Annotated in this window: 52 protein-coding genes and 2 pseudogenes (1 of these 54 only partly in view); 26 read left to right on the top strand and 28 right to left on the bottom strand. The window is 65.7% G+C overall.

Annotated elements, in window-relative coordinates; translation table 11 throughout:
- On the bottom strand, positions 1-329 hold the 5' portion of the coding sequence (locus AC5Y4F_RS16425; protein ID WP_067933740.1) for a sugar phosphate isomerase/epimerase family protein. 535 nt of this gene lie to the left of the window's left edge; 329 of the gene's 864 nt are visible here — the first part of the coding sequence; it begins with the start codon at positions 327-329; the stop codon falls past the left edge of the window.
- A complete protein-coding gene (locus AC5Y4F_RS16420) occupies positions 326-934 on the bottom strand; it encodes a preprotein translocase subunit SecD (RefSeq protein ID WP_499997618.1) in 609 nt (202 codons plus the stop codon). Before AC5Y4F_RS16420 ends, AC5Y4F_RS16425 begins: the two co-directional genes overlap by 4 nt.
- A gap of 222 nt (positions 935-1,156) precedes the next feature.
- On the opposite strand from AC5Y4F_RS16420, the gene AC5Y4F_RS16415 reads away from it, so the two are divergent.
- The 7 genes from AC5Y4F_RS16415 (at position 1,157) to AC5Y4F_RS16385 (ending at position 9,527) form a co-directional block, all read left to right on the top strand.
- Positions 1,157-1,828: a TetR/AcrR family transcriptional regulator gene (locus AC5Y4F_RS16415; protein WP_499997617.1), complete on the top strand. Its 672-nt coding sequence runs from the start codon at positions 1,157-1,159 to the stop codon at positions 1,826-1,828.
- A gap of 242 nt (positions 1,829-2,070) precedes the next feature.
- Entirely contained in the window at positions 2,071-3,273 is a 1,203-nt protein-coding gene (locus AC5Y4F_RS16410; protein ID WP_499997616.1) for a cytochrome P450, read from the top strand.
- Positions 3,273-4,109 (top strand): mycofactocin-coupled SDR family oxidoreductase, encoded by an 837-nt coding sequence (locus tag AC5Y4F_RS16405; RefSeq protein WP_499997615.1) that lies wholly within the window; start codon positions 3,273-3,275, stop codon positions 4,107-4,109. The genes AC5Y4F_RS16410 and AC5Y4F_RS16405 overlap by 1 nt, the downstream gene beginning before the upstream one ends.
- 29 nt (positions 4,110-4,138) lie before the next feature.
- Positions 4,139-5,107 (top strand): enoyl-CoA hydratase/isomerase family protein, encoded by a 969-nt coding sequence (locus AC5Y4F_RS16400; RefSeq protein ID WP_067933731.1) that lies wholly within the window; start codon positions 4,139-4,141, stop codon positions 5,105-5,107.
- 19 nt (positions 5,108-5,126) lie between these two features.
- Positions 5,127-7,478, top strand: a complete 2,352-nt coding sequence (locus AC5Y4F_RS16395; RefSeq protein ID WP_499997614.1) for a CaiB/BaiF CoA transferase family protein — start codon at positions 5,127-5,129, stop codon at positions 7,476-7,478.
- Positions 7,475-8,236: an SDR family NAD(P)-dependent oxidoreductase gene (locus tag AC5Y4F_RS16390; RefSeq protein WP_067933727.1), complete on the top strand. Its 762-nt coding sequence runs from the start codon at positions 7,475-7,477 to the stop codon at positions 8,234-8,236. The genes AC5Y4F_RS16395 and AC5Y4F_RS16390 overlap by 4 nt, the downstream gene beginning before the upstream one ends.
- 13 nt (positions 8,237-8,249) lie before the next feature.
- Entirely contained in the window at positions 8,250-9,527 is a 1,278-nt protein-coding gene (locus AC5Y4F_RS16385; protein WP_499997613.1) for a hypothetical protein, read from the top strand.
- On the opposite strand, the gene AC5Y4F_RS16380 is transcribed toward AC5Y4F_RS16385, so the two are convergent.
- The 5 genes and pseudogenes from AC5Y4F_RS16380 to AC5Y4F_RS16360 form a co-directional block, all read right to left on the bottom strand.
- Positions 9,524-10,885, bottom strand: coding sequence for an HNH endonuclease signature motif containing protein (locus tag AC5Y4F_RS16380; RefSeq protein WP_067933723.1), 1,362 nt, complete (start codon positions 10,883-10,885; stop codon positions 9,524-9,526). The two genes, AC5Y4F_RS16385 and AC5Y4F_RS16380, sit on opposite strands and share 4 nt — an antisense overlap.
- Positions 10,886-10,960: 75 nt before the next feature.
- Positions 10,961-12,082: a M24 family metallopeptidase gene (locus AC5Y4F_RS16375; protein ID WP_067933842.1), complete on the bottom strand. Its 1,122-nt coding sequence runs from the start codon at positions 12,080-12,082 to the stop codon at positions 10,961-10,963.
- Entirely contained in the window at positions 12,072-13,307 is a 1,236-nt protein-coding gene (locus AC5Y4F_RS16370) for a M24 family metallopeptidase (RefSeq protein WP_067933721.1), read from the bottom strand. The genes AC5Y4F_RS16375 and AC5Y4F_RS16370 overlap by 11 nt, the downstream gene beginning before the upstream one ends.
- A pseudogene (locus tag AC5Y4F_RS16365) lies at positions 13,304-13,480 on the bottom strand (amidohydrolase family protein); the annotation flags it as partial. The pseudogene AC5Y4F_RS16365 and the gene AC5Y4F_RS16370, both read right to left, overlap by 4 nt.
- A 73-nt stretch (positions 13,481-13,553) precedes the next feature.
- Complete coding sequence (locus AC5Y4F_RS16360; RefSeq protein WP_499997612.1) at positions 13,554-14,267, bottom strand: TetR/AcrR family transcriptional regulator; 714 nt, start codon at positions 14,265-14,267, stop codon at positions 13,554-13,556.
- A 49-nt stretch (positions 14,268-14,316) separates the two neighbouring features.
- Between AC5Y4F_RS16360 and AC5Y4F_RS16355 the strand changes: the two are divergent.
- Positions 14,317-14,619, top strand: a pseudogene (locus AC5Y4F_RS16355) (nitroreductase family deazaflavin-dependent oxidoreductase); the annotation flags it as partial.
- Between the two features lie 66 nt (positions 14,620-14,685).
- Here AC5Y4F_RS16355 and AC5Y4F_RS16350 read toward each other — a convergent pair.
- The 3 genes from AC5Y4F_RS16350 to AC5Y4F_RS16340 all read right to left on the bottom strand — a co-directional run bounded on the left by AC5Y4F_RS16350 (position 14,686) and on the right by AC5Y4F_RS16340 (position 16,743).
- Positions 14,686-15,177, bottom strand: a complete 492-nt coding sequence (locus AC5Y4F_RS16350; RefSeq protein ID WP_067933715.1) for a DUF2231 domain-containing protein — start codon at positions 15,175-15,177, stop codon at positions 14,686-14,688.
- A gap of 27 nt (positions 15,178-15,204) precedes the next feature.
- Complete coding sequence (locus AC5Y4F_RS16345) at positions 15,205-15,816, bottom strand: hypothetical protein (protein WP_499997611.1); 612 nt, start codon at positions 15,814-15,816, stop codon at positions 15,205-15,207.
- 117 nt (positions 15,817-15,933) lie between these two features.
- Positions 15,934-16,743 carry a SigB/SigF/SigG family RNA polymerase sigma factor gene (locus tag AC5Y4F_RS16340; RefSeq protein WP_067933711.1) on the bottom strand — a complete coding sequence of 270 codons (810 nt, stop codon included), beginning with the start codon at positions 16,741-16,743 and terminating at the stop codon, positions 15,934-15,936.
- 1,078 nt (positions 16,744-17,821) lie between these two features.
- Between AC5Y4F_RS16340 and AC5Y4F_RS16335 the strand changes: the two genes are divergently transcribed.
- Together AC5Y4F_RS16335 and AC5Y4F_RS16330 are read left to right on the top strand one after the other, a co-directional pair.
- Entirely contained in the window at positions 17,822-18,607 is a 786-nt protein-coding gene (locus AC5Y4F_RS16335) for a heavy metal-binding domain-containing protein (RefSeq protein ID WP_499997610.1), read from the top strand.
- Positions 18,607-18,990 (top strand): DUF5073 family protein, encoded by a 384-nt coding sequence (locus AC5Y4F_RS16330; protein ID WP_499997609.1) that lies wholly within the window; start codon positions 18,607-18,609, stop codon positions 18,988-18,990. Before AC5Y4F_RS16335 ends, AC5Y4F_RS16330 begins: the two co-directional genes overlap by 1 nt.
- A 47-nt stretch (positions 18,991-19,037) precedes the next feature.
- On the opposite strand, the gene AC5Y4F_RS16325 is transcribed toward AC5Y4F_RS16330, so the two are convergent.
- On the bottom strand, positions 19,038-19,643 hold the full coding sequence (locus tag AC5Y4F_RS16325) for a TetR/AcrR family transcriptional regulator (protein ID WP_067933705.1): 606 nt from the start codon (positions 19,641-19,643) through the stop codon (positions 19,038-19,040).
- A 127-nt stretch (positions 19,644-19,770) separates the two neighbouring features.
- Between AC5Y4F_RS16325 and AC5Y4F_RS16320 the strand changes: the two genes are divergently transcribed.
- Positions 19,771-20,316 carry a class I SAM-dependent methyltransferase gene (locus tag AC5Y4F_RS16320; RefSeq protein WP_067933703.1) on the top strand — a complete coding sequence of 182 codons (546 nt, stop codon included), beginning with the start codon at positions 19,771-19,773 and terminating at the stop codon, positions 20,314-20,316.
- Positions 20,317-20,329: 13 nt separating this feature from the next.
- Here the strand turns inward: AC5Y4F_RS16320 and AC5Y4F_RS16315 are convergent, their stop codons facing one another.
- The 4 genes from AC5Y4F_RS16315 to AC5Y4F_RS16300 form a co-directional block, all read right to left on the bottom strand.
- Complete coding sequence (locus AC5Y4F_RS16315; protein ID WP_067933841.1) at positions 20,330-21,703, bottom strand: DEAD/DEAH box helicase; 1,374 nt, start codon at positions 21,701-21,703, stop codon at positions 20,330-20,332.
- Positions 21,704-22,015: 312 nt separating this feature from the next.
- A complete protein-coding gene (locus AC5Y4F_RS16310; RefSeq protein WP_499997608.1) occupies positions 22,016-22,387 on the bottom strand; it encodes a thiocyanate hydrolase in 372 nt (123 codons plus the stop codon).
- Positions 22,388-22,400: 13 nt separating this feature from the next.
- Complete coding sequence (gene scnC / locus AC5Y4F_RS16305) at positions 22,401-23,111, bottom strand: thiocyanate hydrolase subunit gamma (protein ID WP_499997607.1); 711 nt, start codon at positions 23,109-23,111, stop codon at positions 22,401-22,403.
- Between the two features lie 19 nt (positions 23,112-23,130).
- Entirely contained in the window at positions 23,131-23,970 is an 840-nt protein-coding gene (locus AC5Y4F_RS16300) for an SH3-like domain-containing protein (RefSeq protein WP_499997606.1), read from the bottom strand.
- Between the two features lie 113 nt (positions 23,971-24,083).
- On the opposite strand from AC5Y4F_RS16300, the gene AC5Y4F_RS16295 reads away from it, so the two are divergent.
- Positions 24,084-24,932 carry an enoyl-CoA hydratase-related protein gene (locus tag AC5Y4F_RS16295; protein ID WP_499997605.1) on the top strand — a complete coding sequence of 283 codons (849 nt, stop codon included), beginning with the start codon at positions 24,084-24,086 and terminating at the stop codon, positions 24,930-24,932.
- A gap of 28 nt (positions 24,933-24,960) precedes the next feature.
- Here the strand turns inward: AC5Y4F_RS16295 and AC5Y4F_RS16290 are convergent, their stop codons facing one another.
- From AC5Y4F_RS16290 to AC5Y4F_RS16265, 6 genes are all read right to left on the bottom strand, one after another.
- Positions 24,961-26,661, bottom strand: a complete 1,701-nt coding sequence (locus tag AC5Y4F_RS16290; RefSeq protein ID WP_499997604.1) for an FAD-binding protein — start codon at positions 26,659-26,661, stop codon at positions 24,961-24,963.
- Entirely contained in the window at positions 26,658-28,007 is a 1,350-nt protein-coding gene (locus AC5Y4F_RS16285; RefSeq protein WP_499997699.1) for an aromatic ring-hydroxylating oxygenase subunit alpha, read from the bottom strand. The genes AC5Y4F_RS16290 and AC5Y4F_RS16285 overlap by 4 nt, the downstream gene beginning before the upstream one ends.
- 78 nt (positions 28,008-28,085) lie before the next feature.
- Positions 28,086-29,615 (bottom strand): acyl-CoA synthetase, encoded by a 1,530-nt coding sequence (locus tag AC5Y4F_RS16280; RefSeq protein WP_499997603.1) that lies wholly within the window; start codon positions 29,613-29,615, stop codon positions 28,086-28,088.
- 8 nt (positions 29,616-29,623) lie between these two features.
- Positions 29,624-30,496, bottom strand: coding sequence for an enoyl-CoA hydratase-related protein (locus AC5Y4F_RS16275; protein WP_067933686.1), 873 nt, complete (start codon positions 30,494-30,496; stop codon positions 29,624-29,626).
- Positions 30,497-30,514: 18 nt separating this feature from the next.
- Complete coding sequence (locus AC5Y4F_RS16270; protein ID WP_369829695.1) at positions 30,515-30,973, bottom strand: thiamine pyrophosphate-dependent enzyme; 459 nt, start codon at positions 30,971-30,973, stop codon at positions 30,515-30,517.
- Between the two features lie 94 nt (positions 30,974-31,067).
- On the bottom strand, positions 31,068-31,931 hold the full coding sequence (locus AC5Y4F_RS16265; protein ID WP_067933684.1) for a mycofactocin-coupled SDR family oxidoreductase: 864 nt from the start codon (positions 31,929-31,931) through the stop codon (positions 31,068-31,070).
- Positions 31,932-32,204: 273 nt separating this feature from the next.
- Between AC5Y4F_RS16265 and AC5Y4F_RS16260 the strand changes: the two genes are divergently transcribed.
- From AC5Y4F_RS16260 to AC5Y4F_RS16250, 3 genes are all read left to right on the top strand, one after another.
- Positions 32,205-33,443, top strand: a complete 1,239-nt coding sequence (locus tag AC5Y4F_RS16260; protein WP_499997698.1) for a CaiB/BaiF CoA transferase family protein — start codon at positions 32,205-32,207, stop codon at positions 33,441-33,443.
- A gap of 130 nt (positions 33,444-33,573) precedes the next feature.
- Positions 33,574-34,938, top strand: a complete 1,365-nt coding sequence (locus AC5Y4F_RS16255; RefSeq protein WP_499997602.1) for a wax ester/triacylglycerol synthase domain-containing protein — start codon at positions 33,574-33,576, stop codon at positions 34,936-34,938.
- A 239-nt stretch (positions 34,939-35,177) separates the two neighbouring features.
- Positions 35,178-35,465 (top strand): ANTAR domain-containing protein, encoded by a 288-nt coding sequence (locus AC5Y4F_RS16250; RefSeq protein WP_499997601.1) that lies wholly within the window; start codon positions 35,178-35,180, stop codon positions 35,463-35,465.
- A gap of 100 nt (positions 35,466-35,565) precedes the next feature.
- On the opposite strand, the gene AC5Y4F_RS16245 is transcribed toward AC5Y4F_RS16250, so the two are convergent.
- Positions 35,566-37,392, bottom strand: a complete 1,827-nt coding sequence (locus AC5Y4F_RS16245) for a DUF4407 domain-containing protein (RefSeq protein WP_499997600.1) — start codon at positions 37,390-37,392, stop codon at positions 35,566-35,568.
- Positions 37,393-37,618: 226 nt separating this feature from the next.
- On the opposite strand from AC5Y4F_RS16245, the gene AC5Y4F_RS16240 reads away from it, so the two are divergent.
- A complete protein-coding gene (locus AC5Y4F_RS16240; RefSeq protein WP_067933675.1) occupies positions 37,619-38,176 on the top strand; it encodes a hypothetical protein in 558 nt (185 codons plus the stop codon).
- A 107-nt stretch (positions 38,177-38,283) separates the two neighbouring features.
- Positions 38,284-38,712: a type II toxin-antitoxin system Rv0910 family toxin gene (locus AC5Y4F_RS16235; RefSeq protein WP_082947580.1), complete on the top strand. Its 429-nt coding sequence runs from the start codon at positions 38,284-38,286 to the stop codon at positions 38,710-38,712.
- A gap of 11 nt (positions 38,713-38,723) precedes the next feature.
- Here the strand turns inward: AC5Y4F_RS16235 and AC5Y4F_RS16230 are convergent, their stop codons facing one another.
- From AC5Y4F_RS16230 to malQ, 5 genes are all read right to left on the bottom strand, one after another.
- The gene (locus AC5Y4F_RS16230; RefSeq protein ID WP_499997599.1) at positions 38,724-38,996 is read right to left on the bottom strand and encodes a LapA family protein; all 273 of its coding nucleotides are present in this window, start codon (positions 38,994-38,996) and stop codon (positions 38,724-38,726) included.
- Between the two features lie 101 nt (positions 38,997-39,097).
- Positions 39,098-40,927, bottom strand: coding sequence for a molybdopterin-dependent oxidoreductase (locus tag AC5Y4F_RS16225; protein ID WP_369829693.1), 1,830 nt, complete (start codon positions 40,925-40,927; stop codon positions 39,098-39,100).
- A 208-nt stretch (positions 40,928-41,135) separates the two neighbouring features.
- On the bottom strand, positions 41,136-41,606 hold the full coding sequence (locus AC5Y4F_RS16220; RefSeq protein ID WP_067933670.1) for a nuclear transport factor 2 family protein: 471 nt from the start codon (positions 41,604-41,606) through the stop codon (positions 41,136-41,138).
- The gene (locus AC5Y4F_RS16215; RefSeq protein ID WP_499997598.1) at positions 41,603-42,478 is read right to left on the bottom strand and encodes an LLM class F420-dependent oxidoreductase; all 876 of its coding nucleotides are present in this window, start codon (positions 42,476-42,478) and stop codon (positions 41,603-41,605) included. Before AC5Y4F_RS16215 ends, AC5Y4F_RS16220 begins: the two co-directional genes overlap by 4 nt.
- 35 nt (positions 42,479-42,513) lie before the next feature.
- Positions 42,514-44,670: a 4-alpha-glucanotransferase gene (gene malQ / locus AC5Y4F_RS16210; RefSeq protein ID WP_067933666.1), complete on the bottom strand. Its 2,157-nt coding sequence runs from the start codon at positions 44,668-44,670 to the stop codon at positions 42,514-42,516.
- 423 nt (positions 44,671-45,093) lie between these two features.
- Between malQ and eccB the strand changes: the two genes are divergently transcribed.
- The gene (gene eccB, locus AC5Y4F_RS16205; RefSeq protein WP_067933664.1) at positions 45,094-46,611 is read left to right on the top strand and encodes a type VII secretion protein EccB; all 1,518 of its coding nucleotides are present in this window, start codon (positions 45,094-45,096) and stop codon (positions 46,609-46,611) included.
- Positions 46,608-50,774, top strand: a complete 4,167-nt coding sequence (gene eccCa / locus AC5Y4F_RS16200) for a type VII secretion protein EccCa (protein WP_067933662.1) — start codon at positions 46,608-46,610, stop codon at positions 50,772-50,774. Before eccB ends, eccCa begins: the two co-directional genes overlap by 4 nt.
- Before the next feature lie 29 nt (positions 50,775-50,803).
- On the opposite strand, the gene AC5Y4F_RS16195 is transcribed toward eccCa, so the two are convergent.
- On the bottom strand, positions 50,804-51,979 hold the full coding sequence (locus AC5Y4F_RS16195) for a cytochrome P450 (RefSeq protein ID WP_499997597.1): 1,176 nt from the start codon (positions 51,977-51,979) through the stop codon (positions 50,804-50,806).
- Between the two features lie 252 nt (positions 51,980-52,231).
- Here AC5Y4F_RS16195 and fdxE point away from each other — a divergent pair, with 252 nt between their 5' ends.
- From fdxE to AC5Y4F_RS16160, 7 genes are all read left to right on the top strand, one after another.
- Positions 52,232-52,426 carry a ferredoxin FdxE gene (gene fdxE, locus AC5Y4F_RS16190; RefSeq protein WP_499997596.1) on the top strand — a complete coding sequence of 65 codons (195 nt, stop codon included), beginning with the start codon at positions 52,232-52,234 and terminating at the stop codon, positions 52,424-52,426.
- A 270-nt stretch (positions 52,427-52,696) separates the two neighbouring features.
- Positions 52,697-52,894 carry a hypothetical protein gene (locus AC5Y4F_RS16185; protein ID WP_156750026.1) on the top strand — a complete coding sequence of 66 codons (198 nt, stop codon included), beginning with the start codon at positions 52,697-52,699 and terminating at the stop codon, positions 52,892-52,894.
- Positions 52,895-52,904: 10 nt separating this feature from the next.
- Positions 52,905-54,179, top strand: a complete 1,275-nt coding sequence (locus AC5Y4F_RS16180) for a PPE family protein (RefSeq protein WP_499997595.1) — start codon at positions 52,905-52,907, stop codon at positions 54,177-54,179.
- A gap of 79 nt (positions 54,180-54,258) precedes the next feature.
- Entirely contained in the window at positions 54,259-54,504 is a 246-nt protein-coding gene (locus AC5Y4F_RS16175) for a PE family protein (RefSeq protein ID WP_082947572.1), read from the top strand.
- A 10-nt stretch (positions 54,505-54,514) separates the two neighbouring features.
- Entirely contained in the window at positions 54,515-55,723 is a 1,209-nt protein-coding gene (locus tag AC5Y4F_RS16170; protein WP_499997594.1) for a PPE family protein, read from the top strand.
- A gap of 364 nt (positions 55,724-56,087) precedes the next feature.
- Complete coding sequence (locus AC5Y4F_RS16165) at positions 56,088-56,387, top strand: PE family protein (RefSeq protein WP_067929733.1); 300 nt, start codon at positions 56,088-56,090, stop codon at positions 56,385-56,387.
- A 312-nt stretch (positions 56,388-56,699) separates the two neighbouring features.
- On the top strand, positions 56,700-56,853 hold a 154-nt coding region (locus tag AC5Y4F_RS16160), incomplete at its 3' end, for a WXG100 family type VII secretion target (RefSeq protein WP_033724370.1).

Here is a 56,853-nt window from a genome sequence, read left to right as displayed (position 1 = left end):
TTGATCCGGGGGACACCGAGCTCGGCCAGCACGTCGAGGTCGCCGCGCAGTGCGCTGACGTCGGCGCCGGGCAGCACGAGAAACCCGTCACCCAGCGAGATGGTCACGCCCCGGTGGTCCATCGCGGCGAGCAGGTCTTTGCGCAGACCGGCGTCGTCCCTCAGGGAGAAGGGCGGATAGCCTAACGGAACCAGCGGCATCCCCTGCACGGCCACCGACACGTAGCGGCATCCCAGGTCCGCGGCGAGATTGACCAATTCGATTGGGGGCATCCCGAATACGCTGAGCATGCCGATACCGAGGCGATCCGTACGCCCCGAGGCGGTCATGCGGGGCGACCGACCAATTGGGCCAAATGCGTTGCACCCTCAGCTGTTTGGGTTGTCAGCACGATCCGACCGGTCGTGGCCGGTTGTTCGATGATCGGCGCCTCCAGGACCATGTTGTCGCGGATGAAGGCCACGTGGTCTTGCAGATGCGCGCCCGTGAATTCGGTCCAGGCGGCGGCCGACGGCGGATCCAGCACGACGGTCAGTTCGTAATAGTCCGCGGTCAGCGACTTCGGGGGTTCCACCTGAATGAGCCCGAGCTGCATGGTCTCGGGACCCAACGTATAGACGGTGGTTCGCCCGATGTCACAGGTGGTGAGGACGTCGGCCGGTTTCACCGGAGCGTTCGGATCCGTGGCCGGGCACTTCACGGCGGGCGTTGTCGGTTGTGACTTCGTCACCGGCCGAACCGGCAGCGGTGCGATCTTCACAACCGGCCGGGGTGGCGGGGGCGGCGGGGCGGTCGTGCTGGGCGGCGCGGTGGACGACGAGTTGGGCGGCGCCGTCTTATGCGCCTGCTGGCAGCCGCACATCACCGCGGCGAGCAGACCGACGGACCCAAGCCAGGCGGCGGCGATGCGCGCGCTAAAACGACGGTGAATCATCGCCAATGCACTCTACTCGCAGGATCATTGATTTCGCCTCCGACGGGAACTCCTGCACCGCAATTTCTTTGGTGCTTTTCAGCGCCGTCCGTAGAGTTTGCTGACATCGGCGAGGGCCGCCGGAAGGGTCGGGCCTGCGCGCACACGGTACGCCGACGCGCACGGCGCTGCGCTCTTTACCGACACTACGAATATAGAGTAGGGTCGCGTTGCAGGAGAGGCATGGATAAACGACGCAAGCCCAACCCCGCCGAACGCCGCCGCGATTTATGCGATGCGGCGATCAGGTTGCTGGCCGATGACGGGGCCAAGGGGTTGAGCCACCTGAAGGTCGATCGCAAGGCCGGGGTGCCGGACGGTACGACCTCGTTCTACTTCCGCACGCGATCGGCGTTGCTGCGGGCTGCGGCCGAACGCTCGGCCGAGCTCGACCTCGCTGAGCTACAGGCCGTCGCGGACAGTTCCGATGGCGGCGCACCCTCACGGCTGTCGCAGGTGGTCATCCAGTCCGGCAGCGATCCGCAGTTGTACCGGACGAGGGCCCGATACGAGCTGACGATGCAGGCCACCCGCGATCCCGCGCTGGCCGCGATTCTGCAGCAGGCCACCGACGAGTTCACCAAACTGCATCGGGAGATTCTCGTACAGCTCATGCCGCACGGCGCCGAGCTGGATCCGGCCGTCGTCGAGGACCTCAGCAACGTCACGCTGACGTTCATCAACGGCTTGCTGCAGCGGTTCGCACACGGCGACCGCATCGTCGACAGTCCCGAACAGCTCGACGGAATCCTGTCGGCGATCGCGGCCGGGATCTTGAAGCGTTCGGCCAAGGGCCGGCTCACACAGAGCGGCGGACTGCGAGTGTTGCGCAGCCGGGCGGCCGGGTCCGGGTGAGAGTTCCGCCGGGACACGCGGGCTATGGCTCTTGTCAGGGCACCCGCTGTATGGTTCTCTACGAGAATAGAGTAAGTCCACGTTCATGCGCCGTTTTCAGCGGAGCTTGCGCAGATATCAAAGCCACGCAATTAAGCGGAGTGTATAAATTGCCCAACCGAATCCAGCGCTGCGACGCTGGCGGCGCTAGCCCTGGTGCAGGTCATGTGGGCAGCTAAAACTGCAGGGGTAGGAGGGATTTCGTGACGGCGAGCACCGATAGCCATGTTCGTTTCGACCCATACGATGTCGGGCTGATTGCCGACCCGTACCCCATGTTCGCGCGATTGCGCGACGAGGCACCGCTTTACTACAACGCCGAATACGACTTTTTTGCGCTCAGCCGCTACGCCGATGTCAGCAAGGCGCTCGTCGACCACGAGACATACAGCTCGGCGCGGGGGGCGATCCTGGAGCTGATCAAGGCCAACCTCGAGATCCCGCCGGGCATGTTGATCTTCGAAGACCCGCCGATCCACGATGTGCATCGCAAACTGTTATCGCGGATGTTCACCCCACGCCGGATCGCCGCGCTCGAACCGATGATCCGCGAATTCTGCGCTCAGCTGCTGGATCCACTGGTGGGCAATGGACACTTCGACTTCGTCACCGACCTCGGTGCGCAGATGCCGATGAAGGTCATCAGCATGCTGCTCGGCATCCCCGAAGACGACCAGGAATACATCCGCGACCGGGGCAACGCGCAGCTGCGCACCGAGGCCGGCAAGCCCATGGATGCCGCCGAGCATGGCCTATCGGTGGGTGAACAGTTCGAGGCGTACATCGACTGGCGCGCCGAACATCCGTCCGACGACATCATGACCGAGCTGCTCAACGTCGAATTCGTGGACGAAACCGGCACCACCCGGCGGCTGTCTCGCGAAGAGATCCTGGTGTACCTCAACGTCGTGGCCGGGGCCGGCAACGAAACGACCACCCGGCTGATCGGTTGGTCCGGAAAGGTTCTCGCCGAGCACCCCGATCAGCGCCGCGACCTCGTCGAGAACCCGACGCTCATCGAAGCGGCCATCGAGGAATTACTGCGGTACGAGCCGCCGGCGCCGCACGTTTCGCGTTACGTGACCCGCGACGTCACCGTGCACGACCAAACCGTGCCCGAAGGCAGCGTGATGATGATGCTTATCGGATCGGCGTGCCGCGACGAAGCCCAGTTCGGCTCCGATGCGGGCGATTTCAACATTCACCGCAGCGTCCGACCGCATCTCACCTTCAGCATGGGAACCCACTTCTGCCTGGGGTCGGCGCTGGCCCGCCTCGAAGGCCGCGTCGCCCTGGAGGAGATTCTGAAGCGATTCCCCGAGTGGGAGGTCGACCTGACCAACGCAGTCCTCAGCCCTACCTCCACGGTCCGGGGCTGGGAGTGCATGCCGGCACTGGTGTCGTGATGACCGGCCGAGTCGAGGGCAAGGTCGCTTTCATCAGCGGAGCCGCGCGCGGTCAGGGCCGCAGTCACGCCGTCCGTCTGGCGCAAGAGGGCGCCGACATCATCGCGATCGACGTCTGCGGGCCGATCGAAAACCTGGCGTACCCACACTCGACGCCCGAAGACCTCACCGAGACTGCGGATCTGGTCAACAACCTCGACCGGCGCATCGTGACCGCTCAGGTGGACGTCCGCGACTACGACGCGCTGAAGGCCGCCGTCGACAACGGCGTCGAACAGCTCGGGCGTCTCGACATCATCGTCGCCAACGCGGGAATCGGCACCTTCGGCAACAAGCTGCACAAGATCGGCGAGCAGATCTGGCAGGACATGATCGATGTAAACCTTTCCGGCGTCTGGCACACCGTGAAAGCCGGTGTTCCCCACATCCTCGCCGGTGGACGGGGTGGATCCATCGTGCTGACAGGTTCGGTCGGATCGCACAAGGCCATGGCTTACACCGGCCACTACATCGCCGCCAAACACGGTGTCCTGGGCCTGATGCGGGCATTCGCGGTGGAGCTGGGCCAGCACAGCATCCGGGTGAACTCGGTGCACCCGAGTCAGGTCAACACGCCGATGACCATGAATGACATCACCTTCCGGCTGTTTCGACCGGATCTTCAGAATCCGGGGCCAGAGGATTTCGCGCCGTTCTCGCAAATGACCCACATGATGCCGGTGCCGTGGGTGGAAGCCGTCGACATCAGCAACGCCGTCCTGTTCCTCGCCTCTGACGAATCTCGTTACATCACGGGCGTTTCGCTGCCAGTCGATGCGGGCGCATTGCTCAAATAGGCACTAACTCCAAGTGAAAGAAGAGGCCCATGCCCGAATATGACTACGTAAAGTTGAAGAAGGAAGCCGAGCAGTACATCAAGTTCGAAAAAGACAAGAAGAACCGGATCGCGTACATCACCTTCAACCGGCCGGAGGAGCTCAACTCGACCACGCTGGGCATGCGGCACAACTATGCGGACCTGATCCACAAGTGCAACGTGGACGACGAGGTCAAGGTGGTCGTGATCCGGGGTGAGGGAGAAGATTTCGGCAGCGGCGGCGATCTGCCCGAGCAGCGTCCGATGCTGGAGAACCCCGGCTTGCCGCTCCATCACGAACTCGCGATCAACGACGACGACGTCAAGTACCCACCGGGCGGTTCGTACCGCTACCTGTCCACAGTGACCGACTTCTACGCCAAGGCACGGGCCGGAAACCGTCCGCTGCAGGAGCTTCGGAAGATCAGCATCATCGAGGCCAAGGGCTACTGCTACGGGTGGCACTTCTATCAGGCCGGCGACGCCGACCTGGTGATCTCGTCCGATGACGCCCTGTTCGGGCACCCGGCCTTCCGTTACGTGGGCTGGGGACCGCGGCTGTGGTGGTGGGCCGAAACGATGGGCCTGCGCAAGTTCTCCGAGATGCTCTTCACCGGAAGGCCGTTCAGCGCGAAGGAGATGTACGACTGCGGCTTCGTCAACAGTGTGGTACCACGCGACAAGCTGGAGGCGGAGACCGAGAAGTACGCGCTGGCCTGCTCCAAGTCGCGCCCGACCGACACGGTCGCGGTCCAGAAGACCTTCCTCGAGCTGTACAAGCAGCATAAGGGCGAGTACTTCGGCAGCCTGCTCACCGGCATGGTCGAGGGCATGCTGCCGATGATCCAAAACGACGCGGAAGAGGTCGACCTCACCGAAGGTACTTTCAACAAGGGCCTCAACAACGTGGTCAAGGACAACGACTTGAACTTCCCGCCGGAGTGGCGCCTGAGCCGCTCCGGCCGCGCGAAGCCCTGACAATTTTGGCGAGGCGTGCGTGTCCGCGCTGACGGGTATCAGGGTTGTTGAGTTAGCCGAATCCGTCGCGGGGGAGTACTGCGGGAAGCTGCTTGCCGACTTCGGCGCCGAGGTCATCAAGATCGAGCCGCCGAAGGGCGGCAGCGCGACGCGCGCCATGGCGCCCATCCTCGCCGACGGCTGCGAAGGCAGCGCACTGTTCGCCTACCTGAACACCAACAAACGCTCCGTCGTTCTGGACCTGCGCTCGGCCGCCGACGCCGAGCGGCTACACCGGCTGATCGACACCGCCGACGCGGTCATCGAATGCCGGTCCACGGGCTGGGCCGGGCGCCATCCGTCCGTGGTGTTCTGCTCCATCACCCCATACGGCCTTGGGGTGCCGGCGGAATTCGACAATGCGCGGAGCATCAACGTGTTCCACGCCAGTGGGTGGGGATACCACACTCCGAGCCACCCTGACCCCGCAAAGCCCCCGCTGCAGGGACCGGGCCGCTTTCTGGGCGACTACGAGGCCGGGCTGGAGGCGGCACTTTGTGTCGCGGCGTCGCTGTGTGGGCGCCTGCACACCCGCCAGGGCGAGTTCATCGACGTCTCTGGGCAGGCCGTGTTGGTCTCACGCGCCGATTGCATCCTGGGCCGCATCGTCACCGGCGAGGTGCCCGCCGCCGGTGCGCGCGACGATTACGATCAGGCCGGGCCGGCGTCGTTCTTCGCCTGCGCGGATGGCTTTGTCTACCTGTACGTGACCAGCGGGGCCCATTGGGCCGGGGTCAAAACCCTGATGGGCCATCCGGAATGGCTCGATGCGTTCGAGGACGACTGGCTGGAGTTCTCCGTCACCGCCGAGAAGGTCACCGCGTTTCAGCGAGGTTTTGCCGCCTGGGTAGCCGGCCTGCCCAAAGAGCAGGCATCGGAAAGGGCCCAGCGGTTCGGCGTGCCGCTGGTGCCCGTGAATAACGCTGTGGATCTGCATCACTCACCACAGTATCGCCATCGCGGCTTCTTCCAACGGGTTCGCCATCCAGTACTCGGTGAAGCGGCGTACCCGACCGTGCCATACGCGTTCAGCGCCTCGCCCGCGCGAATCACCTGTACAGCACCGATTCTCGGCGAGCACACACTGCCGATCATGGGGAGTATCGACACCCCCCGACCACGGCCGGCGGTCAAGTCGGCGCAACACAAGCCACCCAAGACCCCGCGGGGCGGGCCGCTGGAAGGCGTGCGCATCGTCGAGCTCACCAAGGTATGGGCCGGCCCGTATGCCGGAAAGCTACTGGCGATGCTGGGTGCCGAGGTCATCAAGGTCGAGACGGCCGACAGCCCCGAGGAGATGCGCGCCTACGGCGGCGCCGACATCAACCACGCGCCCTACTTCTTGAGCATCAATCCCGAAATCCTCAGCGTGGACCTCGATATCAAGTCCACAGAGGGCATGGCACGGCTGCGCGAGCTAATCGCCCGCAGCGACATCGTCATCAACAACCTGCGGCCGGGCGCCATGGAACGCCAAGGCCTTGGGTATCAACAGCTCACCGAGATCAAACCCGACATCATCTCCGTGTCGATCAAGATGTGGGGCAACGACGGGCCACTGGGTCACCAAACCGGCTATGCGCCATGCTTTGCCGCGTTGGCCGGGGCGGCGTCGCTGGTCGGCTATCCCGGTGGAGCCCCGCTGGGGACCAGCATGCGTTATGGCGACTCGACGGTGGGTGCGGTCGCCGCATACGCCGCCGTGGTGGCACTGCTGCATCGGGAGCTCACTGGCACGGGACAATTCGTCGATGTGTCGGCCGTGGAGACGCTCTCCTCGATGATAGGTGACTGCCTGCTGGAGCAGTCGCTGACGGGGCGACCTCTGGGTCCGGGCGGCAATGCCCACCCGGACATGTGCCCGCACGGCTGCTACCCCTGTGCCGACGGCGCGTGGATCACGCTAGCGGTCGCGAACGATGCCGAATGGCAACGATTGTGCGAGGTACTCGGCGCCGCGGCACTGGCCGACGAACCCCGCTACGCCAACGCCGACGCGCGGCACCGCCACGCCGAAGCCCTCGACGCGGACCTCGCCCGACTCACCCGAGACCAGGACGCCGAGCGGCTGGCGGAACGGCTGCGCGCAGCCGGCGTGCCGGCCGGCAAGAGCGCCTCATCGCTGGATGTGGTTGCCGATCAACGGCTGTGGGATCGTGGGCTGTACCGATTCGTCACCGATCACCGGGAAGGCCAGCGACCGGTGCTGGGGCCGTCCTGGCGGATGGCCCGCTGCCCGGCCCGGATCGAGCGCGGCGCGCCAAACCTGGGCGAAGACACCGACTACGTTCTATACGCGATACTTGGCAAGCAACCGATGGGCGGAACATGACGGTACTGGCGCGCACTGCGGCCCTGGTCACCGGCGCCAGCAGCGGCATCGGTGCGGCAACGGCTCAAGCGTTGGCGGCCCAGGGATCGGCGGTGGCTCTGCTCGCGCGCCGGGCGGACCGGTTGGACGCGCTGAAATCTCGGATCGAATCCGCCGGTGGCACAGCGCTGGCGGTGGCCGCCGACGTGACCGATGCCGAGCAGGTGGCGGCCGCAGTGCGGCGCACCGTTGCCGAGCTCGGGCGCCTGGACATCCTGGTGAACAACGCGGGCCTGATGCAATCGGCACCCGCGAGCAAGGCGTCGCTGCAGGACTGGGACCAGATGGTGTCCGTGAACGTGCAGGGCGTCCTTTACGCCACCCGCGCGGCGCTTCCCCACCTGATCGACGCGGCCGCCGACTCGCCGCGCGGGGTGGCCGACCTTGTCACGATCAGTTCCACCGCCGGCTGGGTGGCCCGGCCGAACACCGCGGTGTACTCACTGACCAAGTTCGGCGTGAACGCCTTCAGCGAGGGCCTTCGCCAAGAGGTGCTCGGCAAGCGGGTCCGGGTCGGGGTGGTGGGCCCCGGAACCGTCGACACCGAAATCTTCAGCCACCTCGCCGAAACGTCACGCGAGGCGTTCGAACGACAGACCGCCGGCATGGTCATGCTGCGGCCCGACGACATCGCGGATGCCGTGTTGTTCATGGTGACGCGTGACCGCCGGGTCGCGGTCAATCACATGTTGGTGCGCTCTGCCGAGCAGACCTGGTAGCGGCGTAGTCTGGGTGATCGGCGACCATTACGGGTTGCCGTTCCCGGCAGACCCCGCGGCGCTCTTCAGCGGGGGAGCGCCGTTTCTGACCGATGCGTTTCGGGCCTCGGGTGTGCTGCGGAAGGACAGCATCGCTCGGATCAGCGACTTCCGAGAGATCAGCGGTGGCAGCACGGGACGCAAGGTTGTGCTGTCGATCGAATACGAGCGGCCCGCAGCGGATCTGCACACCGACCTGTTCGTCAAGTTCTCCCGTGATCTCGACGATCCGGTACGCGATCGCGCCAAGACCAAGATGGAGTCCGAGGTCCGGTTCGCCTCGTTGGCACGTGCGCCGCAATTCCCCATCGCAGTGCCCAGCCCGCAATTCGCGGACTATCACAGGGATAGCGGCACCGGGATTTTGATCACCGAGCGAATCACCTTCGGTGTCAACGGGGTCGAACGCCAATACCACAAGTGCCTCGATTACGAGATGCCGGCGCCGCTGGAGCATTACCGCGCGCTGCTGACCGCGCTGGCACGGCTTGCCGGCGCGCACCGGTCCGGTCGGCTACCCGCGGAACGCACGGCGCACTTTCCGCTGGATGTGCAGGCCGCGACGGTCGGCGACCGACCGTCGCGGTCCATGGACAAATTGGAACGACGGGTGAATCAGCTGATCGAATTCATCGGCACCCATCCTGGCCTGGTGCCCGCCGGCGTGGGCTCGTCCGAGTTTCTGATGCATTTTGCCAATGAGGCGCCACGATTGGCCCGCTCCGAGGATGCGGTTGCGGACCTTTTGGCCGCGGACGCCGACTACGTAGCGCTGTGCCACTGGAATGCCAATGTCGACAATGCGTGGTTCTGGCGTGATGGCGATGGCACTTTGCGCTGCGGCCTGATGGACTGGGGATGCGTCAGCCAGATGAACCTGGGTATGGCGTTGTGGGGGGCCATGTCTGGCGCCGAAACCGAATTGTGGGACGCCCACCTCGACGACTTGCTGGACCTGTTCGTCGCGGAATTTCACAGCTATGGTGGTCCGTGCCTGGAGCCGGACAGACTGCGCCGACACATGTTGTTGTATGCCGCGGTGATGGGTGTGGCCTGGTTGCTAGACGTACCGGCGTTGATACGCAACCGATTCGATGTCGCACCGACCAGCCGGACGGACCGGCGGATCAGGGACGACGAGCGCGTGCGCGCGCCGCTGCAGATGTTGTCGAACCTGCTGCTGCTGTGGCAGCGAAACCCGGTGGGCGACCTACTTGACGAGGCACTGGAGGAGGAAGGGCGTGTCGCCTAAGGCCCCTCGTCGTCTCGGTCGTGCAGCAGCTTTTCTGGATGATGAAACAGGTTGACGCGTGGCCTTCCTCGGTCCAGGTGCGGGGGCGGCAGCCATTCGGTGTCACCCCTGGCGTTCTTGCGGGTGGTCCAGCCGCCGGGTCGCAGGAGGCGGTGCTGGGGGCCGCAGGCAAAAGTGAGGTCGTTGACGTCGGTGGTGTGGCACCTGGACCAGTCGGTGACGTGGTGAACCTCGCAGTAGTAGCCGGATGTGGTGCAGCCCGGGGCCGAACAACCACGATCCTTCGCGTACAGGACGATTCGCTGGCTCGGTGACGCCAGGCGTTTGGTGTGATACAGCGCCAGTGCCTTGCCCTTCTCGAAGATCGCCAAATAGTGATGTGCGTGCCGGGCCAGGCGGATCACGTCGCTCATCGGCAAGAGGGTGCCCCCACCCGTCAATCCATGCCCCGCGGTGGATTCCAACTCGGCCAGTGTCGTGGTGACGATGATCGAGGTCGGTAAGCCGTTGTGCTGCCCGAGCTCGCCCGACGCGAGTAGACCTCTGAGCGCAGCGTTGAGCGCGTCGTGGTTGCGTTGGGCACCGCTGCGGGAATCCTTTTCGATGGTCTCCTCACTCGGAGATCCCTGCGCGCAGGGGCTTTCGTCATTGGGATTGCACATGCCGGGGGCGGCGAGTTTGGCCAAGACGGCTTCGACGGTGGCGCGCGCTTCGGGGGTTAGCCAGCCGCGCAGCTGCGACATGCCGTCGGCTTGCTGGTTGCCCAGGGTCAGGCCGCGCTGGCGGGCGCGGTCCTCGTCACTGTAGTTGCCGTCGGGGTTGAGGCAGTCCGCCAAGATGGTGGCCAGCTCGTGAAGCTGTTCGGGCCGATACCGGGTGCCTTCGGTGGCGAGTTTGGCCTCCGCGTGCTCGCGGGTGGCAGCATCTATCCAGCCGGGCAACTGGTGGTAGAACTTGCGGATCACCGAGACCTGTCCGGTGCCGAGTGTGCCGCGGCGTTGGGCGGCCGCGGTGGCGGTCAGGGCCGGTGCCACGGGTTCGCCGGTAAGGCCATGGCGCGGGCCCAGATCCCGCGCCTCCTTGATGCGGCGGGTCGCTTCGGCGCGGCTGATCAGCGTCGCCTCTGCTATCGCATGCGGCAGCGTACCGCCGAGATCTTGCGGCGTCGCCTGGCGGGCAAGGTTATTGATGAGCGGATACTCGATGGCCGGCAATCGGCGGCGCACCTTCTCGCAGCGCTCCAGCATCGCCAACTGTTCGCGGGTGGCCAGCGCGTCACAGTCATAAGCGATCAGATCGTCAACGGCAGCATCGATGGTCTCAAAAGCCGCCGCCAAGGCCTCCCGATCTACGCTCACACCTCGAAGCTAGCGGAGCCTACCGACAAAAAGCGCCACCCTGATGCCAGTGAAGCCACAGTGGCACAAGTGATTTCAGTGGGCCCAGGACGGGCTGGTGGTCAGTACCTCGACGCCATTGTCGGTGATATGCACCGTGTCTCGACGGAACACCGCGCCGACGCCCTGCTGCCACACATACGCGGTGAGCGCCAACACCATCCCGGCGTCGAGTCGGTTGTGTTCGCCTGCGGCCAAGAGCGCTTCGGACACTACCGGCGGATCGAACCCCAGGCCCAGGCCGTGCGCGACCGGCATGGCCGGGATCGGTTCACCCGCCGCGTCATACGCGGCAAGCAGATCGCGGGTGTCCGCGCCTGCCCGGCAGGCGGCAAGCATCCTGGCGTACAACCGATCCGAGCGCTCGAAGAGCTCGCGGGCCTCGGCGGTGACGCTAGCACCGGCCGGCCAGGTTCGGCCGACCTCGGCGACGTAGCCATTGGCCAGGGCGCCGGCGGCAAAGGCCACGAGGTCGCCCGACCCGACCTCGTGCGCGGCAGCGCACCGCCCCGGCTGTTCTCGCGACGTCACCCACGCGGCGTCCTGGGTGGCGGGCGTGCTCACCCCACCCGCGGCCATGGCCTCCATCATCACCCCGGCCAGCGTCCGCTCCGAAACACCCGGCGCCAATTCGCCCAGCGCGGTGGCCAGTCCGTGTTCGGCGACACGCAATGCCTGATCCATCGCCGCGATTTCATCGGCCGTCTTGATGCGCCGCGCCGCACGCATCGCAGGCTCGGCGTCGACCAGCTCGGCATTGGGAAACGCGTCGGGTAACAGTGCGGCGAAAGTCGGTGTGATCGCGTCGGTTCCGACCCGCCGGGCCGACTCGGCTCCGTCGATCTTCTTCAGGACGTCGATGAGCGTTATCGGGTTCCAGGCCAGCCCATACAGGTGATCGCGACCGATCTCCTCCGGAACACCCTCATCGTCGGTGCTGTTGAGGTAGATGTCTCCGGTGGCGCGCACCAGCACACACATCGGACCGAAGGGCCGGGTGCCGGCGATCCACAGCTGCGGGGCGCCGGTGACGTAACGGATGTTGGCCTGCCGGCCCAGCACCAGGATGTCGAGGCCGTGCCGCTCCATCTGGACCAGCGCCCGTTCGCGACGGCCCGAACGCAAAGCGCGCGCGTCGGGCAGGACCTCAGTCACCATAGGGGGTATAGGGGTAGTCGGTAATCGGTGTGTAGCCCTCTTCGGTGATCACCACGATCTCCTCGCTGCGATAGCCTCCGGTGCCGTCCTCCCACACCACGGGTTCCAGCACCAGAACCATGCCGGGCGGAAAGACGAAGTTGTCGTCGAACTCCTCGCCGAGATCCGTTCCGATCATCGGAGCTTCGGCGGGGTAGGTACCGATCCCGTGGCCCAGGTACAAGTGCGGCAGCCATGGTTTGCGGCCGCCGTTTGCCGCGATCGCCGCGCGCGCCAAGTCACCCGAGGTCACGCCGGCTTTGGTGACCGCGAGCGTGGCGTCCAAAATCGCGCGCCACCGCCGGAATTGGTCTTGCTGTCTCGGGGTGGGTGACTCGCCGACAATCCAGGTGCGCCCGAAGTCTGAGCAGTAGCCGTGGTAGGTGATGCTGATATCGGTCCACAACACATCGCCGGTGGCCAGTTCCCGAGCGGTCGGGAGCAGCGGCAGCGCGAGATCACCGTGCGTCGTCCACACCCCCTCCTCCCGCGAAATCGGCATCACCTGCCAGATCGCCTCCAGCATGTTGGTGGTGGCGCCGAGTTCGAACGCGCGCCGGACGAAGGTGGCCGAAAGATCGATCTGTCGCACGCCGGGCCTCAGTGCCTGCTGCACATCGACGATCGCTTGTTCGGTGATGCGAGCCGCCGTGCGCAGACACGACAACTCGTCGCGGGTCTTCACCAATTGCGCGGCGCCGAGCACGATCGCCGCATCCGTCGGGGGCCCCGCGGGGAATAGCGTGGCCGCCGCCCGCCGCATGGCACCCGTGAGTTCGTCGACGGCGATGTGTGCTCCCGGCCGGACGATACCGGACAGCGTCCGCGCGAAATCACGGACACCATAGTCGGATTCGAGGTAAGCGGGGCCATGCAGATGGTCGTCCGGCACGGGATACTCCGCCGACGCCCCGCTGCGGAACGGCATGAACAGGTGCGGATGTACGTCCTCGGCGAGCACGACGGCGACTGGGCGCTCCACGTGTGACAGGCCCGCGTCCAGCAGCGGCCAGCTGGCGCCCGTCGCGTATCCGACGTAGCCGTTCATCAGCAAGATCAGCGCGTCGACACCGTGTTCGGCCATCGCGGACCGCAGCCGCGCTGCGGTCTCGGTGCGCATGCGGGCCCAGTCCGGCTCATCGGGGATGTCGAGCGCGCAGGGGTGGGCGGTCAGTGAGTTCGTCATGCGGAGATTCCCAGGAACTTCCTGATATTGTCGCCGACAACCCGAACGGCATCGTCGGGGCCGACGGCGTCGACCACCGCGGCGAGCGACCTCTCCGAATAGCCGAAAGTGCTTTCGTTGTGCGGGTAATCGGAGGACCACATCAGCTTGTCGATTCCGATCTCGTCGATCTGGCACATACGAACGGGCAGCCGGGCGCCCGCGTCATCGGAAACCCCGGGATATCGGTGGCTGTGGATCCTTCGGTCATCGTGCTCCTCGGTGGTCAACCTGCGCGGTCGCTTGTACTGGTTCGCCGCCGGCCGCCCCCACGTGGACCGGCGCGCGCCACAGACCGACGATCGCGTCGATCAGCCCTTCGGCGGCGACGGGCCACGCCGAACGCGACCGCGGTCCGTGCTCCGCCAGTGCGCCTTCGTGTTCCGCACACGTGTGCATGAGCAGGTTGCGGACCATCACCATTCGTTCGGCGCGCACTCGCTTGGGCAGCTCCGGCAGGCAGCGGTTGATGCCGTCAAGCGTCCGCACCAGCAACGGCGACGCCAGCGCGTCTTTGGTGACCACATGGCGGTACGTCGGATCGGCCATGGCCTGCGCGGCGAACCGCGCGTACCAGGTCGGGGTGCCCAGCGCGGACAGGTGATCGGTCAACGGGCGCACCAACGCGCCGACCCAGTCTCGTAGCTCGGCCGAATCGCCGATGGCGGCTAACATCTGGGCACGCAGCTCCTCGATAGGCTCGCGATGCTTGCTATCGATAGCGCGGAGCAGGTCGACTCTGGTGCCGAAGTGGTAGCACGCCGCGGCATTGTTGCCCTGTCCGGCCGCTTCGCTTATCTGCCGGTTCGACACCGCGTACATCCCGCGTTCGGCGAAAAGCACCTCGGCAGCAGACAAGATGGTCTCTCTGGTGCCCGTCGAGCGGGCGGCGCGCTCGGCAGTCATCGCCTCAGTGAACACCTAGCGTCACATTAAATCAAGCAATTTATTTTTCCCGCTAAGGCGGGACTCGAGTGGGCAGCAATGCGTCCCGTTCCACGAGGGCCTGCTGTCGGTCGGATCCAACAGGGGGCACGCGCGCCACCCGTCCTGGTCGGCGAATCTTAAAGCGGTGCAACGGGTCACCGTGCGCCGTCATGGCCACCCGTTCGCGGCGACGGTGCAACTGCCGGGTGGCGCGGAGCGTGACCAAGCGTGGGAGGATGCGCTGGCGTCCTGGCCGAATTATCGGCTCGCCCAGGAATTCGCCGGCGGGCGCCGGTTTCGGCTCTTTCTTCTCACGCCGACCGCCCTATTCGCAGAATGTGGTTAGCGCGCAACAGGTACTCCGGCCAAGCGTGCGGCCACGCATCGAAGGGTTTTGCCGCGGGAGGCGTAGTCAACCCGCATGGTTGTTCGTCAGGTGCGCAATCGCGGTGCCCCAGACCGATTTCGCACCGGCGTCGCCCACGCGGTAGATCTGGACCATCGACGAGACTCCCACCGCCAGCACCAATATCGCGACGAGTAACCGGGTAGCGGCGCGGGTCTTGCCGGATCGGCGTTCGATCAGCCCCACCACGACCAGCACGACGGCGGCGGCCAGCAGTGCGGCGGAGAAATAGGACATCAGGCTGCCCCGCTCGGCGTGCTCGCGCAGGATCGGGCTGGGATTCGTTCGCAAGCCGTAGAGCCAGCCGCCGGCGTTGATGGTGATGGGTGTCAATACCATCGTGGCCGCGGCCAGGAGCAGCGTGAGCCACATCAGCTGCCCGCGCCGGGCCGCCGGCCAGAGCCCGCAAACGATTTCCAGCAGGGCGGTTAGCGGCACCAGCACCAACACGAAATGCAGCAGTAGTGCATGGGCCGGCATGCCGTTGATGACGTTCATGGCATCCCCGAAGCGGTGGCGCAGCGCCTAGCCGCCGAGTCCCTTCTTGATGGCCGCATCTTGCTTTTGGCCGACATCGTTGACGAAGTCCGGCGGGGCCAGCGTGTCGCTCGGCCCGTCGAATTGCAGCGTGGCAAACGCCTTGCCCTCGGTGAAGAGCAGGATCACCACCCCCTTGCTGCGGTCCGGGGCATTGCCCATCAACGTCGTTCCGCCACTGCCAATGGTCGACGGTTGCGTCGTGGGATCTTTGATTACACCGCCCTGTTGACCCTTCGCTGTGTTCAACGCGTTCGTCGCATCCTCGGGATCGTCATAAACGGCGATGGTCACCTTGATCGCGTGGCTACCATCGTCGTCCTTGAAGGTGGTGGCCACGCCCGGCTGGCCGTTGGGATTGTCGGTCGGGGGCCCGGCGGTGAAGGGGACCGGGGCATTGATGTCACTGGGCCGGATGAGCAGCTTGGCGTATCCGTTGGGCTGCGCGGGCGCCGATGACGCCGGCGCGGAGCTGGTGGTCGAGATTGCCGAGGTGGCCGAACCCGACTTCGACGACTTGTTGCTGCCGCAGCCGGTCACCGACACCGCCAGTGCCGCCGTCACTGCGACGCCTGCGGCCACCGTTCGCGACATCCTCATCGCATCCAGCTCCCTTCCAGGTCTTCCTGGCGACAACTTCGGGTTGCCCCGTTTCAGTCGCACAGTACAGGGCTGCGCGGCAGGATATGCCACGCAGCGCCTAGTGGGAACCAGTGCCTACTCGAGTCGATCGCGCAGCGAGCTCAGCGTGTTCGCCAGGATGCGGGACACCTGCATCTGCGACACGCCGATCCGCTCCGCGATCTGGCTCTGGGTCATGGATTCGAAGAACCGCATGCGCAAGACCTCGCGTTCACGCTGCGGGAGGGTGGCAACCAAGACCCGCAGCGCTTCCCGGTTGGTGATGTGTTCGATCTGTGGATCGATGTCGCCGACCGAGTCGGCCACCGAGCGGGGCGTTCCGGAGCTGTCCGCGCCGAGCGGCGCATCGAGGGAGTCGAGCCGGTAGGCGTCACCCGCGACGAGGCACTCGACGATCTCCTCGCGCGGAACCTCGAGCACCTGGGACAGCTCGCCCGCGGTGGGTGCGCGCCCGAGCTGCTGGGACAGTTCAGCGGTCGTCCTGCTGATCTGCACGTGCAGCTCGCGCAGCCGCCGCGGCACGCGCATGCCCCAGCTGTAGTCGCGGAAGTAACGCCGGACCTCGCCCATCATGGTGGGCACGGCGAAACCGATGAAGCTCGGCCCTTTCGCGGGGTCGAATCGGTTGACGGCGTTCATCAGCCCCAGCCGCGCGACCTGAATCAGGTCCTCGAGGCCTTCGCCCCGACGGGCGAAGTGACTGGCCACGTGATCTGCCAGCGGCAGGCATCGTGACACGATGCGTTCGCGCTGGTGGGCGTACTCGTTCGATTCGGCGGGCAACTGCTGCAGCACCAAGAACATTTCGACGACATCGTCGTAGGAATCGTCCGTCCTGGCGGTGGGTGGTGGGGCTGGCCGCGTTGCAGAAATTACAGTGGTCATCGGCTGGCGCACCCTACGTTCGCTCGATGAATCCGGTAAACGGTTGCGGCAGAACAAGTTTGCATGCTGACTCTCTCCTAGAGTCGTATGCAGTGGGCGGTTGCAGTCACACGCAATTCTCGCCCCTACTGCATATCGATCCGCCGGACGGTCGATTGGCCGACGCACGAAGGAGCAGGAACTGACTGGGGCTGATTCGCCGGAGCCATATCAAACTCAGTAGCCGTGCGGCTGACTGGACCGCTTTGAGCTAAACGGCGACGCATCCATAACGGACTTCATTGCAGACTATACCCCCCTGCCCCCTGCCCGGCGACCGCGTAGGTTAATAGCTTCATATGAACTCTGAACAATTTCCGCGGTGTACAAGTGGGGGGTAGCTAAGCCCGCGGGCCCGGGAGTTAGGGCAGTCGTGGACGCGCCATATCATAGTCGAGCTGGGGCGTTGCGGTCCACGCCGCGGCCAAGGACGTCACGCCGGGCACTGTGGCAAACACATTTCGCTGGTTTGCGATGGATCTCGACGATGCAGACGCAACCACCGATTTCCAGCGGGCGCAACCGTCGAGGCGCTTACCCGCCCGGGCCGCGGCGGTGACGGCGGGCCGGGCGCGCCGATCGGTGCAAAGGGGCATTCCGCCCAATCACCCGGTGTCCGTTTGCTCGATACGGTGAGATCCGCTACGCGGCATCTATCTCGCCGGCGATTTGTCGCGTGCTGTAAGAAGGTCGAATCCTCGGTTGCGGCAGACGGTTTCGTCGGTCGCCTCGACCGCCAAACACCGCACTAATGCGCTACCGCGATCACCACGCAGCCGGACCGTGGTCGGTGCCCGACATTCACCACCTGATCTGTAGCACAGTATCTGTAGCACAGTGAAGCACCGCCCTGGGGCGCCGGCAAACTATTGACCGGCCGCGTCCTAGGCCGGGCGGCCCGGTGATCGCAAGGTCATGACGAGGTGCGCCGCGGACGGTCGGTGCCGACCGAGCTTCCCGGTAAAATCGCACGTTATGCGTATGCGTGGCGCTCGCGGGACCTACGCTATCCAGGCCAACCGCAGGAGGGTCTTCCACGATGCAACCGAACCCGCTTGATCCGATCGCCAGCGAACGACTCTCCCACGCGGGTGAGGTATTCACGTCCGACCTGTCGATCAATGAGTTCGCTCTGCTGCACGGGGCCGGATTCGAACCCATCGAGCTGGTGATGGGGGTTTCGGTCTACCACGTGGGCTATCAGTTCACCGGGATCAGGCAACAATCCGAACTTCCCGTGCTCACCGACGCGACCTACCGCGCCCGCTGGAACGCGATGTCACGAATGCAGGCGGAGGCCGACGCGCTGGGTGCTGACGGGGTAGTGGGCGTCCGCCTCGAATGGCGCCACCAGGGTGAGGGCGAGCACCTCGAGTTCATCGCCGTGGGCACTGCGGTGCGGTACGTGGAGAAGCCCGGCTCGTATCGGCGTCCCAACGGACAGGCCTTCACCAGCCACCTGTCCGGTCAGGATCTGACGACCCTCTTGCGGACCGGGTTCGCCCCGGTCGCTTTCGTGATGGGCAACTGTGTGTTTCACATTGCCGTGCAAGGCTTCTTGCGCACCCTCGGTCAAGTGGGACGCAACGCGGAGATGCCGCAGTGGACCCAAGGCAGCTACCAAGCTCGGGAACTCGCGATGGCGCGCATGCAAACTGAAGCGGAACGCGACGGCGGCAACGGCGTCGTCGGGGTGCACTTTGCCATCTCGAATTATGCGTGGGGACATCACACGGTCGAGTTCTATGTCGCCGGGACGGCGGTGCGCCGTGGGGGTGAACCGCAAAGGCTGACACCGTCGTTCGTGCTGCCCATGAGCGATTGATGGCGAGCTTCGATCCCGAGCGAGTCAGTCGGGCGGTTGGGGGCGCATTGGCCGGTCCCGGGGGAGTTGCACTGGTACTGAAGGTTTTCGGTGGCGTTCCGGGAGTGGCGACGATTCCCGCGCGGCGGGGCTTTTTCCGGTCGCAGCCCGAACAGATCCTCATCGGCGACTGGCGATACGAGATCACCCCCGCCGGCCACGTAAGCGCCGCCCACGTCGTGAAAGGCATTGTCCTGGCCGAGGAAGTGCTCGCGGCGGGTGCCGTCGCACCGCACCTCGCCCGCGCGCTGGGGCAGGTGGTGAATCATTACGGGCCGACGATCCTCGCCGACGTCGAGGCCGCTGTGGAAGCGCTCGAAGCCGGATCCGGCCCGGTCGCCTGACGCGATCGAGCCTTGCGCATCCGAGGCTCGGCGCAGTACGGCAACCTTCACGCCACCGATGCGCCCAGGATGAGGTTGACCGCCTCGTCGAGCTGTCCGGAGATCTCGGCGAAGCTGACGAACCGGGCGGTCATCAGCGCGCCGGAGAAGGTCATCTGCAGCGTGGATTTCACGGCTCGCGGCCAACCCGGACCCAGCGCGGCGCCGATCCTCTTGGCCACCTCTTCGCCGATCTGCTCCCGCAGCGGTGCGACCGCCGGATCGTCGGCCATCAAGGCGGCGCCGCAGGCGGCGGTCAGCTCCGGCTCATCGGCGACGACGACCGCCATGTCGCGCAGCGTGGCGCTGACCCGGGTCTTGGTCGTGTCGTTGACATCGATATGTAGCGGCAAGTCGCGCAGAAAGCGCAGATACACCGCCGCGACGAGCGCGCTCTTGGACGGAAAGTAGGTGTAGGCACTAGCCGGCGATACCCCGGCGCGAGTCGCGACCGCGCGCATCGTGAGGTTCGCGTACGAAGATTCGCGCAGTTCCGCCAGCCCGGCATCGAGCACCTTGCGAATGGTCTGCCCGGGCCGACGATCCGATCGGCGAGCCGTGCCCGCGCCGCTCGCTTCACCGCCAACGGCCGGGAACGACGCGTCTCTAGACACTCGTCCAGTGTAGAAACGTGTCTCGCCGCCACGCTCCGAGCGGCCGCGTAACGAGGTCGCCGCTTACAGACAGATGTCTAGAAAAAGGCCGACCGCGGGCGCTCGGAGGGGTTCTAGAGTGGCGCCCATGAGCGAAACGGACCGGCATCGCTGGGACGAACGGTACGCGGCGAAGGGGCCGCCACCATTGAGTTCGGTTGGGCCGCCCTCCGTTTTCGCGCGCCATGCGGACCTGTTTCCCACGGCCGGCAGGGCTCTCGATCTCGCCTGCGGACAAGGGACCGGCTCGGTATGGCTGGCCGCACGCGGTCTGCAGGTGGTCGGATTGGACGTCTCCCCGGTGGCCATCGGCCAGGCGCGGGAATTGGCCCAGCGCGCGGCGGTGGCCGACCGCTGCCGTTTCGCGGTCGTCGATTTCGATGGCGGTCTACCGGCAGGGACGCCGGTCGATGTGGTCGTCTGCTGTAAGTTCCGGGACCCGCGCCTCGACCGGACGATTATCGAGCGGCTGGCGCCGGGTGGGCTGCTCGCGATCGCCGCACTAAGTGAGGTCGGGCCCGGTCCCGGCGCTTTCCGCGCCGCGGCCGGCGAATTGCCCGCCGCCTTCGCCGGCCTGGACTTGATCGACGCAGACGAAGGCGACGGTCAGGCGTGGCTGCTGGCCCGGCGCTGAAGCGGCCGGTGGGTTAGCCGGCACCGCCTTGCGCACGGCTCGCGCGGCGGCGTTCCGGCCGGCGCCCAGGCGCACCGCTACGGTGCGATATCGCCGATTCGGTCGGTGTGGGATTGGTCCTCGGCGACCGGCCGGTCCGGCGACGCCGCTGGCCGCCGGTGTTGGTGCGATGCTGCGCGGGCGTGCGCGCCGGCGCAGCGGCGGGTGCAGGAGCCCGGTAGGGCGCTACCTCGCCTACGAGCGCTTGCACCGCCTCGGAGGTGGCGGTCACCTGCTGAGGGGCGACCGTGATGCCGGCCTTGCGCATCAGCAGCTGGGTGTCGCGGCGCTGCTCGGGCAGCACCACGGTGACGACGTCACCTGCACTTCCCGCCCGCGCCGTGCGCCCCGAGCGGTGCAGGTAGGACTTGTGCTCACTGGGTGGGTCGATGTGCACGACGAGCTTGACCTGGTCGACATGGACGCCGCGCGCAGCGATATCGGTCGCCACTAGGACCCGGGCGCCACCCGAAGCGAACATCGCAAGGTTGCGCTCGCGTGCGGGCTGAGACAGGTTGCCGTGCAAGTCAACTGACGGAACACCAGCTTCGGTGAGCTGCCTGGCAAGCTTGCGCGCTTGGTGCTTGGTGCGCATGAACAGAATCCGCCGACCGGTGCCGGAGGCGAGCCGGTGCACCACCTCTTTCTTGGCGTCGGCATTGGCCACGTGGAAGACGTGATGGGTCATCTCCGATACCGGCGAGTTGGCCTCGTCGACCGAGTGCAGCACCTCGTTTCGGAGGAATCGCCGCACGAGCTTGTCGACGCCGTTGTCCAGGGTGGCCGAAAACAGCAGCCGCTGGCCGCCGTTCGGGGTAGCGGCCAGGATTCGGGTGACGCCGGGTAGGAAGCCGAGATCGGCCATGTGATCGGCCTCGTCGATGACGGTGATCTCGACGGCATCCAGGCTGATCAACCGCTGCTTCATCAAATCCTCGAGCCGGCCCGGACAGGCCACCACGATGTCGACGCCGGACTTCAGCGCAGCGACCTGACGGCTTTGTGAGACGCCGCCGAAGATTGTGGTGATCCGCAGGCCGCAGGCCGTCGCCAGCGGCTCGAGTGTCGCTGTGATCTGCGTCGCCAGCTCCCGGGTGGGCGCCAGCACCAGGCCCGAGGGCCGCGATCGGTGCCGGCTTCCCTCTGACAGCCGGCTGACGAGCGGGATCGAGAAGGCCAGGGTCTTGCCGCTGCCGGTCTTTCCGCGACCGAGCACGTCCCGACCGGCCAGGGTGTCGGGCAGGGTCTTGACCTGAATCGGAAATGGTTGGGCAATGCCGCGTTCAGCGAGCGCGTCGACCAGGTGAGCGCGCACGCCGAGTTCGGCGAAGGTGTTGCTGGTAGTCACTTTTCGGTGCCTTTCAGGCATCGGTGGCGCCATGCCGCAAACGAAAACGTCGCGCGGCATCGGCACGAAGGTGGCGAGATTGCCGGATGGCAAAATCGATCGCCGCGAGACAAGCTAGTGCGGGATGCACGGGTCATCTTGGTGACGAGTTCGACGTTCTTCGTCGGCACCAGTGGGATGAGGAAGCGTTCCACGACGGGGTTGGCATGCAGTGTTGTGAAGCCAACGTTGCTGCCAGCGTAGCGTATCGGAAGCCGATCCGGGAAAACGGCGTCGGCAACCCTATTTATCGCTGCGAGTCGGCCGCTGCGCTCAGGCTTGCAGCCGGGCCCGCACCGCAGCCAGGCGCTCCTCGAGTTCCGCTTCGTCGATGACGCCGCGCACCACGAGCGAGTGGGCCAATGCCATCAACCGATTCTCCGGATACGGCATGTCGGCGTAGATGGTCGCCGAAAGGGCGTCCTCTTCGCCACGGCGGGCGGCGAAACCGAGCACCTCAGCGCCGCGCTCGCTGCCGTCGAGCGCGTCACAGAGCCCGTCCAGGCTCGTCTTCCACGGTGGTACCGGGTTACCGACACCGTACTTAGCCGCCATGCGGCTCCAGACCTGGTTGCGTGCAATGATTTTCGCCAGCGGCTCGACGACTGCGTCGCGCGTGGGGTGCGGTGGGTTCGCGGCGCTCATCTTTGACCTCGCATCAGTCGGCTATGGGGTGGACGGCGCGACGCGTCTGGGTGACCGCGTTGGTGGTCACCCCCGGCTTGGGTAATGCGACGCCGATCAGACAATCGCGCGTGATGATTTCGACGAGTTGGTCTTCGGTCCAGTCCTCCGTTCCGTCCGGACGGACGGGCATCACCATGAACCGATGCTTCTGGTTGGAATCTTCCACCCGGATCTCGACGTCTTCCGGGAGGATAAGGCCGAATTCCGCGAGCACTTGGCGCGGCCAGCGCACGATGCGGCGCCGATAGTTGGGCGTGCGATACCACTCCGGCGAATTGCCCAGAATCGGGCGCGGGTAGCACGAGCACAGCGTGCAGACGATCACGTGATGCAGCGTCGGGGTGTCTTCCAGCACGTGCAGGGCGGTGAAGTCACTCGGGGTTCCAAAACCGGTCGGTTCCAGCCAGTCGACGCCGACCTCCTTGCTGGCGGCGAGCGCATCGGCGCGCACCAGCTCCTTGAAAGCCGGATCGAGCCAAGCCTTAGCCACCAGGCGCGCCGCGGGAGTTGGGCCGATCTGCTCCGCGAACTCGGTGAAGCGGCGATGATCTTCTGCGGTGAAAATGCCCTTCTCGATGCACAATTCGCGAAGCGCGATCTCGAGAACCTCGAAGTCGGTGATCTCGTCCACCACGGGCGCGGCGGTGCGCTCGTGATCGTGTTCGTGCTCGTGGGCGGTCATGCGGAGGTCCTTTCGGGCGCTATTCGGCTGATTCGAGCCATCGTTCGGGGATCTCGGTCTGCAATGTGTCGTTGTCCGGTCCGGCGTAGCCATGCCATAACTCGGAGAGGTTGAAGCGAACGATGTAGAACCATTCAGGTGGCTGATCCGCCCCGTCCCAGGTCTCATCCTCGGCGGCGGGGCTTTCGTATGAAACGACCGCGATCTCGCCGGTCGCCCCGCGCACGTACTCCTGCGTGCGGGTGTAGAGCAACACCGGCAGCTCGCGCACCACGACCTTGTCGCCGACGTTGAACTTCGGCGGGCCGGCCTGTCCGGCGTACACCTGTGGGTCGCCCTTGCCGACGGCGTGTCGGTGGTGCCGGTTGCGAGTGACGGCGGCGGGGTCGCCTTCGGACTTGGGCCTGGCTTCCAAGGGTTTTCCGTGCAGGCCTCCCGCGTAGCGGGCCTTGACCTCGGACATGCGTTCGGCCAATTCGCTCAGGCCGATGTGATGTTTTTCGGCGAGGACGCGCGCGACCGCCAGCAACCACCGTCCGTAGTAGGGAAGGCCGAGATAGATGGTGCGGCCCAGGTCCACATTGCCCATCCGCCGTCGTTCCTCGGACAACCAGATCCCACGCCAGCCGAGCACCTCACACATGACGTAGGTGTTGTGCTCCCAAATCTCATACTGCTTGTTCTCGAATTCGATGGGAGCGTCCGGCTCGCCGCCGACGTCGTGGGGAGTCTTGACGTAGGCGATGAAGCGTTCGTGGTCAATGAGATCCGGCGTGGGAGCGTCCGGGAGTTCGGGATAGGAGGATTGCAGCCTGGCCACCAGGTCCAGCCGTGCCGCTCGGTCCGACGGAGTAGTCATCGCAGCCCTATTCGTAATGGTCCGGCGCCTCCATACACTTCACTCCTCCTGCCACCATTGCGCAACCGCAAAAGCGAATTCGGGGAATGGCGGTGTCCGGTAGTGTCACCAGGATGGAGCGGCGTGTCCTGAACGCGGTCATCTATGAGCGCGAACCGCCGATTGCGCGGATCATTCTGAACCGGGTGGACAAGGCCAACACCAAGGATGCCGTCTTGGTCAGCGAGGTCGACGAGTGCCTGCACGAGGCCGACCGCGACAAGGACATCAAGGTCGTCATTCTCAAGGCGAACGGTAAGGGATTCTGCGGCGGCCATGTCGCGCGCTGGGGCCCGGACGAAAACCCGTATCCGGACTTCGGGGACACGTTCGAGGACCTTTACAAAGGCACCGCTGATTTGTTTTTGTGGCCGACGCTGTATCTGTGGGAATTCCCCAAGCCGACCATCTCGCAAATCCATGGATATTGCATGGGTGGCGGGATCTATCTCGGCTTGCTGACCGACTTCTGTGTCGCCTCCGAGGACGCGTATTTCCAGATGCCACTTGCCCAAAGCCTCGGCGAACCCGGCGGGCACACGATGATCGAGCCGTGGCTGCTCATGAACTGGCATCGCACCATGGACTGGCTGCTGCTGGCCCCGACCCTGTCCGCGCAGCAGGCCCTCGAGTGGGGGCTGCTCAACCGGGTGGTTCCACGCGACGCCCTCGAGGACACCGTGGAGCAGATGGCGCGCACGATCGCCCAAATTCCGCTGACCACATTGATGGCGGTCAAGAACAACGTGAAGCGCGCGTGGGAATTGATGGGCATGCGGGTGCACCTTCAAGTCAGCCACATCCTGACCAACATGGTTGGTGCCGCGTCCGATGTGCAGGCGAGGCGGGCCGAGCTGATGCAGTCGGGCATGAAGCCGCGTGAATTCGTCGACCGCGACGAGAAGGATTGCCCGCCAACGTGAAACACCCTTCACGCTCGACAGTGCCCGCCTAGCGGGCCATCTCGCCTGCGATCTTGCGTCCCGCCGCATGGCGCGCTGCGACGTAACCGAACACCATGGAGCTGGCGATGCTCGCCCCGGCGCCCGGATACGTTCGCCCCATCACCGTCGCCGTGGTGTTGCCGGTCGCATACAAGCCCTCGATCACCCGATCCTGTTCGTCGAGAACCTGGGCGTGCTCATCGGTGACAACGCCACCACATGTTCCGACATCGGCGGGGAGCACCCTGGTGGCGTAGTACGGTGCGGCGTCGAGCGGGCCGATGGCGGCGTTGGGTCGGTACCCGGGGTCGCCCAGGCAGTCGTTGTAGGCCGACTGACCGCGGCCGAAGTCGGGATCGAGGCCCTTGGCCGCGAATTGGTTGAATCGATGCACCGCGCTCGCCAGTTCGTCGGCGGGAAGGTCGATCTCGCGGGCCAGGTCGGGGATCGTCGCCGCCCGCTTGACGGCACCGGACTCGATCAGCTCGGGGGGTAGCGGCTGGTTGCGCTTCAACGGATTGGCGCTGGTGACGTACCTGCGCACATATCCTTCGTCGAAGATCATCCAGCACGGTACGGCCTTGTTCGCATACATGGCCTTGCCGACTTCGACGTAGGAGTTGGACTCGTTGCAGAACCTTCGACCGGTCGAGTCGACATAGATGGCGCCCGGTCGCTGGCGCCCGGAGCCGAGGGAGGCGCCGACGGCGCCGCCGTTGGCGATGAAAACCGAAGGCAGCCACCAAGCCTCGTCCAGCAGGTCGGTCTTGGCGCCCAGCCGCATCGCCGCCTCGAGCACCTCACCGGTGTCGCCGGCGTTGGCGATCGACCACTTCCCCTCGTTGGGCTGGTCACCGCTGTACCGGCGGCGCATTTCCTTGTTGTGGCCAAAGCCGCCCGCGGCCAGCAGCACTCCCTTGCGGGCCTGGACATTCAACGGTCTCCCGTCGCGAACGATGCGAACGCCGACCACTCGGCCGCCGTCGACGACCAGATCGGCCATCGCGGCATCGGTCCACAGCGGGGGATTTCCGTCGCTGAGCTCGATCAGCGCCTTGAGCATCTGCCCGATAAGCGATGCGCCGTTGGTAAGGATCTGACGTCGCCGGGCCCGCGCCGACGCGGTGCGCAGGAATACCCGCGAGGCGACGGCGAAGGCCCGCGGCGCGCGGTTGAAATACTGGACCGACCGTAACTCGTTGGTGAGCACCACATATCCGTAGTTCTTGGCCAGTGGCGGCTGCACCTTGTCGCTCCAGGTCCCGAGCTTCGCCGCGTCAAACGGGATTCCCTCGACGGCGCGGCCGGACGCGTTGCCGCCCTTGTGGTTCGGGTAGTAGTCGCTCCATCCCGCGCACCGGATCAGTTCGACCCCCTTGCGGGTGAGGAAGTTGATCATCTCGAAGCCAGCGGTCAGGAACATCTCGCGTCGTTCGGGGGAAGACGGCGCACCGATATCGCCGACCACATCGGCGAGATAGGCCAGGCCGTCCTCGTGCGAGTCCACGATGCCGGCGGCCCGCATCAACGGGTTGTTCGGCAGCCAGATGATACCGCCCGAAAGCCCCGTCGAGCCGCCGACCAGCGACTGTTTCTCGATGATCAGCGGCTCGAGCCCGCAGTCCAGTGCGGCCAGGCCGGCGACCATGCCGCCCCCGCCGCTGCCCGCGATGACCAGGTCCGCCGAGTGGTCCCACCGCACAGTCATGGCTCCTCCGAGCCGAAGCCGAGATCGGCGATCGGTACATCGATGGTGGTGTTGGTCTTCTGGATGGCGGGCAGCAGGGTGGCGTACGGTAAGCCGGCCAAGAAACCGTCGATGACCCGTTCGAAGTTCGAGATCAGGCCTTCGATCTGGTCCGACAACCGCATGAATTCAAAGCCCTTGGAGTGCAGGCCTTTCTGCTGTCTCGGCAGGTTGGAGAAATCCTGGGCGGGGATTGGCGGCCAGCGCGGATCATCGGGCGCCATGGGCTGCGGAGGGATGGGTTTGCCCGCCGACGCATCCGCCGGATACCGGGTGAGAGACCAGATCTCGAACAGCGTCTCCTCGGGCCCTAGCGGTCGGATGCGATACGAGGATGCACTGCTATACGTCGGCAGGATGAAGTGATGCGGGAAGGCGAATCCGATCGCATCGGTTATCCCGCGGCGGACCAGGTCATTGAGATCTGGCATGCCACTGCCGCGGGCACGGTGCCAGTTGACGACGGCATCGTTGAGGGCGCTGCGCCACTGCGCCATCGCCGCGGCCGGATCGGCCGGCAACTCGATGTTCTGCAGGCCCTCGGCGATGCGGATGTCGTTCTCGTGCGTCATGCCGCCCATGCCGTCGCCGAGCGTGCGCATGAAGTACAGGCTGCTCGCGACGACCGGATGTATCGCCGCGGTGGGCTCGGCGGTCTGCGCGGACGGCAGCAGCTGAGGATGGGTCTGCGGGACGTGGTAGCCCTCCATGAACGCCGCAGTCGCCAACTTCCAGTTCACCGGCAGCCGGCACGACTGCCACCACTCAACACGCAGCGAGTCCACCTGCCACGCATCGTAAATCGACGCGAACGGCTCCATCCAGTCACGCAACGGTGGTGCGTCGCCGTCGAAGTTGATCCACGCGCAGCCGCCCCAAAGCTCACAGCGCACGGACACCAGCTCCAGGTCATCGGCGGCCAGGTTCTCTTCCGCGAACGCTTCGGGTCGCAGGACGAACGTGTTGCGACCGTCGATGCCCCAACACCAGCCGTGAAACGGGCACACGAAGGTGCGCCGATTCCCTTGGCCTTCCACCAGTTTGACGCCGCGATGGCGGCAGGCGTTGTGGTAGGCCCGCACGCTGCGATTGTCTACCCGGGCGACGATGACCGACTGGTCCAGGATTTCGTATTCGACGAAATCGCCGGGTTTGGGAATCTCCTCGAGCCGGCAGGCCATCTGCCACACCCGCGGCCAGAACATCTGAGCCTCCAGCGCATAGAACTCCGGATCGTAGTAGCGCTGCTTAGGGATTCGGTCGGCAGTCTGGACCGCCCAGGGCACCGCTAGCGGCGTCCAATTCACCTCCGCCCGCCGCGGGGCTTGCGCGTCGGAAATCTCGTTGCCCATTCCTACCGCCATCTCGTCATCCCTCGTGTCACATCACAAGATCCGCGATACTCGCCCTTGCCAGTAGCGGTCGCGGATGCGTTTCTTGTACAGCTTTCCGTTCGGGTCGCGCGGCAGGGAGTCGAACTCGACGGTGCGCGGGCATTTATAACCGGCCAGGTGAGCCCGGCAGTATTCAATGAGTTCGGTCTCGAGCTCGGGCCCGGCCACCACGCCGTCGGCCGGCTGCACGACGGCCTTGACCTCTTCGCCGAATTCGTCGTTGGGTATCCCGAATACCGCCGCGTCGACCAGCTTCGGATGCATGACGAGCAGGTTCTCCACCTCTTGCGGGTAGATGTTGACCCCGCCGGAGACGATCATGAAGGTCGACCGGTCGGTCAGATACAAAAACCCGTCTGAGTCGACATAGCCCATGTCGCCGAGCGACCGCCACCCGCGGTCGTTGTACACCGATGCGGTCTTGGCGGGATCCTTGAAGTATTCGAAGTCGGGCCCACCCTCGAAATAGAGCTCGCCGGACTCGCCGACGGGAAGTTCCCGCCCGTCTTCACCGATCACGTGCACCGCTGACATCGGAATCCCCACCGAACCGGGATGCGCGAGCCACTCCTGCGGCCCGATCGTGGTCCCCGCGAATCCCTCGGTACCGCCGTAGTATTCGTGAATGATGGGTCCGAACCACTCCATCATCCGGTGCTTGACATCGACCGGGCACGGTGCGGCCGCGTGAATGACGCAGCGCAAGCTGGACACGTCGTAGCTCTCCCGGACCGCTGCCGGCAACTTGAGCATGCGCACGAACATCGTCGGTACGAACTGCGCGTGGGTCACGCGGTGGGCCTCGATCAGACGCAGTACCGCCTCGGCGTCGAACTTGCGCACGAGGATCGACGCGGCGCCCACGCGGTGGGCCGCCATGGTGTAGTTCACTCCCGCGGCGTGATACAGCGGCGCGGGGGACAGGTACACGCTCGACGAGCTCATCCCGTATTTATGAACCAGCGCCATCTCGAGCACCGACTGCGCCCAGGACCCGTTGCCGTCGGCGGGAAGAGGTCGCCGCACCGCCTTGGGCCGTCCCGTGGTGCCGGACGAATAGAGCATCTCTGATCCGTCCGACAGCGGTGGGGCGTCGCCCGCCGCCGCCAGTTCGTCTTCATAGGATAGCCAGCCCGGCAGGGGACCGCCGACCGAGAAATTGGCGACCAATGTCGCGTTGACGTCGCGGATGTGCGCGGCCAATTCGGGCATCGAGGCATCGACGAAGACGGCCTTGGCGTCCGAGTCGTCGATGACGTAGCTGGCCTCGTCCGGAATGAAATGGGTGTTGACCGCGGTGTAGTAGAGCCCAGAAAGCTGTGCGCCCCAGGTGATTTCGAAGAATTCGGGCCGGTTCGGCAGGACCAGCGCCACACCGTCACCGCGGCGCAGTCCCGCGTCGTGCAATACGGCGGCCACCCGTTGGCTGCGTGCATACAGGTCGCCGAACGAGATCGTGCCGACGTCGGTGACCAGGGCCGGCGACTCTGCGGCTGTGATCGCGTGATCGGCGATGTTCACCAGCGATCCTAAGTCGTTGCGGCGCCGTCGGTCTGGGCGGCTGCCGCGGCCTGCCGGCGGGCCTGCTCGGAGGGCAGTACCTTGTCCTTGAACACGGTCTGGATGAGTTCTTGCACGTCCTTGCTGATCGAGGCAAGGGCAACCAGGTCATTGGAGCTCTGCCAGTGCACCCGCATGCCCATCAGTTCCCAGGCCCGCTTCAGGTTGGCCTTGGTCGCCAGCAGTGTCGTCATCGGAGCCTGGGCGATGTGCCGGGCGATGGCGTCGACCCGGTCGTCGAGTTGGTCACGCGGCACGACCTCGTTGACCAGACCGACCTCGAGTGCTTTCTTGGCGTCGATGACCTCGGCGAGGAACAAGTAGTAGGCGGCACGCCGCCAGTTCATGAAAACCCATGGCTCGATCGAACATTCGCCCGATGGCATGCCGAAGCCCTGTAGCGGCGGGTAGGAGAAATAGGCATCCTCGGAGGCGATCACGATGTCGGTGGTCAGACCCATGTGGGTGCCGCCGCCGACGCAGTATCCGTGCACCTGCGCGATGGTGGGCTTGGCGAACTCCCACAGATTCAGTGTCGGCTTGACGAACAGGTCGCTCTGCGGTTTCCACGGGTGACCCATCTTCATGGCACCTTCGACAAACGCCGGATAGTCGACGGCGTTGTTGCCGATGGCGTGTCCAGAGCAGAAGCCCTTCCCGTTGGCCTTGAGGACCAGCACTTTGATGTCGTAGTCGCGGTCGGCGTCCAGCAGCGCCGCGTCGACCTCCTCGGCCAGTTTCTGGTCCTGAGCATTGGCCTTCTCCGGCCAGTTGAGCGTGATTTTCGCGATGGGACCGTCTTTTTGGTAGATGATTCTCTCGCGGGTCTCGTTGAGATCCATGGGGTTTACCTCTCCTCGTTATGACGTGATGACGCCGATTTCGGCTCCGATGACGTAGGTGGTCCCGACCTGGCCCGTCCAGCTGACGGTGCCGGACGCTCGCGCTTCGATTTCCTGTTCCGCCTTCTCCGTCGCGATCACATAAATCGGCGTCCCCGCCTCGACGTGCTCACCGGCGCCGACGATGCCGGTCGAAAGCATCACGACGGCCTCGCGTTTGGCGATGTGCATGGTGCCGCCCTTGCCTCGGCTTGCACCGACCGTTCGGCCCATCATCTCGCCGTAGATCTCTTCGAGCGGCACTCCGTTGCCGATGAGGTCGTGCAGTCCACGGTAGGTGGTCACGAGCTGATCTTCGGGCCGCAGCGCGACGCCCATCGCGGCCGCGATCGCCTCCTGACCGCATGACGGCCAGTACACGCACATGAACTCGCCGGTGCCGATGCCCTTGGACAGCCGGTCGTCGGCTGCCTTCATCAGCACCATGAGTTCGTACAGGCGCCGTTGCATCAAGCGGTCGGCAGTCATCGCGTAGTCCCGTTGTGGTGCAACCCGATTGGTGTCGCTGCCGTCACGCGCCCGACCATGGCTTGACCTTGAGAAAACCGCCGCCGTCGACCCGGAGTTGCTGACCGGTGATATATCGCGCGGCGTCGGATGCGAGGAACAGCACCGCCTCGCTGATGTCCTCGGGCTCGACGTAGGGGATAGGCATCGCCTGGACGAACGGGAAGATGGGTTCGGCGTCCTCGCGGGTCGGCTCCTTCAGGTCGGGCCGGAAGGCCCGGTACATCGGCGCGCTGTGCAACATGTCGGTGTTGACGTTCGTCGGATGCACCGCGTTCATCCGGATGGAGAACGGGGCTAGTGCCAGGGCAAAGTCGTTGACGTAGTGCGCGGCAGCCAGTTTCGCGAAGGCGTAGCCCGCTCCGCCGGGGCCGCCGTCGATGCCGGTGGTGTTCATCGACGACATGAAGGCGGCGTTGGAACCGATCACGACGATCGACGCGCCGGCCTCCAGGTGTTTGAGGCTGGCATGGACCAGGTTGAGCACGCCGATGAGGTCAACGTCCACCGCGTCGGCGAAAGCCTTCGGTGGCAGGCCCGCGGTCAGTGGGCAGATGCCGGCGTTGGCAATCACGACGTCGAGGTGGCCGAATTCGGCGACGCCCTCGTCGATGGCCGCGGACAGTGCGACGCGGTCGCGAACATCGGCGATCGCGGTGTGCGCGCGCTGCCCCTCCTTTTCCACCAGCCGCGCCGTTTCGTCCAAGTCCTCGGCGCGGGCCAGCGGATACTCATTGGTGTCGATGTCCGTGCAGAGGTCTACGGCGATGATGTCCGCACCCTCGGCGGCCAGCATTCGCGCGTGCGAGCGGCCCTGACCGCGCGCGGCGCCGCTGATCACGGCCACCTTGCCCGTTACCCTGCCCATCGCCCGTCCTTCGTCCGTGTGCCTACATCACGACCATTGGGGCCCAACGGCATTCGCTGCGGCAGCCCGATGTTGCAGCGGAAATAAATCGGTTCTGAGCCTTCCGCGCCGGATTGCTGCATGCGGCCATCGCGGCGGGTGGGCAAACGAGACCTTCGGTCGGCTCCATCGCATCTCTTCCACGAAACCTGCGCTGACCTGCAGATGGGCTATCACTACGCCCAAGACTAGCTAGAATATCTAAAATAGCAAGGAATGGGCGCGGCGAGGGAGATGGCGATGTCCGGAGTGCACGGCGGAGTGCTTAACGGTGTGCGGGTTGTCGAATTGGCGTCGTGGACCTATGTGCCCTCTGCCGGTGCCGCCCTGTCGGACTGGGGTGCCGACGTCATCAAGGTGGAGGGCGTCAGCGCGGGCGATCCGGGCCGCGCGTTGGTGGTCGGGGGCTTCACCCGGCAAGCGGCCCGGCCGGATGCCGACTTCATTCTCGAGCTGGGCAACCGCGGCAAGCGCAGCATCGCCATCGACATCAAGTCGGAAACGGGTCGCGAGCTGTTCGGGCGGCTGTTGGCCAGTGCGGATGTGTTCTTGACCAATTGGCTACCGGGCGCACTCGACCGGGCCCGACTGACCGTCGAGGAGATCCGCTCGTTCAATCCGAAGATCATCATCGCGCGCGGCACCGGCCTGGGCGTCCGGGGCCCCGATCGCGATCGCGGCGGATTCGACGCCGCGACGTATCTTGCGCGCGGTGGGGTCGCCTACACCTTGACGCCATTCGGCAGTGAGACGCCCGCGGTCCAGGGGCCCGGCTTCGGTGACTTACAGGGCGGGGCAACGCTGGCCGGCGGGGTTTGCGCCGCGTTGTTTCACCGGGAACGCACCGGCGAACCGGCCATTGTCGACTCTTCGCTGCTGGCGCAGGCGATGTGGTCGATAGCGCCGTCGATTTCAGCCGCCGATTTCTTTGATATCGAGGGGATCCCGGGCGCACCGCCCGGCCTGGCCATCAATCCGCTCGTCAACCGGTACAAGACGAAAGATGGCAGATGGATCCAGCTGGTGTTCCTACAGCCCGACAAATTCTGGGCGGGCTTCTGCCGGCGCGTCGGCCTGGCGGAACTCGCCGACGATGAACGATTCGTCCCATCGGGCAACTTGATCGCCAATGCGACAGTGGCGACCGAGCTGCTGGCGAATACTTTCGCGCGCCACGGCCTCGCACATTGGCAGGCGGTGCTCAAGGACGAGCCGGGCGTGTGGGGTGCACTGGCGACGCCGCGGGAAACCCTCAACGACCCGCAAGTCGAACCCAACGGATATGTGGTCACCAACGTAGACGACCACGGCGAGAAATACCGGATCGTTGCCGCACCAGTACAATTCAACGAGACGCCACCGGCGCCGGCACGCGCCCCGGAGCATGGGCAGCACACCGAAGAGATCCTGCTGGAACTCGACATCGACTGGGACGACATCGCCAAGGCGAAGGAGAGCGAAGCGATTCTGTAGGGCGACCCCCGAAAACGGGGAGCCGGGAGTCGACGAAAGGCGCAATCTGTGAGGACCAAAGTCATCACCTGCCGGTAACCGGGTGACCTAGAGCGCGCGCTGTCGTACCTTCAGTGCAAGGAGCACTGATATGGCTGCATTCATGCGCGCGAGCGACGCGTTCACCTGGGCGATGGAGAGTGACCCTCGGCTGCGGTCGACCGTGGTCAGCGTCGTACTCCTGGACCGAACTCCGGACTGGGACGAAGTGCGTAAGCGGTTCGACCTGATCAGCCGCAAACTGCCCATGTTCAGGCAGCGGGTGGTGCAGTCACCTCCGCCGGCTCCGCCGCGGTGGGAGCATTACCGGGATTTCGAGCTGGATTACCACCTGCGGAAGGAAACCATTTCCGGCGCCGGAACTCTCGACGACGTGCTGGAAGTGGCGCGAGTGGCCGAGATGCAGGATTTCGATCGGGCACGCGCGTTATGGGAAACCACGTTCATCGACGGTCTGGAAAACGGTGGAGCGGCCGTGATCTGCAAATTTCATCACGCGCTCACCGACGGGGTCGGCGGAATCCAGATCGCAATGCACCTGTTCGATCTCTCGGAGGATATTTACCCCCTTGAACCCATGCCCCCCGAGCCACAGGCCACGGCGTCCTCGCCGCTGAGCGGCTACCGCGATGCCGTGCGCTACGACACCGGCTTGCTCAACACCGCCCTGACGGGCATGGCCACCCGGGTGCCGCGGGTCATGTACGACGGCGTTCGGCGTCCCGTCGCAACCATCAGGTCCGCGGCCACCACCGCGGCATCGGTCTACCGGACCGTCCGGCCGATAAACCGACCCGGGTCATGCTTGACGACGGATCGCGGCCTGATCCGTCGCCTCGGGGTGCACCAGATCCCGAAGCGGCCGCTTCGGGAAGCGGCGCACCGTTGCGGTGGGGCGCTGAACGACGCCTTCGTCGCCGGGGTCGCGGGCGGCCTACGCATCTACCACGAGAAACACGGCGTGGCGGTGGGTGACTTGCACATCACGATGCCGATCAGTCTGCGGACCAAAGACGACCACATCGGCGGGAACCGGATCACGCTGATGCGCTTCGACATTCCCGTCGGCGAGCCCGATCCGGACAAGCGGATCAAGGCGATACGCCAGCGCACCGCAGCGGTACGCAAGGAAAGATCGCTGCCATACACGCAATTGATCGCGGGGGTACTCAACCTGGCTCCGCGGTGGTACATCGGCTCGGTGCTGCGCCACGTGGATTTCGTGGCCAGCGATGTGCCGGGCGTCCCCGTGCCGGTGTTCCTCGGCGGTGCCGCGGTATGCGCGCAATACGCGTTCGGCCCCACCATCGGTGCGGCAGTCAATGTCACACTGCTCACCTACGTCGATACTTGTGGGGTCGGTTTGAACATCGACACCGCTGCGATTCCCGACTACGACGTTTTCCATGACGCCGTGGTCGGTGGCTTCGACGAAATACTTGCTTTGGCAAGGTAATTCGGCAGCTGCGAGGTCCAACACGGGCCAGTCGGGCTGCGGGAGTCGTTGATGAGCAGCAGATCCCGAAACGGTCACAGCCGCGTATCAATGTCAGTGACAGACTGGCATAACTCAAAGGATCCGCAAATCATTGCACAGGGCGCCTTTTTGGGATTGCGGCGGCGACGAAGCGCACGGATTCCTGCCGCTGTTCGGGTAGCGGTTTCGCGAGGGCGCAGCAGGAGGTATCACTTAGCATGACGACGGACTGGGTCCCCGCCCAAACTTCATGCGGCCCGAATTCCGGTCGCATTCTCGACACCGCGCGGGGCATTCTCATCGGCCTTCGCCGGTGTCCTTCCGACGCCGCTTTCGACGAATTGCACAGCGCCGCGATACGGCACAAAGTACCGGTATTCGCCATGGCGTGGGCACTGGTCCACCTGGCGGGCGACGGCGAGAAGACCCCCAGCTTCGTCGACGCGCAGTCTGCGGCCCGCTACGAGTGGGGGTCACTGTTCAACTCCCGCGCTCTGACCTGCTGAGGGTGCGCCAAGGCGTTGGGGCGGCCGAGCTTTCGAGGGGTAAACCCGGCCGCCACCAACTACAACACCATCGACCCGGTTCGATTTCGAACGGCGGCAGCTATTTCGGCGGCGGCAGCTGAGGCGGGCCGTCGGGCGCATCCAGTTCGGGCGGCCCGTCGCGCTTCGTCAGCGCATGCCGAGGGCCGCCGTCCGCGGATTCCACCGACAACCGGCCCCCATCGTCCCCGGACCAGCGCGGCAAGGACGACTGGGTATGGCGACCCGTCACCTGTCGGCGTGCTCGACGGCCGGGCTCTTGACGCGACGAGGTGACGAACTCGCTTGGTGGCGAATCGGTTTCGGCGTGCGGGGGTTGCCCAGACAGCTGGGTGTCCGAGGCCTCGGAGTTGACCGCCACCTTGCGGGTGCGCTTGAGCGTGAACGTGATCTCTTCGCTTTCTTCGAGGATGCCTTCGAACACCTGGCGGGCGCTGCGCAGTGGCGAAGTGGTCGTGTCGATCACCTTCGCCACGAACGGCGGTACCAGCGGCCGAATCCAGCGGGCCGCCGCCTTGGTGGCGTCCGGGATCGACGGGATCAACGGGGCATTCTGTTCCTCGTGAGGTTCGACTTCGCCGGCCGGCGACAGGGGAGCGGGCAGGTTCTCCGGAACATCGGGGTTCTGGGCGACGGCGGGTCCTGCGGCCGCGTCCGGGGCGGGCAGTTGGGTGATCGCCCGGCTGGCCGCCTCGGCTTCGGCGGCGATCGGCAGATACACGTCATCGTCGTCCGGCTCGAGGGCTCGGTGCGACCGCGCGTGCGCCGCAGCGTCCAAAGCGTCGGAAACCCGGCGGCGTTGTCGCTCGCGGTCGATCTCGATCTGCGCCTCGACGGCGAGTCGCGCCTGCGTCAATTGGTGCTCGGCCCAGAGGATTTCGGCCTCGCGGCGCACCTCGGCGCGCTTGAGCGCGATGGCGGTGTCCGCGTCGAGTTCGGCGCGTTCGCGCTCGGCGCGGGAAGTGGCCCGGCGATCGTGGGTTGTCTCACCGCGCCACAAACTTAGGATCAGGGGCGTCAGGTAGAGCAGCACGCACAGCGCGAGCGTCACCAGCCGCAGGGTCATTGCCCCGGCATCGGCGGAAGTGAGGTCGTTCAACGCGACCCAGCGTGCACCCAGGCCGCGGCCCGCATCCGCCACGACACCGTCCCGCGCGTCGCGCAGCGCTAGCTCCTCTCGCGAAATCGCGGCGTCCAGGGCTGGCGCGCGGCTGTCCCGCATCGCCAGCGCGGTGTCCAATTCGTGCTGCGCATCGGCGAGAAGCTGGTTGGCCGTGCGTGTTTCCGGCCCGGCCCCGGGATCACCGGTGATTTGGGTTTGTGGGCAACCAGGCGTGGGGTGGTACTCGCAGCGGGCGACGACCAGGGCCTTGTCCTGGCGGTCACGGGCCTGCGCGACCGCGCCGTCGAGCTCGGAGCGGGCAGTCCTGGATTGCTGCAGGGACGCGGATGCCTGCGCGACAGCGGGGACCGATTCGGCGTTGCGCAACGCTCGTTGGTCGAGACGATGGTCGATCGAGCTGGAAAGAATGACCATTGCCGCGAGTTCACCGACGACGACGCCCACCGTCGCCGCCACCGCGGCGCGTCCCGCCACACCGGAGCGGCCCCGTTCGGGTCCCGGGATGGTGCCGCGGGTGACGGCGCCGACGAGCAGGCCGAAGACGAGGGTGAGCGGCACGATGGCCGGCAGCGGCCAGCGAACCGACCCGCCGATCGCCAGGGTCGCGATCAGCCAGGCCAGCACCGCCCCCAACAACGCGACCGCGCCGGCGACGGCGTGGGTTGACCGTTCGTGCCGCTCACTCAGCTCGCGCCGATGTCCGCCACCGAGCCAGATGAGCACCCCCGCCAGGCCCGCGCTTTGTTCAGTTACTTCCTCGGGCATGAGCTGAAAACACCTCCACCGTCAAGCCTTGCAGGCGACCGCCCGGCACATCGAATCGAAGCGCCTCTCCTGTGATGCGCTTCACACCGCCCCCGCATCGCCGCAGATCGCCCGCCGGGCATCGATCGGGTTTGCTGCTCCGAGGAGACGGGATCTGCCGCGGGATTCGTGCGACGCGGGCAGATCAGCGACCGTTCCGGCAGGCGACATGAGACGGTATAAGCCTATGACGAATCACGATTATGTCACCTACGAAGAGTTTGGCCGCAGGTTCTTCGAGATAGCGGTCACTCCGGAGCGGGTAGCCGCCGCGTTTGCCGACATCGCCGGAAGCGAGTTCGCCATGGAGCCGATTGCGCAGGGGCCCGGCCGAATCGCCAAAGTCAGTGCCAACGTCAAGATCCAGGAGCCCCGGGTCACGCGTCGGCTGGGCGACAGCATCACCTTCGTCATCCACATCCCGCTCTCGATCGACCTGCTGGTCGACCTGTGGCTCGACAAGCAGCGTTTTGTGGTCTCCGGGGACATTCAATTGCGCGCGACCGCGCGCGCGGCCGAACCGCTGTTGCTGATCGTCGACGTCGCCAAACCGCGGCCTTCCGACATCACCGTCAATGTCTCGTCCAAGTCCATTCGCGGCGAGGTGCTGCGGATCCTGGCCGGTGTCGACGGCGAGATCCGGAGATTCATCGCGCACTATGTCGCCGCCGAGATCGACGCGCCTGCGTCCCAGGCAGCGCAGATCATCGATGTCTCCCACCAGCTGGAGCAGGCCTGGCCCTGAGTGGACCCGTCCAGGAATACGCGCGACGGTGTCGGGGTACCCAGCCAAGGTTGTGCGTGTCGCCGGTGCGCCCGGTGGCGGCGTTTCTGATCGCCAGGAGGAAGATTTTGGCTCGCGTGGATGTCTCGGTGTCGTCGCAGGTGGAACCGGAAGCCGCATGGAAGTTGGCGTCCGACCTGGATCGGTTCGGCGAGTGGATGACCATTTTCGCCGGATGGCGGGGGCCGGTGCCCGACACGATCGAGAAGGGAACCTGTGTCTCGTCGTGCGTCAAGGTCAAGGGCTTCCGCAACGTCATCCACTGGAAGGTCACCAAATACGATGAGCCCAAAGCGATTGAGCTGCAGGGACGCGGACGCGGCGGTATTCGCCTCACCGTGGCCATGACGGTGACCGACGATCATCCCGGATCGACGTTTCACCTCACCGCCGATCTCGGTGGCGGGTTACTCAGTGGACCGGTCGGGGGATTGGTCGCCAGGGTGCTGCGCTCCGATGTGCAGAAGTCCGTCAACAACCTCGCGGCCCTGCGATAGTTCCTGCCGCGTCATCGAACCGGTCGACGAAGCACCCAACCCCGCTCGGCATCGCGGATTCGCCTGCCGTCCATCGCAAGCCAGGACAGGCCGGCCCCGAACGCGAGCATGGAAATGATGGCGGAAACAACACCCGCGCCGGCCTCGCCAAGGGCGAAATTGGTCACGCAGACCGCGAACGCGAGCGCGGCGACCGCGACCACGAGGAGCCCGGGCTTTCGCGCTGCCGCTGCCGATTGATGCCTTGACCGTTCAGCGGTCCGATCGTTAGGACTGTGCCTCATGGGCCTCTCCTCCGCTGTCACATACGTTTCACCGATGTGTCAGAGCTACCCAAATCGCCTTTCGGACAAACGACTTGGCGGAGGTGGCGTGCGGCCGCGGCTCAGAGTGTTTGGTGGCGCCCGAAGTACTTGTGGTCTTCGCTGTAGCCGCCATAACCGCTGCCGATGTCGTGGTAGTCGGCGACGAATTCGATGCCTTTGATCCACTTCACCAATTTGAAGCCGTGCTGCAATTCGTTGCGCAGCCGCAGCGGCCTGCCGTGCATGTAGGGGAGCTGCCGGTCGTTCATGTTGTAGGCGAGCATCGTCATGTGGTGGTCCATCTGGCCGATGTGATGGGCGTTGTAGTAGATGCCCCCCGTCGCCCCCAAACCCATCGAATAGAAGACCGCCCATTTCGCCTCGGGCAGCGGTTTGACGATGTCCATGATCGTTTTCATCTGTACGCCACCCCATTTGGCGACGCCGGACCACGCCTGGATGCAGAAGTGCTGACTGATCTGCTCGTGGTAGGGCAGCGCCATCAAGTCCTCGAGCGAGAACTCCATCGGATGCTCGACCAGCCCGTAGACTTTCAGCCGCCAGTCCTTGAAGTCGTCACGCTCGAGTTCCTTGTATTCGACGGTCTCGGGCAGGCGGCCATTGCGCCAGTGGTGCGGCGAGATGTCCTTTTCGGTGAAGGCGCCGGGCTTGGGGTCGAGCCGCTCGAGCACTCGCTGGAACGGCCCCACGAGGGCGTAGCCGACCCGCTGGACGACTCGGGGGTGCTTGATGGTGAACGGGGTGGCCCAAACCCATGCGATCGCGGTCAGCACCATGGCCGCGGCGAAGATCCCGAAACCGATCCAGCTGTTGTCGTCGCGGGCGGCGAACATGTGGTTGAGATTCCGCAGGGCCTCGGTCGTCAGAACCATCGTCACGTGCACCAGGATGAAGAAGAGGAAGTACACCAGCACCACGAAATGCAGGGAACGCGCGTGCTGAATGCTCAGGCGTTTGCTCAGCCAGTGCACGCGCTGTGAGAGCGCCGGCGACATGCCGAGGCCGGTGATCAGCGCCGCCGGGGCGGCGATGAAGACGGTGGTGAAGTAGGACAACAGCTGCAGGCCGTTGTACGCGACCCAGCCATTGTCGGTTGGCCAGTCCAGCGACAGGTACTGAATGGCCACCGACGCCGCGTTGGGAAAGACATCCCAGCTCATCGGCACGATGTGGCGCCATTGACCGGTGGCGAACAACAGCACGTAGAAGACTGCCCCATTGACCAGCCACAACACGTCGACACCCAGATGCCACCACCGGGCCAACCCGATGGAGTGCCGGAAGCCGGGCAACCCCAGCTGCGGGGGCAGGGCGACGGTGTCGGCGTTGGCGGTCCACAGTTCGTCATCCGGGACCGGCGGTCCCACCCGCAGCCACTCGTCCTTGCCGGGGGTGGCGTTGCGGCTGAAGTAAAGCCGGGGATGGTCGCAGAGAATCTGGATCCCCGTCCTGATGATGAACATCATCATGAACAGGTTGAAGAAGTGCGTCCAGCCGATCCACGCCGGCAGGCCGGGGGGGATGCCGGCACTGTCCGACCCGGGATAGCGGTGGATGAACGACTGCACCGCCGGCACGTTGTGCAGGCCTTTGCCTACCGCGATGCCGGCGATCAGCACGGCAAAGCCGATGGGGATCAACCACAGCAGGTTGAACCAGCGGTCCCGGCCCACGCGCAGCTTCGGGGCGGTAGCCCGCCTGGTGAGATCGAAGCCGCCGCCGTAATGCTCCACGTCGATGGTGTCTTCGGCGGTGTGTATCTCGCTGCGGTAGTCCGGGTCGGACGTCAGCGGCGTGCCGACCGCCAACGTCGAGACTGAGCCATTCCCCTCCGGATCAACCTGCTTGCTTTCGGCCTGCGTCACGGGCTCGAAAATACACGAAAACACCTGAATAAATCCAAACAAGGTTGGAAAAAAGGGCCGTGGCGCACCCCGATTTGGCCGAGTGTTCGCCGGCAACAGTTGCCAGCGGGCAGGACTTGGCGAAGCGCGGATGGCCATGGCCGCAACTGCCTCCAGATCGCCCGAATGCCGCCGCAAACTCGGTTCCTTGCCGATCGCTGTGGATTTTGTCACAAACTCCTGGCAGTCGCGGCTAAGTGGTGTCGCGAGGCAACAGGCGACGCACCGGGCGGGTCTCGATCGCGTTGACCGTCAACACCCGGCGGCTGATCCGCCAGCCCGCGTCGGTCAACAGATATTCGTCGTCGTAGCGCAGGTGCCAGGCCACGTCCACCAACTCGCCGTCGCGCTCGTTCCAGTGGTGCGCGATGGCCGCGATCCGCCCGTGGGCGGTACCCGGACGCGCGGCCGCGTCGTACACCTCGCCGATGATCGCGTGCTCGGTGCGGGTGACCGCGGCGACGGTGGCGACCGCGGCGGTGATGGACTGCCGACCGCGATGGGACTGGGTTGGCCGCAGATCGGCCGGCGGGGCCGGCACCACCAGCTCGGCCTCGGCAGTGAAAAGCCCTGCGACAGCGGTGAATTCATGGTCATCGACGTAGGCGGCGTACCGGTGCACCAGATCGCCCAGCGCGACCCGTTGTTCGGGCGAAAGCGTCATGAGGTCAAGGACAGCCGTTGCGCACACGCCGACAACAGGTCCTTCGCGTGCTCGATATCGGTGGTTGGCGGCATGGCCAGCACCAGTCGGTCGGCGCCCTGATCGAGAAGGGTTGCCGCGCGCTCGGCATCGATCTTGGTGACCGAGTGGCCCAGTGACACCTCGAGCGCCGTCGGATCCCGGTCCGCCGAAGATGCCTCGTCGCGCATGAGTGCGATCAGCGACGCGAGCCGGGGCCCGCTCACCCCCAGTGGCTGGAAGCCGTCGCCAAGGCGTCCTGCACGGCGTGCGGCGGCTCGGCTGTGCCCGCCGATGTGAATCTGAAGGCGCTCCGCCGGTTTCGGGTAGCACATGATTTTCTCAAATTTGAAGAATTCGCCTGTGAAGGACGCCCCCTCAGGTCTCTGCGCCCACAATTCCCGCATCACGGCCAGCTGCTCGTCCGCTCGGCGACCCCGGCTCTCGAAGTCCACATCGCAGGCGGCCAGCTCCTCCTTCAGCCAGCCCACACCCACACACAAGCGCAGTCTGCCGCCCGACAGGGCGTCGACGGTGGCGGCCCGCTTGGCCAGCACCACGGGGTGGTGGTTGGGCAGGACCAGCACGCCGGTGGCCAGCCCCAGACGGGTCGTGTGTCCGGCCAGAAATGCAAGCAGGTCAAGCGGATCCGGGATCGGGCAGTCCGGCGCCAAGCCGACGCGTCCCGAATTGTCGTAGGGGTACACACTGTCGTAGCGGGTGAGCAACACGGTGTGCTCGACAGCGACGATCGATTCGAACCCGCAAGCTTCGAGGTGACGGGCGAAGGCCACCATCCAGTCGGGGTCCGCGGTGACACCGTCGCCGACCGGGGCCACGACTGAGACCTTCATGGTTTTCGAAGCTAACAAGGCCCGAGCCGGGACGACTAGCGGGCCGCGCTTTCGGCGGCGACGGGCGCGATCGCGCCACGCACGGCTTCGGCGAGTGTGGCGGTGCGGCGATCGGTGAACACGTCCTCGAGCAGCACCGCGCGTCCGTCGGGGCCGGTCAGCGGCACCCGCCAGTTCGGGTATTCGTCGGTGGTGCCGGGCTGATTCTGGGTTCGGCGGTCACCGACGGCGTCGGTCAGCGCCACGCCCAGCAACCGTGACGGCGTCCTGCCCAGGTAGCGGTAGAGGGCCACCACGACCCGCTCGGGTTCTTCGTCGCCGTCCTCGAGCAATCCGACGCGGCGCAGCTCGGCCATCCACGCCGCCAGCTCGGTGCGGTCGGACTCGAGCTCCTCTTCAACGGGACGGGTCAGTAGATCCAGCGAATCGCGTAGCCGCACATGGTCACCCGCCAGATAGCCGGCGGTGGGAGGCAGATCGTGGGTGGTGACCGAGGATAGGCAGTATTCGCGCCAGCGCTCGGCCGGCAGTGGGCCGCCGTTACCGTCACGGTCCAACTCGAACCAGAGGATCGAGGTGCCCAGCAACCCCCGCAACAACAAATAGTCACGCACCCACGGCTCGACCGTGCCGAGATCCTCGCCGACGATGACCGCGCCGGCCCGGTGCGCTTCCAGCGCGACGATGCCGATCATGGCCTCGTGGTCGTACCGAACGTAAGTGCCTTCGGTGGGTGGATTGCCTCGCGGGATCCACCAGAGCCGGAACAACCCGATGATGTGGTCGATGCGCACCCCACCGGCATGCCGCAGCACCGCACGGATGAGCGCACGAAAGGGCCGATACTCGTGCTCGTCCAACCGATCTGGGCGCCACGGCGGCTGGGACCAGTCCTGGCCGAGTTGATTGAACTCGTCCGGCGGCGCGCCCGCGGTCACGCCCAGCGCCATCACGTCCTGCAGCGCCCAGGCGTCGGCGCCATTGGGATGCACCCCGACGGCCAGGTCATGCATGATGCCCAACGACATACCGGCCCGGATCGCCTGCGACTGCGCCGCGGCAAGTTGCTCGTCGAGTTGCCATTGCAGCCAACGGTGGAAATCGACTGTGTCCGAATGCTTTTTGACGAAGTCCGCGACCCCGGACGCATCCGGGTGCTGTAGGGCCTCGGGCCAACAATGCCAGTCGGTGCCATACTTTTCGGCCAGCGCGCACCAGGTGGCGAAGTCGTCCAGCGCGCGGCCCTCCCGGTCGCGGAACGCGGCGTAGGACAGCTCCCGTCCCGCCGACCGCGGTTCTTGGTGCAGCAGCTTGAGTGCCGCCCGCTTCGCCACCCATGAGCTGTCGCGGTCGATGGCATCGACACGACCCGCGAGCTGCTGAACCTCGGAGCGCAGCCGGCGGACCCGGCTGCGCTTGCCCAGGTCAGCGAATTCGGGAATCGCCTCGACGCGAAGATAAAGCGGGTTGACGAAGCGCCGCGATGTCGGCAGGTACGGCGAAGGCTCCATCGGCTTGGTCGGGGCCGCCGCGTGCAAGGGATTGACCAAAAGATAGTCAGCACCGTGGCGCGCTGCCGACCACACCGCCAGGTCGGTCAGGTCGGTCAGATCGCCGACACCCCAGGACTGTCGTGACCGCACGCTGTAAAGCTGGGCGGCCAGGCCCCACGCGCGCCGGGCGCCGAGCCGCTCCGGTAGCCCGAGCCAGTCCGGCGTCACGATCAGCGCGGTGCTGGCCTCGGCGTCGCCGGAGCGCAGGTGTACCCGGTGATAGCCCAGCGGCAGGCCGGAGGGCAGCAGGAAGCTGGCCTCGCCGACCCAGCGGCCGTCCAAGTCGAAGGGCGGGGTGAAGTTGTCGACCTGTTCGACGCCGGTGCGCACGGTGCCGTCTTCGAGCTGCAACCACACCTCGGCGGGATCGCCGTGGGTGACGTGCGCCCAGAACCGGATCGGCTCGCCGGTACGCCCGACGATGGTAGCCGGCAGCCGGCGTGCCCAGTGCGACCGCAACTTCGCGGTCAGCGCGACGTTACGCTCCTGCTCGGTGTCGGCCGCGACGCCGAGCGAACTCAACACGGCCTTCAACGTGGCATCGGAAACCCGCACCCGCCGGCCTGTCCAGTCCTCGTAGTCCGTCGCGATGCCGTATCTGCGGGCGAGCTCGATCAGCGACGGCGCGAGTTCAGTCATACCGCCATCTTGCTGCCAGGATTCGTGGGCCGGCGATTCGGACCCGGCGAGCGTTGGCGCAATCTTTGCTGGGCGGTGGCCTGGGATTCATTTCTGTCTGCTCTTCGCCAACGGCTCGTTGCGCTCGACAGGACGAAAGGCCGTGCGGCCACTACGATGCTTCCGAGGAGGCGAAAAGGATCCGGTGCGCTCACCCGGGGGGAAAGAAACTGCCAGCTCAGTGGCGCAGATCGCCGCCGCCCTCGTGGCGGGCCCGGCATGGTGTGCGGCGGCCGGATTCGGTGCATAAACAGATGTAGGAGCGAACGGCTTTCGCGCCGCGTGGCGAGGTACGTGCAGGTGCCTTAACGTTGTCATGTAATTCGCGCTGGATCAGTTCATCAGGACGATATCCAGACACATCGGCAGACCGGAGTGAATTAAGTGGCGGAAGAGAGTCGCGGGCAGCGCGGGTCGGGGTACGGCCTCGGGTTGTCGACGCGGACCCAGGTAACCGGCTACCAGTTCCTTGCCCGGCGAACCGCGATGGCGCTGACCCGGTGGCGCGTCCGCATGGAGGTCGAGCCCGGCCGGCGCCAGAACCTGGCCGTGGTGGCATCGATCTCGGCCGCGCTGGTGATCTGCCTGGGCGCGCTGCTCTATTCCTTCATCAGCCCGGCCGGCCAGATCAACGAGTCGCCGATCATCGCCGACCGCGACTCGGGCGCGCTCTACGTCCGCGTCGGCGAGAAGTTGTACCCGGCCCTGAACTTGGCGTCGGCCCGCCTCATCACCGGTCGTCCCGATAACCCGCACCTGGTCAAGTCCAACCAGATCGCCGCCCTGCCGCGCGGTCCGATGGTGGGCATCCCGGGCGCACCGTCGAGCTTCCACCCGACCAGCCCGGCCGCGTCGTCGTGGCTGGTGTGCGACACCGTGGCGAACTCGACCGGCGCCGGGGCACCGTCGGGTGTGACGGTGACGGTGATCGACGGCAACCCCGATCTGAGCAACCACCGGCGGGTGCTGACCGGGTCGGACGCGGTGGTGCTGAACTACGGCGGAGACGCCTGGGTGATCCGGGACGGACGCCGCTCGCGCATCGACGGGTCGAACCGATCGGTGCTGCTGCCGCTCGGCCTCACCCCGGAGCAGGTCAGCATGGCGAAGCCGATGAGCCGCGCCCTGTACGACGCGTTGCCGGTGGGTCCGGAACTGACGGTGCCGCAGATCCAGAATGCCGGCGCCGGGGCGTCGTTCCCGAATGCGCCCGGCCCGATCGGCACGGTGATCGTCACCCCGCAAATCAGTGGGCCGCAACAGTATTCCTTGGTGTTGGCCGACGGTGTGCAGACGCTGCCGCCGCTGGTGGCCCAGATCCTGCAGAACGCCGGACCGGGCAACACCAAGCCGGTTACCGTCGAACCATCCGCACTGGCGAAGATGCCGGTGGTCAATAAGCTGGATCTGTCGTCGTACCCGGACGCGCCCCTGAATGTGATGGACATCCGCGAGAACCCGGCGACCTGCTGGTGGTGGCAGAAGACCTCCGGTGAAAACCGCGCCCGCGTCCAGGTGATCTCCGGCGCGACCATTCCGGTGGCCTCGAAGGACGTCAGCAAGGTGGTGTCGCTGGTCAAGGCGGACACCACGGGGCGCGAAGCGGACCAGGTCTTCTTCGGACCCGATTATGCGAACTTCGTGGCCGTCACCGGCAACGACCCCGGCGCCAAGACAACCGAATCGCTGTGGTGGGTCACCGATGCGGGTGCCCGCTTCGGCGTCGACGACACCCGCGAGGCACGAGAAGCGTTGGGCCTGAAGACAAAACCGGGGTTGGCGCCGTGGGTGGCGCTGCGGCTGCTCCCGCAAGGACCGACGTTGTCGCGAGCGGATGCGCTGGTGCAGCACGACACGCTACCGATGGATATGTCCCCAGGAGAGTTGGCGGTACCGAAGTGAAACGTGGATTTGCACGGCCGACGCCGGAGAAGCCTCCGGTAATCAAGCCGGAGAACATCGTCCTTCCGACGCCGCTGAGCATCCCGCCGCCGGAAGGCAAGCCCTGGTGGCTGGTCGTGGTCGGCGTCCTGGTGGTCGGTCTGCTGATCGGCATGGTCGGCATGACGTTCGCCAGCGGCTCGCATGTGTTCGGGGGCGCGGGTGCCATTTTCCCGATCTTCATGATCGGTGGCGTCGCGATGATGATGTTCGGCGGCCGGTTCGGCGGCCAGCAGCAGATGAGCCGGCCCAAGCTGGACTCGATGCGCGCCCAGTTCATGCTGATGCTGGACATGCTGCGGGAAACCGCCCACGAGTCGGCCGACAGCATGGACGCCAACTACCGGTGGTTCCACCCGGCGCCCACCACCCTGGCTGCCGCGGTCGGATCGTCGCGGATGTGGGAACGCAAGCCCGACGGCAAGGATTTGAACTTCGGCGTGGTCCGCGTCGGCGTCGGCATGACGCGTCCCGAGGTGACCTGGGGCGAGCCCCAGAACATGCCGACCGACATCGAGCTCGAGCCGGTGACCGGCAAGGCACTTCAGGAATTCGGTCGCTATCAAAGCGTCGTCTACAACCTGCCGAAGATGATCTCGGTGCTGGTCGAGCCCTGGTACTCGCTGGCCGGAGATCGCGAGCAGGCGGTGGGACTGATGCGGGCCATCATCTGCCAGCTGGCGTTCTCGCATGGGCCCGACCACATGCGCATGATCGTGGTCAGTTCGAACCTGGACGAGTGGGACTGGGTGAAGTGGCTGCCGCACTTCGGTGACCCGCGCCGCCAGGACGCCGCGGGCAACGCGCGGATGGTCTACAGCTCGGTGCGCGAGTTCGCCGCCGAGCAAGCCGAATTGTTCGCCGGCCGTGGCTCTTTCACGCCCCGGCACGCCAGTTCGTCGACCCAGACCCCCACCCCGCACACCGTGATCATCGCCGATGTCGTTGATCCGCAATGGGAATACGTGATCAGCGGCGAAGGCGTCGACGGGGTGACGTTCTTCGACCTCACCGGCTCGGCGATGTGGACCGCGGTCCCGGAGCGCACGCTGCGGTTCGACGAGAAAGGTGTCATCGAGGCGCTGCCCCGCGACCGTGACACCTGGATGGTCATCGACGAGAAGCCCTGGTTCTTCGCCCTCACCGACCACATCGGCACCGGCGAGGCCGAAGAATTCGCGCAGAAGATGGCGCGCTGGCGGCTTGCCGAGGCATACGAGGAGATCGGCCAGCGGGTGGCGCACATCGGCGCGCGGGACATCATGTCCTACTACGGAATTGACGATCCGGGCCACATCGACTTCGAGACGCTGTGGGGTAGCCGCAACGACTCGATGGGCAGGTCGCGGTTGCGGGCGCCGTTCGGTGTTCGCTCCGACAACGGCGAGCTGCTGTTCTTGGACATGAAGTCGCTGGACGAAGGCGGTGACGGTCCGCACGGCGTGATGTCGGGTACGACGGGCTCGGGTAAGTCGACCCTGGTGCGGACGGTGATCGAATCGCTGATGCTCAGCCACCCGCCCGAAGAGCTGCAGTTCGTGCTGGCCGACCTCAAGGGTGGATCGGCGGTAAAGCCGTTCGCCGGGGTGCCACATGTCTCCCGGATCATCACCGACCTGGAAGAAGACCAGGCGTTGATGGAGCGCTTCCTGGACGCGCTGTGGGGCGAGATCGCCCGTCGCAAGGCAATCTGCGACAGCGCCGGTGTCGACGACGCCAAGGAATACAACTCGGTTCGCAGCCGGATGCGGGCGCGAGGCCAGGACATGGCACCGCTGCCGATGCTCGTGGTCGTGATCGACGAGTTCTATGAATGGTTCCGCATCATGCCTACCGCGGTAGATGTCCTCGACTCGATCGGACGTCAGGGCCGTGCGTACTGGATCCACCTGATGATGGCGTCGCAGACCATCGAAAGCCGTGCCGAAAAGCTCATGGAGAACATGGGTTATCGGTTGGTGCTCAAGGCGCGTACCGCGGGTGCGGCGCAGGCGGCCGGTGTGCCGAACGCGGTGAACCTGCCCGCTCAAGCCGGTCTGGGCTACTTCCGCCGCAGCCTGGAGGACATCACCCGGTTCCAGGCCGAATTCCTGTGGCGGGACTACTTTCCGCGCGGCCTCACCGACGACGGAGACGAGGCGCCGGCGCTGGTGCACAGCATCGACTACATCCGCCCGCAATTGTTCACCACGTCATTCACCCCGCTGGAAGTCAGCGTCGGGGGACCAGACGTCGTCCCCCCTCCCGCCGTCCCCGCCGACGGCGAGATGCTCGGGGTCGAGGGGGTCGACGACGACTCCGAAGGGATCCGGACGCCCAAGGTCGGTACGGTCATCATCGATCAGCTGCGCAAGATCGAGTTCGAGCCCTACCGGCTTTGGCAGCCGCCGCTGAACCAGCCCGTCGCCATTGACGAACTGGTGAACCGGTTCCTCGGCCACCCCTGGCAGCAGGACTATGGCACCGCCCGGGATCTCGTCTTCCCGATCGGGATCATCGACCGTCCCTTCAAGCACGACCAGCCGCCGTGGACGGTCGACACGTCGGGGCCCGGTGCCAACGTGCTGATTCTTGGTGCCGGTGGATCCGGCAAAACCACCGCGCTGCAAACCCTGATCTGTTCGGCGGCCCTGACCCACACTCCCGAGCAGGTCCAGTTCTACTGCCTGGCCTACAGCAGCACCGCGCTGACCACGGTCGCCCGGCTGCCGCACGTGGGTGAGGTGGCCGGTCCGACCGACCCGTACGGTGTCCGCCGAACCGTGGCCGAGCTGCTGGCGCTGGTCCGCGACCGCAAGCGCACCTTCCTCGAGTACGGAATCGCCTCGATGGAGGTCTTCCGGCGCCGCAAGTTCGGCGGCGAGCAGGGCTCCGTCCCCAACGATGGATTCGGCGACGTCTACCTGGTGGTGGACAACTACCGGGCGCTGGCCGAAGAGAACGAGGTGCTGATCGAGCAGGTCAACCTGATCATCAATCAGGGTCCCTCATTCGGGGTCCACGTGGTGGTCACCGCCGACCGGGAATCGGAGCTGCGGCCACCGGTGCGCAGCGGTTTCGGCTCCCGGGTCGAGCTGCGACTCGCGGCCGTGGAAGACGCCAAACTGGTGCGTTCCCGGTTCGCCAAGGACGTTCCGGTCAAGCCGGGCCGCGGCATGGTCGCGGTCAACTACGTTCGACTCGACTCCGACCCGCAGGCCGGTCTGCACACCTTGGTGGCTCGGCCCGCGCTGGCCAACACGCCTGACCATGTGTTCGAATCCGACAGCATCATCGACGCCGTCAGCCGTCTCACGAGCGGTCAGGCGCCGCCGGTACGCCGGCTGCCGGCGCGGTTCGGCGTGGAGCAGTTGCGTGAGCTGGCGGCACGCGACACCCGCCAGGGCGTCGGCGCGGGCGGAATCGCTTGGGCCATCTCCGAATTGGATCTCTCACCGGTCTATCTCAATTTCGCCGAGAACGCGCATCTGATGGTGACCGGCCGTCGCGAATGTGGGCGTACCACGACACTGGCCACGATCATGTCCGAGATCGGGCGGTTGTACGCGCCGGGGGCGACCAGCGCGCCGCCACCGCCGGCGGGGCAGCCTTCGGCCCAGGTGTGGCTTGTGGACCCGCGTCGTCAGCTCCTGACCACGCTTGGCTCCGACTACGTGGAGAAGTTCGCCTACAACCTCGATGGTGTGCAGGCGATGATGGGCGAACTGGCCGCGGTCCTGGCCGGGCGCGAGCCGCCGCCCGGTTTGTCCGCCGCGGAGTTGCTGTCGCGGAACTGGTGGAGCGGACCGGAGATCTTCTTGATCGTCGACGACATCCAGCAGCTGCCGGCGGGATTCGACTCGCCGCTGCACAAGGCCGCGCCCTGGGTGACCCGGGCCGCCGATGTCGGCCTGCACGTGATCGTCACACGCACGTTCGGTGGCTGGTCTTCGGCCGGCAGCGACCCGATGCTGCGGGCACTGGCGCAGGCGAACGCACCGCTGCTGGTGATGGACGCCGATCCCGACGAGGGATTCATCCGCGGCAAGATGAAGGGCGGACCACTGCCCCGTGGTCGAGGCCTGCTGATGGCCGAGGACACCGGTGTGTTCGTTCAGGTTGCGGCGACCGAATTACGCAAGTAAGGCAGTGCCGTTGCGCTGGGCTGACCGGGTTACCGCGAGATCGCGGCCCAGCGCAGCGGCAACTCCTTGAGCGCGAAACTCTTTGATGGGTAATTGATCGCGGGGGAGTAGTCCTCGGGCAGTTCGAAATCCGGAATTTGGGTCAGCCATTCCGCGACGACCACCGTCAGTTCGATGCGCGCCAGATGAGAACCCAGGCAGCGGTGCGGCCCGCCGCCAAACCCCCAGTGCCGGTGGACTTTTCCGTCCATGTTGAGTTCGTTGGTGGACATCGGGTCGCTGTCGTCGCGGTTGACCGCTGCCATGCACAGCCGCACCGAGGTGCCCGGCGGCAGCGTCATGCCGCCGACCTCCACGAATTCCGTCGTTATCCGTGGCGCCACCGGCGCCGACGGTTCGAGTCGGACGATCTCCTCGATGAAAACCCGGATCTGCTTCGGGTTGTCGCGCAGCTGCTTGCGCAGCTGCGGTCGGCGCGCCAATTCGTACAACGAGAATCCGATGGCCGCGGTCACCGTGTCCAGGCCGGCCAGGATCAGCAGGTGACTCATGCCCAGCAGTTCGACGTCGGTGAAGTCACCCTTGCCGGTCATCACTTGCGACAACATGTCCGAACCCGGGTTCTGCCGGCGCTGGGCGATGGCTTCGGCCAAATACGCCAGCAGCTGCTCGGACTTCTCGATGTCGGCCCGGGTTATGAACGGCTTGTCGTTGACGACGGCGTCTTTCCAGTCGATGAGACGATCACGATCTTCTAGTGGCAGACCGTAGAGGTCCATAAACACCTGGAACGGGTACAGGTTGGCGAAGTGCGCCATCACTTCGCACTCGCCGCGACCGGCCAGCGCCGCGATCATGTCACCGGCGTGGCGCACCAGCACCGGCCGCGACTTGCTCAATGCGTGCGGGCTGAAGTACGGCTGCAGGATTTGGCGGTAGCGGGTGTGTTGCGGCGGATCAAAAGCCAATGGCAGCACCGGCAATGGGTGGCCGGGAGGCTGCAGCACCGTCGACGAGAAGACCTTGGTGTTACGCAGTGCGGCCAGCACATCTTCGCGCCGGGTTATGTAGTAATGGCCGTTCATGAATACGACCGGTCCGGCATCGCGCAGTGTCTTCCACCCGAGGCCCCGGTCAACGGTCATCGGTAGCGTCGCGAAATCAAGCCGGGGTAGGTAGAACGAGCCCTGTTGGCCTTCGCTCATTCGCTTCGGTCTCCGGATACCTGTTGGACCGCGATATCAACACGGGACGGCACATCAATATTGCATGCGCGCCAACCGAAGACGGTCCGCCCGCCCAGCCCAGTCCGGGGCGTATCCGGTCCGGGCAAGCCATTGGCGAACATGCTCGACACTTTACTGACCGACTAGTCTGGATACCGACCCGTGAACTGCTAGCCCGTCTGATTGCGAAGCCGCCGGCGGCCGTGCCGGGCCGCCTAGGGAGGAGGCCTCGTGAGGGTTCGTCTGGAACAGTCGAAATGTGTGGGCCACGCCCAGTGCTATGCCGTCGACCCAGATCTCTTCCCCATCGACGAGTCGGGCTATTCGATCCTCGCGGAGCATGAGGTCCGGCCCGAGGACGAGCAATTGACCCGCGAAGGTGTCGCGTCCTGTCCCGAAATGGCGTTGATTCTCGACGAGGAGTGACGGCACAAGTCGGCGCTACGCAGCGGGCGGAAAGCAAACGCTTAGTAAACAATTCGTGGTCGATTATGAACTCCCGCCGACCCGGGATGAACAGTGGCTGGCCATTGAAGAACAGGCGGCTTTGGGTGTCGGTGTTTGCCTCGTAACGAACTAATCTCAGTGCCGGGCGGCAGTTCGGGCACACGCGAGCTGTCGCTCGGTTGCTGATAGTGGGAGATTAGCCGAGGCGGAAGGTGCATGCCGGTACTGAGCAGACGTCCGAGAAGCGCGGTGGCAGACCACGTTTGCGGACACAGCCGACTGGTCAACATGCGTACGCCGGCCCGGCTGACGGGGTTGCGGGGCGAAAACGCTCCGCTGGTGACTCCCGTGGGCGCAGCGGCCCCCGGTGGCGCTGTCTACAAGGCCGTGACCATGGCCACCACTGATTCCTATGTGACAGCCGAGATCGCGTTTCCGGCCGACTGAGGAGGACACGGTGTTTGACTTCGCGGCGTTACCGCCCGAAATCAATTCCGGTCGCATGTACGCGGGCCCGGGGTCGGGCCCAATGATGGCCGCAGCCGCCGCCTGGGACGAGATTGCGGCCGAATTGGGGGTCGCGGCCAGCGGCTACAGCTCGGTGGTCACCGAGCTCGCCAGCGGGCCATGGGTGGGACCGGCATCGATGTCGATGGTTTCGGCGATCAACCCGTACGTAAGCTGGCTGCACGCGATGGCCACCCAGGCCGAGGAGACGGCCGGGCAGGGCCGGGCCGCCGCGGCGGCTTTTGAGGCGGCGTTCGCGATGACGGTGCCGCCACCGGTGATCGCGGCCAATCGAGTGCTGCTGGCGAACCTGGTCGCGACGAACTTCTTCGGGCAGAACACCCCGGCGATCGCGGCCACCGAGGCGCAGTACATGCAGATGTGGGCACAAGACGCCGCCGCGATGACCGCTTACGCCGCATCGTCGGCGACCGCGTCGGTGCTGCCTCCGGTCACAGCGCCGCCCAACACCACGAATCCGGAAGCGGGTTCCAACCAGGCCGCCGCGGTCACTCAGGCGGTCGCCGAACCGGCGGGCAACACCGCACAGACCACCGCCAACGCGACCTCACAGCTAGCGTCGCCACAAGCCTTGTCGCTCAGCACAACTCAAGCGGCACAGGCACCCGCGGCGGCGACGAATGCGTCGGATCCGGGACCGTTCACCTGGCTGACGAACGCACTGCAGAACGTCACGCAATCCGGGCTGCCGACCCCGACCAACAACTTTCTGGGGTTGAACCCCACCTTGTACGACACGATCTTCAAGCGCATGACCGGTCTGGGTTACTTCTCGAACGGTATGGCGCAGTTTGCGTCGTCGATCGCCCAGCAGTTGACCTTCGGTCCCGGTGGTAGCACGGCGGGTGCCGGTGGTGCGTGGTACCCGACTCCGCAGTTTGCCAGCCTGGGTCTGAGCAACCTCGGCGGCGTGGGCAACGTGGGCGCAGTCTCCGCGGGAGCCGGGCAGGCCGCCCGGGTGGGGATGCTCTCGGTTCCGCAGCACTGGGCGACGCTGACCTCGGCGGTCAGCCCGGCCACGGTATCCGACCTGGAAGCCGCGCCCGTCCAAGCCGCCGCGTCAGGGACGCACGGTTCGCCGGCCAATGGCCTGCTGCGGGGGATGCCGGTGGGGGGCATGGGTCGGCGCGGCGCCGCCGCCGGCTACGTCAACAAATACGGATTCCGCTACAGCGTGTTGACCCGCCCACCATCGGCCGGATAACGGAGAGCCACATGAACGCCAGCCCATTGACAAGTTATTCCCGCGATGTTGCCGGGCCCACGGAAGGGAAGGGATCTAGATGTCCTTTGTGACCACGCAGCCGGCGGCTTCGGCAGGCGCCGCGTTGGCCCCGACGGGGGCGGTGCCGGCCGCCACGGACGAAGTGTCGGCACTGACGGCAACGCAGTTCGCTGCACACGCGCCGATGTACCAGGCCGTCAGCGCTTCGACGGCGGCGATCCACGAAATGTTTGTCAATGCCCTGAGCACCAGCTCCGGGTCGTACGCGGTGACTGAGGCGGCCAACGCGGCCGCGACGGGTTAAGGAGTCAAAGATGTTGGATTTTGGGGCGTTTCCGCCGGAGTTCAATTCGGCGCGGATCTACTCGGGTCCGGGCTCGGGTTCGTTGGTGGCCGCGGCGTCGGCGTGGAGTGCGCTGGCAGCCGAGCTCAACTCGGCCGCGCTGAGCTATGAGAACGTCATCACCGCGCTGAGCAGTGAGGAGTGGACGGGGACCGCGTCGGCGACGATGGCGCAGGCGGCGGCTCCCTACATCGCGTGGATGACGACGACGGCCGCCCAGGCCGAAGAGACTGCCACGCAAGCACGTTCGGCGGCGTCCGCTTACGAAGCCGCGCTGGCCTCGTCGGTGCCGCCCCCGGTGATCGCGGCGAACCGGATGCAATCGCAACAGCTACAGGCCACGAACGTCTTGGGCCAGAACACCCCGCTGATCGCGCAGCTGGAAGCACAGTACGGCGAGATGTGGGCCCAGGATGCCGGCGCGATGTACAGCTACGCGGGGCAATCGGCGACGGCGACGAAAGTGGCGCCGTTCCAGAAGGCGCCGGAGACGACCAACCCGTCGGGTCAGGCCTCCCAGAGCGCGGCGGTCACCAACGCCACGGCGAACTCGACGGCGACCAACACCTCGAAGACCCTGCAGTCGCTGGCCCAACCGGCCACCCAGGCGGCGACGCAGGCGAGCACTCAGACGGCCACGGATCCGTTGTCGGAGATCTGGTTTTTGTTGACCGGGCAGTCGACGTTTCCCACCAACCTGGGAACGGCGGTCAACGGCTATAGCCCGTTTGCCAGCCTCTTCTATAACACCGAGGGTTTGCCGTACTTCAGCATCGGTATGGGCAACAACTTCGTGCAGATCGCCAAGTCGCTGGGCGTCATCGGTGGCGCGGCGCCGGCCGCGGCCAAGGCCCTGCCCGGGCTCGGCGGACTCGGCGGCATGCTCGGCGGCGGCGCCGCCGCCGCGCATCCGGTGGCGGCCCTGGGCAGCGCGGCATCCGTCGGCGGCAAGTTGTCGGTGCCGGTGGCGTGGTCGGGGGCGACGTCCGCCGCGGCGCCGACGTTGGGCCGTGCCATCCCGGTCAGCGCGATCAGTGCCGCCCCGGAAGCCGCGGGCGGACCCGGCAACCTGCTCGGCGGCATGCCGCTGGCCGGCGCGGGCGCCGCAGGCCACGGAGTCGCCGGACCCAAGTACGGATTCCGGCCCACCGTCATGGCCCGCCCACCGTTTGCCGGCTGATCGACGTCGGTTCAACGGCTGAATGAGCGAAAGGAGGTCTTAACGACGCGCCACCGGGATGGTCAACGCATTCGATCTTTGCGACGCGTTGACCGGCAGTCAGCTTCGTATGCCGGGCAACGGGGCTGCGGGGCCTGGGGCGGGTGACCACCAGCAACGTTTCCATCCCGGGACTGGTAGCGTTTGCTGTGACCCTCCTGAGAGGGGCAGCGGCCGAGGTCAGGCACTGTTACCGTGTCATTACCAAAAGTGAATTCAGCCTACTGCTAAGTGAACAATTGCAAACACGGGGCTTTCGCGCCGACCGCGGGGGCCGCCGTCATCTAGTCTCACAGAGTCGGGGATGTAACTAGGAGGGAACAATATGTCGTTCGTGACCACACAGCCGGAGGCTTTGGCCGCGGCGGCCGGGAACCTGCAGGCGATCGGGGCGACCTTGAGCGCCCAGAACGCGGCCGCTGCAGCCCCAACGACGGGGGTGGTGCCCGCCGCTGCCGACGAGGTGTCGGCACTGACCGCGGCTCAGTTCGCCGCGCACGCGCAGATGTACCAAGCGGTGAGCGCTCAAGCGGCCGCTATCCACGAGATGTTCGTGAACACCTTGGCGACGAGCTCCGGTTCCTACGCTGCCACCGAGGCGGCCAACGCCGCTGCCGCGCTCTGATCAGTCGGCGTTTCGGGGCCTTAGATCGTCACCGCCGTGGGGTACAGCGTCACCGCCCAGCAGCGGATGGGCACGGGGTCTCAGGGCTTTGCCCACATGAGTCCCCGCAAAGCAGTACGCACTCCGTCAACTCAAACGCCGCGGTTCGGGGTTGACGTCCGTCTCACCGTGACAACACCCGGTGGCCGCCGGCTGACGGGAAGGGGGGGTCATTTCTATTCATTCGGCTCGGCGGTTGCGTAACGCGTAAACGTTTCGACCACCGTCTTCACCACATCACCCAGTAACCACCAAGCAAGGAGTACAGCCGACATGGCAACACGTTTCATGACCGACCCGCACGAGATGCGGGCGATGGCGGGCCGTTTCGAGGTGCACGCCCAGACCGTCGAGGACGAGGCTCGCAAGATGTGGGCGTCGTCGATGAACATCGCCGGCGCGGGCTGGAGCGGTCAGGCGCAGGCCA

This window comes from Mycobacterium sp. NGS56, from assembly GCF_059812425.1.
The sequence above is the reverse complement of the archived record's forward strand: the minus strand, read 5'-3'. Positions and strand labels throughout refer to the sequence as shown.

Coding starts and splice junctions, on each gene's coding strand:
- AC5Y4F_RS16420 (WP_499997618.1), bottom strand. CDS start 934: ATGATTCACCGTCGTTTTAGCGCGCGCATCGCCGCCGCCTGGCTTGGG.
- AC5Y4F_RS16415 (WP_499997617.1), top strand. CDS start 1,157: ATGGATAAACGACGCAAGCCCAACCCCGCCGAACGCCGCCGCGATTTA.
- AC5Y4F_RS16405 (WP_499997615.1), top strand. CDS start 3,273: ATGACCGGCCGAGTCGAGGGCAAGGTCGCTTTCATCAGCGGAGCCGCG.
- AC5Y4F_RS16400 (WP_067933731.1), top strand. CDS start 4,139: ATGCCCGAATATGACTACGTAAAGTTGAAGAAGGAAGCCGAGCAGTAC.
- AC5Y4F_RS16390 (WP_067933727.1), top strand. CDS start 7,475: ATGACGGTACTGGCGCGCACTGCGGCCCTGGTCACCGGCGCCAGCAGC.
- AC5Y4F_RS16375 (WP_067933842.1), bottom strand. CDS start 12,082: ATGGTGACTGAGGTCCTGCCCGACGCGCGCGCTTTGCGTTCGGGCCGT.
- AC5Y4F_RS16370 (WP_067933721.1), bottom strand. CDS start 13,307: ATGACGAACTCACTGACCGCCCACCCCTGCGCGCTCGACATCCCCGAT.
- AC5Y4F_RS16350 (WP_067933715.1), bottom strand. CDS start 15,177: ATGAACGTCATCAACGGCATGCCGGCCCATGCACTACTGCTGCATTTC.
- AC5Y4F_RS16345 (WP_499997611.1), bottom strand. CDS start 15,816: ATGAGGATGTCGCGAACGGTGGCCGCAGGCGTCGCAGTGACGGCGGCA.
- AC5Y4F_RS16340 (WP_067933711.1), bottom strand. CDS start 16,743: ATGACCACTGTAATTTCTGCAACGCGGCCAGCCCCACCACCCACCGCC.
- AC5Y4F_RS16335 (WP_499997610.1), top strand. CDS start 17,822: ATGCAACCGAACCCGCTTGATCCGATCGCCAGCGAACGACTCTCCCAC.
- AC5Y4F_RS16330 (WP_499997609.1), top strand. CDS start 18,607: ATGGCGAGCTTCGATCCCGAGCGAGTCAGTCGGGCGGTTGGGGGCGCA.
- AC5Y4F_RS16320 (WP_067933703.1), top strand. CDS start 19,771: ATGAGCGAAACGGACCGGCATCGCTGGGACGAACGGTACGCGGCGAAG.
- AC5Y4F_RS16310 (WP_499997608.1), bottom strand. CDS start 22,387: ATGAGCGCCGCGAACCCACCGCACCCCACGCGCGACGCAGTCGTCGAG.
- scnC (WP_499997607.1), bottom strand. CDS start 23,111: ATGACCGCCCACGAGCACGAACACGATCACGAGCGCACCGCCGCGCCC.
- AC5Y4F_RS16300 (WP_499997606.1), bottom strand. CDS start 23,970: ATGACTACTCCGTCGGACCGAGCGGCACGGCTGGACCTGGTGGCCAGG.
- AC5Y4F_RS16295 (WP_499997605.1), top strand. CDS start 24,084: ATGGAGCGGCGTGTCCTGAACGCGGTCATCTATGAGCGCGAACCGCCG.
- AC5Y4F_RS16290 (WP_499997604.1), bottom strand. CDS start 26,661: ATGACTGTGCGGTGGGACCACTCGGCGGACCTGGTCATCGCGGGCAGC.
- AC5Y4F_RS16275 (WP_067933686.1), bottom strand. CDS start 30,496: ATGGATCTCAACGAGACCCGCGAGAGAATCATCTACCAAAAAGACGGT.
- AC5Y4F_RS16270 (WP_369829695.1), bottom strand. CDS start 30,973: ATGAAGGCAGCCGACGACCGGCTGTCCAAGGGCATCGGCACCGGCGAG.
- AC5Y4F_RS16265 (WP_067933684.1), bottom strand. CDS start 31,931: ATGGGCAGGGTAACGGGCAAGGTGGCCGTGATCAGCGGCGCCGCGCGC.
- AC5Y4F_RS16260 (WP_499997698.1), top strand. CDS start 32,205: ATGGCGATGTCCGGAGTGCACGGCGGAGTGCTTAACGGTGTGCGGGTT.
- AC5Y4F_RS16255 (WP_499997602.1), top strand. CDS start 33,574: ATGGCTGCATTCATGCGCGCGAGCGACGCGTTCACCTGGGCGATGGAG.
- AC5Y4F_RS16250 (WP_499997601.1), top strand. CDS start 35,178: ATGACGACGGACTGGGTCCCCGCCCAAACTTCATGCGGCCCGAATTCC.
- AC5Y4F_RS16245 (WP_499997600.1), bottom strand. CDS start 37,392: ATGCCCGAGGAAGTAACTGAACAAAGCGCGGGCCTGGCGGGGGTGCTC.
- AC5Y4F_RS16240 (WP_067933675.1), top strand. CDS start 37,619: ATGACGAATCACGATTATGTCACCTACGAAGAGTTTGGCCGCAGGTTC.
- AC5Y4F_RS16230 (WP_499997599.1), bottom strand. CDS start 38,996: ATGAGGCACAGTCCTAACGATCGGACCGCTGAACGGTCAAGGCATCAA.
- AC5Y4F_RS16220 (WP_067933670.1), bottom strand. CDS start 41,606: ATGACGCTTTCGCCCGAACAACGGGTCGCGCTGGGCGATCTGGTGCAC.
- AC5Y4F_RS16215 (WP_499997598.1), bottom strand. CDS start 42,478: ATGAAGGTCTCAGTCGTGGCCCCGGTCGGCGACGGTGTCACCGCGGAC.
- malQ (WP_067933666.1), bottom strand. CDS start 44,670: ATGACTGAACTCGCGCCGTCGCTGATCGAGCTCGCCCGCAGATACGGC.
- AC5Y4F_RS16195 (WP_499997597.1), bottom strand. CDS start 51,979: ATGAGCGAAGGCCAACAGGGCTCGTTCTACCTACCCCGGCTTGATTTC.
- AC5Y4F_RS16175 (WP_082947572.1), top strand. CDS start 54,259: ATGTCCTTTGTGACCACGCAGCCGGCGGCTTCGGCAGGCGCCGCGTTG.
- AC5Y4F_RS16170 (WP_499997594.1), top strand. CDS start 54,515: ATGTTGGATTTTGGGGCGTTTCCGCCGGAGTTCAATTCGGCGCGGATC.
- AC5Y4F_RS16165 (WP_067929733.1), top strand. CDS start 56,088: ATGTCGTTCGTGACCACACAGCCGGAGGCTTTGGCCGCGGCGGCCGGG.